Genomic DNA, 57,671 nt, shown 5'->3' with positions numbered 1-57,671 from the left:
AAGTGGCTGATTTGCTGCCATTTTTAATTCCTGAATTGGGTAAGGAATATTAATTCCGTTCGCATTAAAAGCTTGCTTAACCTGAGCTTGAATGGTGCTCGTAGATGACGAAATATCAGTTTCAGTTGTATCAACCCACCAGCGTACAGTCAGGTTAACCGAGAAATCTGCTAACGCTGTAACGTTAACCGAGAAGGCTGGCTGACTGAGTACATTTCGGTCATTATTAAGAATATCTAAAATAATCTGCTTGGCTTTTTGTTCGTCATCATCATATCCAATTCCGACTACAAACTCACAGCGTCGTTGTTGATAAGCAGTATTTACCGTTAAAGCACTCGTATAAACAGTTGCGTTTGGAATAACAATTCGACGACCATCTGGCGAGCGTAAGAATGTTGCACGAATTTGAATATCTTCAACAGTTCCTTCAAGCGAATTGACAACAATGGAATCGCCAATGCGGAATGGTTCGCTTAATAAGATTAAGATGCCTGACAGTAAATTTTGAAAGATATCTTTAAATGCAAAACCAATAGCGACAGAACCAATTCCGAGAGCACTCATGAGTTGCCCTGGTGTAAACCCTGGAATCGAGATCACTAAAGCAATTAAGAAACCAAAGAATAAAATCGCTGTACTTCCTACACGGTTTAAGACCAAAACTAGGTTTTGGCGTGTGTAAGAGCGGTTTTCTAAGGTTTTACGAACAAAGAACTTAAATAATTTGGTCAGTAGCCAAAAAATAATAAAAACGATAATCGCAATACATATATAAGGCACACGTTCCCAGAAACTATCCACGATTTTGTCGATAGTGGTATAGGCATCATGATACTTTTCAGTATGGGCTAAAACCGTTTGAGTGGTTTTAGTGCCCGCTTCTTGCAAAAGTTCGCCTGTATTTTTTGCGACATCCGTTAAGGATTTTTGTTCATCAGCCACGGCAAGTCTCAATTAAAAAATTTATGAAAGCGATTTTCAGCTTTCATCATAGTAGGAGATAAAATGTGCGCCTACTATAATGAGTTCATCTAAATAATAAAGTGTTTTTTAATTAAAAGTATTCCGTTCCTTTTTGTAAGATTTGTGTCGGTGTTTCTAAGGTATCAGTTCCTGAGAAATAATAAAAAATTCCTGCTGTTGAAATAAGGCTAACTAAAATAGCGACTAAAATAAGCCAAGCCATCAGTTTTTCTATAAACGTTGCTGGTCGAACAGGACCGTATTCGTTTGGACCTGCTGTACCTGAGGCAAGCAGTAAATAAATCATAAAAAAGAACTGAACAACTGGAATGAACAATAGCAATCCCATCCAGCCACTCTTATTTAGATCGTGCAAACGTCGAACAACGAGAACAATATTTAAATAAATTAAAAATAGCGAAAAAACCCAGACTACCAAGGCACTGGCTCCAGAAAGAGAGCTATAAAATTCAAAATTAAATAAATTGCTTGAAAGCTGAAAACTTCCAAGAAATGAAGCCAAAATGAAATAGCCCAAGAGGGTGACTAAATAAATCAGTCCATAACCACCTAAATAGCTCATGCGATTAAAGCGCCCATGAATTGAAAATGGACTATCTCTAAAAGGGAGTTGTGGTGGGCGTGAGGAGCTTGTTTGGGCAAACATATTATTTTATTCCTGTGTTGCGTATGAGAGACAAAATAATCTTTGTTGATGATCAAAACCATCAAATCTTGCAAAAATTATAAAAGTAAAAGCTATAGACAAATGTTTTAAATCAACTTAATTTTATAAAAATGTTCACAATTTCGTGTGCTTGAGTAAGTGATTAATATATGACCAAAGTCGCATTGTTTAGACTTTGAAAGAGTCATCATACTGCAAAGGCATACAAATAAGATCCAGTAAAATAATAGCCACAGTCTCGAGATGGGATGCACAAGATCAAGGAAGTTGCGTATGAATGAGATCTATCCAGTACCAGAGGAATTTAAAAAAACAGCTCGTACTGTTGAAGCAGACTACTTTAAACGTTATCAACACTCTATCGAGAACCCAGATGAATTCTGGGCAGAGCAAGCTAAAATTGTCGATTGGATAAAACCATTTACCCAAGTTAAAAATACGAGTTTTGACAAAGACAATTTCAAGATTGAATGGTTTGCTGATGGTGAGTTGAACGTATCAGCAAACTGCCTAGACAGGCATCTTAAAGAACACCCTCATAAACCTGCAATTATTTGGGAAGGGGACCATCCTTCTCGCCATAAGATCGTTTCTTATAAAGAATTACACGACGAAGTCTGCCGCTTTGCCAACGTTTTAAAGAAATATGGTATTGGTAAAGGTGACCGCGTTGTACTGTATATGCCGATGGTCACTGAGGCTGCAATTGCGATGTTAGCCTGTGCACGTATTGGTGCTGTTCACTGCGTGGTATTTGGTGGGTTCTCGCCAGACTCTTTAGCAAGTCGTATTGAAGATAGCCAAGCTAAACTGGTGATTACTGCAGACTCAAGTCTACGTGCCGGAAAACTATTACCACTCAAAGAAAATGTCGATTTGGCTTTAGCATTGCCGGGTACTGAGTGTGTTGAAAATGTAGTGGTGGTTTACCGTAATGCGAACCCGATTGAAATGAAGCCGGGACGTGATTTGTGGTATCACCTCATTATTATGGAAGTGGATGCCAACTGTCCTCCAGAACCGATGAAGGCTGAAGACCCATTATTTATTCTCTATACCTCGGGCTCGACAGGTAAACCGAAAGGTGTTCTGCATACCACAGGTGGTTATTTAGTCTATGTAACAAGTACCTTTAAAGAGGTCTTTGATTTAAAACAAGATGATGTGTACTGGTGTACGGCCGATGTAGGTTGGATTACGGGCCATAGTTATTTGATTTATGGCCCACTTGCAAATGGTACGACGACTTTAATGTTTGAAGGTGTACCTCAATATCCAACATGGGCACGTCTTGGTCATGTGGTCGATAAACATAAAGTCTCTATTTTATATACAGCACCAACCGCGATACGCGCCATGATGCGAGAAGGTGATTCATTTGTACGTGAAAGTAACCGTAGCAGCCTGCGTTTACTTGGTTCGGTCGGTGAGCCTATTAACCCTGAAGCTTGGAATTGGTACTACAACGTTGTTGGTGAGGGCCGCTGTCCGATTGTTGATACATGGTGGCAAACCGAAACAGGCGGTATTTTGATTGCTCCATTGCCGGGTGCAACAGCTTTAAAACCGGGTTCTGCAACACGTCCGTTATTTGGTGTTCAACCTGCCATTGTAGATGGTGAAGGCAATGAGCTAGAAGGTGCGGCTGAAGGTAACCTAGTCATTAAAGATTCATGGCCGGGTCAGATGCGTACCATTTGGGGCGATCCTGATCGCTTTATTGAAGCGTATTTCTCGACCTTTAAAAATACCTATTTTACAGGTGATGGCGCTCGTCGTGATAAAGATGGCTATTACTGGATCACAGGTCGAGTTGACGATGTCTTGAACGTTTCAGGCCACCGTTTAGGTACGGCTGAAATTGAAAGTGCTCTGGTGTCACATGAAGCCGTGGCAGAAGCTGCGGTGGTGGGTATGCCGCATGATATTAAAGGACAAGGTATTTGTACTTTTGTGACTTTACAAGCGGGTGTTCCAGAGTCGGAAGAACTGCGTAAAGAGTTAATTAACTGGGTACGTAAAGTACTCGGGCCAGTAGCTTCACCAGATGCACTGCATTGGGCACCAGCATTACCTAAAACGCGTTCGGGTAAAATCATGCGCCGTATTTTAAGAAAAATTGCGGCAAATGAGCTGGATAGTTTAGGTGACACTTCAACTTTGGCTGAACCTGCTGTAGTAGATCAGTTAATTGCAACGGTTTATCCCGATAAGCAAAACTAATTTTAAAAAAGCCCCATTTGGGGCTTTTTTATTAAGCTTTATTAAGAGTTTGCTAAAAAATCAGTAGTATTTTGTACATTCGCGAATGTACTAAGCGCAGTTAAAAAAGCTGTTTGTACGTCTTCTGCTTTTGCAGTCTTCCCAGCATAGCTTAAATCACGAGTTGCGGTGGCATCTGCAATTAAGATGGGTTGATAGCCCAGTTCTTTGGCTGCGCGTGTACCTGAATCAATACACATGTGAGTCATCATGCCTGTAATAATAAGTTGTTCAATTTGATGTGCTTTTAAAAGTTCATCTAAATTGGTTTCTAAAAAACTGTTTGGATAGTGCTTTGTTACGATTAATGAGTCGCTACTCGCACTAAGTTCAGGGTGAAGTAAAACCCCATCTGTATTTTCTTGGAAGAAACTCGCTTGTGGCGGGTTAATATGTTGCACATAAATGATGGGCAAGTTTTTATCGCTAAAATATTGTTCGAGTTGTTTTATTTTTTCTAGCGCTTGCTCTGGCCCAACCAATTCCATTTTGCCATTTTTAAAATAATCATTTTGTACATCGATAATTAATAGTGCTTGTTTCATGAGATCACTCTTGTTGATATGAGATAAAACAAGATTATTCTCTGCCAGTAAAATCGGCTATAGTCAGATGAAAGCATTAACGCCAGTTTTCTTTCGCCATGAAAAAATGAATATTGAATTAGACCCGATTGATCTAAAAATTATTGCATTGCTTAAACAGGATTCTCGACTAACCAATAAAGAAATTGGACAGCGAGTTCACCGGACAGGGCAGGCGGTGGGCGCTCGAATTGCTCAGTTAATGGATGCCGGTGTCATTAAAAATTACACAATTGCCGTGCAATATTCGCATAAGCAATTTATTCACTTGCATTTAAATGAACAACGCGCATTTGAAGAAATTGAAAATTTGGTTAAGCAATATGAACAAATCGATGAATGCTTTAAAGTCATGGGCAATGCTTGCTATATGATTGTCAGCCATTTTGAACCCGCAGCATTAAATGAATTTATCGAAAAACTTTCAAAATGGTGCCGTTACTCAGTTGAAACTGTGATTCGAGAAGTCGAAAAATCTTAAAAAATAAAGGCTCCAAGCCGAGTCTTGGAGCCAATAAGTCTTTATTTTTAATTTATTGTTTTTATTGTCTTGCGCTGCTTTAAATGAAATTTTTTAGGCTGATTTCGCTTGAATTTCTATCTCCTTTTCTTGTTGAAGTTCTAATTGGCGAACGAGTGGTAGAACTTTTTCCCCAAAATATTCTACTTCTTCAATGAAATGTAAAAATCCAGAAAGAATCAAATCAACACCTACATTTTTAAGAGCCACAATACGCTCTGCAATTTGCTGAGGCGTACCAATTAAATTGGTTTTAAAACCATCGTTATATTGCACTAAATCTTCAAAACTTGATTTTGCCCAGTTACCTTGTTGCTCGGGAGAGGCTGCACCTGCTTCACGTGTTGCATCGCCAAACGCATTTACGGCTTCAGTGTTGGCTTTATCAATAATTTCTCGAAGTACCGCTTTTGCTTCTTCTTCGGTATCTCGAGCAATAATGAACGCATTTACACCAATTTTAACGTGATGGTTATTGGCTTTAGCTTTAGTGCGAATGTCTTCGACTTGTTTTTGAATTTCTTCTACTGTATTACCGTTGGTGAAATACCAGTCAGATACACGTGAAGCCATGTCACGTGCTGCACGTGAGCTCCCGCCTTGAAACACTTCAATATGAGGCTTTTGCAGAGGTTTCGGTTTAAGTGTGTAGTTTTGGAATTGATAGTATTTACCATCGAAACTATAGTTATCGGTGGTCCAAATTCCTTTTAACGTACGGATAAACTCTTCAGAGCGGACGTAGCGCTGATCATGTTCTGGCCACTCTTCACCAATCGCATCAAACTCTCCTCTAAACCAACCACTCACCACATTAATGGCAATACGGCCTTCAGTTAGGTAATCGATTGTTGCAAGTTGCTTAGCTGCGAGTGCCGGTTTCCAGGGGCCGGGCAGAATAGCTGCAATTACCTTAAGTCTTTCAGTTTTTGCCAATAATGCATGACTGAAACTTACTGATTCATGCTGGTTTTCTGCTCCGTACCCCGCCGTAAAACGAATTTGAGTGAGCGCATATTCAAAACCATTTTTTTCAGCAGCCTGTGCAAGTCGAACATTGTAGTCATAACTCCAGTCTGTACGCTGTTCGATGTTACTTACTATAAGGCCACCGCTTACATTTGGTACCCAATAAGCAAATTTAATTGGTTGTTGTAATTGCGTCATGGTTTGCTCCCCCAATTCGTATTTTTATTTAGCGATATTGCACTTAGGCAACATGCGTTGTTAATGATTTGCCAGACTTGTGATGCAAGCGAGACTCTGCCGCATCAAGATCAGGCACAGCCGCTGAAGGTAATACTTCTTCTTGCTCAATTTGCTTGTTAATACCAAGCTCTTGATTTGCTTGCTGAGTCTTAGATTTGACTACTTCAGCACGTTCACCTTTCGCTGGTGCCCATTCTAAAATTGGCAATGCACGTGCCACGGCTAATGTAATACGATCTGATAATTGCTCGCTTTTCACCGTATATTCAGGAGTAAAGTCACGATCAGTTGCATATACGCCGATTGGTAAAGTTTGTGCTTGGAAGAAACTGAACAATGGACGAAGCTGATGTTCAAGTACCAGTGCATGACGATCACTACCGCCTGATGCTGCTAAAAGTACAGGCACATCGACCAATGCAGTTTGTTCAACAAAATCGAAGAAATGTTTGAAAAGACCCGTAAAAGATGCGCGGTAAACTGGTGTACCTACAATTAAAGCATCAGCTGCTTCAACCGCTGCAAGATCATCTTGCACGCGCTGTGGAAGTTGGTTGCGATAAAATGCACCGCCTAATAAAGGCCCAATTTCGCTTAATTTAATAAAATGAACTTTAATATCGGTTGCTTCGGATAACTCATCAAGAATGGCTTGAACCAGACTTTCCGTTTTAGATGGGGTATTTAAGCCACCAGAAACAGCAACAATATTCAAAGGTTTTGGTGATGTGATACCAGTCATAATTTGGTTCCTAAGCCTAAAACAAGAGATTGGACTTATTAATCAACAACGACGGCAAACTGTAAAATAACGAAATTGGTCAACCTTATCAGTTTTAAATATAAAAGATAAATAGTGGATTTTTATACTTTATTTATCTATTAAGTTGCTGTTTTTATTTTATATAATTATTGGTGATATATTTTTTATAATAAAAAGTAAGCTTATATAAAAAACAGATTAATTTTGATTAAATGTTAAAAAACATCTGAAAATTTTAGCTAAGTTCTGCATTTATCAACATTTTGCATAAAAATGGATAAGATGAACGTATCTTTCATCTAAATAGTAGGGTTACAATAGGCCATACTTATGCTCAAGATTACTTTAATCGCTTATGAATATTTTAATCGTTGATGATCATCCTTTGTTTCGTCATGCTTTAATTCAAGCAGTACGTTATAGCCTGCCACAGGCACAAATTCATGAAACAGCTTCGGTTGATGAGTTTTATGAGCGTTTGGAAAATGGGGCAGAACCTGATCTAGTCTTACTCGATTTAAATTTACCGGGTGCTTCAGGCTTTTCTGCTCTAGTCTATGTACGAGCACAGTATCCAGCTATTCCAATTATTGTGGTTTCTGCCCATGAAGAAACTTCAATTATTCAGCGTGCGATTGCACATGGCGCGATGGGTTATATTCCTAAATCTGCTCATCCAAGTCATATTGGTGAAGCGATTCGTCAAGTATTAGAAGGTGAAATCTGGTTACCACCTAATTTGCCACCTAACCTTAATCTTGATCCAAGAGCGGCAGATGAAACTGCTTTAGCTGAACGTATTCAATCTTTAACACCACAGCAATTCCGTGTTTTGATGATGGTTGCGGAAGGTTTACTAAATAAACAGATTGCCTATGAACTTGATGTTTCGGAAGCAACGATTAAAGCGCATGTGACAGCAATCTTTAGAAAATTAGGTGTGCAAAACCGTACACAAGCCGTATTGGCCATTAGTGCATTAAATATTGAAGATAAGAAAATCTAAAAATAAAAAAGACCTCAGTTGAGGTCTTTTTTATGTGTGCTACTTAAGCAAGGCAATCTTGCTTTGGTGTTAGGCTGTCGCAGTACAAAGGATTGAGTGCACATTGCAAATCATCAATTTGATCTTGAGTCACATAACCTTTCATTTTTAAATATTCAGCTACGCGGTCATCACGCAAGCTTAAAAACGCTGCATCATAAACGCCTAAATCTACAAAAAGTGCGGCTGTTTCTAGGCTATTGAAGCGATCAAGGAAAATATCATTGCCATACATTAAGAAGATATGGTCGAGTTTTGCTTTTTCATCGACATGTAGTCGTTCAGCAAGTTGATCTGGATGAGTTTTAATAAAGAGTAAGTCAGAAAGCTCATCAAACTGAGTCATATCTAGCTGATTTTCGCCAAGTTTGACATGACCAAGCCAAGCTTTGAAAACCAGTACAGCTCCACCGCGAAGTAACATGCTCCAAATTTGATGACGTGTGTCATGATCAAGATTTTCACTTTCAGCGCTAAGCACTTTTAAGAAGTTTTCTTCTTGTTGTGCCAATTTATCAAATAAGCCTAATCCTTGAGGATGATAAGCCGCAGGTGCAAATACATCAAAATTTAGATCATGAAATACATTAAGTGCGAGTGGGACTGCACTTTGATAAATCGTATTTAACGCTTTGATATGGGCTTCATTCAGTTTGCTGTTGGGAAAAATACTTTGCCAATCTAATTCAGGAAGTAAAGCATTGGCACTGTATTGACGATAAAACTGTTGAGATGAGAGTTGGTTTTGTGGGCTGTTATCAGAAATATTCATGGCAATTGTCCTTTGCATTAATTCGTGAGCAGGGGTGCTTAATATAGAAATCGGTTAAAAAATGGTTATACATTTATCAAATGCGTTTGGAATAGTTATGTGTCATCAAGAATGCAAGCAGAATACGACTAAAGTCGTATATGGTGGTTTTGGCTAGATAATAGTTTTAAAAAACAAATATTTATTAAATTGTAACTAAGTATACAAGTGTTCACTTACAAAAAAGATGGGCTTTGCCATAGAAAAAGGGCTGTTGGAAAGTTTAGCCAATTATTTAATCAACAAAAGTAGACTTTTTGAGCAGTTCTGCCTATTGGCTTAAATTAAACCTATAACTTTTGCCAAAAAATCTCTCCCAAACCTATAAAAAGCTTGAGAGAGGAAAATGTTTAATCTGCCGCGCTGGCAATTTTAAGTCCCGATAGCCATGCTCTTAGAGAGGCCGGTTTAAGCGGTTTTTTGAGTAAAACGATATTCAGTTCTTTCAATTGCTGAGGTAATTCTGGATGAGAGTCCGCTGTAATTAAAGCAACCGGAACATCATGCTGTCGATTTTGCATAATAAAATCGACACCGAGTTGGTTGTTATTTAAATGCTGATCGATAAGCCAGACCTGAATATTCTCTTTTTGAATAATCTCAAGTGCTTGTTCTGGTTCAGTGGCTTTAAAAACCTCATAACCCCATCGACCTAATAAGCTACTCATACCCTCGAGAATGGTTTCATCATTGTCTAAACATAAAATCCGGTAGGCTTTAGTTTTTAAAGGCACTGCCTGTACGGTTGGAGTTATCACTTTTGGCGCTTCTACGACGGGAACCTCAATCATAAAGCAGGAGCCTTTATTGAGTTGAGAGTAGACATGAACAGGGTAATTCAACAAACCTGTCATACGCTGCACAATCGCGAGGCCTAAGCCTAGACCTTGCTCACCCCAAGGTGATAAATGCCCACAGCGTTCGAACTCTTGAAACAGTTTAATACGTTGTTCTTCGGCAATTCCGGGACCTGTATCCCAGACTCCAATACGAATATGGTTAGGTTTTTGAGCCGAACGTAATACACCGACAATCACTCGGCCTTTGGCGGTATAGCGCAAAGCATTACTCACAAAGTTTTGAATAATACGTCGTATCCATTGTGGATCTGTGTCAATCCAGAACGATACATCGTGAACTTTGAGTGAAATATTTCGCTGTGCAGCAATTGATTTAAACTGAAGTTCAAGATCACTGAGTAAATCATGTAACGGGTAAGGTTGTCTTTTTGGCTGTATGCTACCGCCTTCTAAACGGGCAATATCGAGTAGGGCAGAGAGCATGCTTTCTGCACCATATAGAGCACGGTCAAGCTGTTGCAAAGTTTGACGGTCTTCTTCTGTTGCAATGCTTTGTTCAAGAACGGTACTAAAGAGACGAGCCGCATGCATGGGTTGTAATAAGTCATGACTTGCCGCTGCAATAAATCGGCTTTTTGACATATTTGCCATATCGGCTTGTTCGCGTGCAAGCTGTTGCTCGGTTAAAGCACCAGCAAGTTGTTGGGTTCGGTCTTTTACGCGCGCTTCAAGTATTGCCTCATTTGCGCGGAAAGCAGTAATGTCGGCGAACGTTGTAACAAAGCCTCCACCTGAAATAGGATTACCGCGCATTTGAATAACGCGTCCATCTTTACGGATTCGTTCAAATTCATGTGCACTTCCGACTTTCATCCAGTGTAAACGTTTACGAACATGTTCTTCGACTGAACCAGGGCCGCATTCGCCGCGTTCAGCGTTATAACGAATCAAATCGGCAATTGGACAACCCACATAAACTAAATCTTTTGGGTAGCCAAACAGTTTTAAATATTGGTTATTCCAAGCCACCAGACACATATTTTTATCAACTACACTCACCCCTTGGGTCATATGGTCAATCATGGTCATGAGCAAGTTTTGATTGAAACGTTGCCACTGTGAGGCTTGGTCTAAAATATTAGCGACTTGTCCTAATGCAAGACCATTATTAATCATTGCTGTAGTGAGCAAAGTACGGGCAGAGGCTGCACCGATAATGCCAGCTAAATATTGTTCGGTAAAACGCCACCACATGCCATTGGCGATACTATTGGGGTTGAGCGTGAGATGATTTTGCTCGCAAAAGTTTTCGAATGCTTGTGTTGTTGGCTGCTCACCAGTAATTCTTTTAGCAAGAGCGAACAGATCACCTACTTTTAAACGTGCAGCATCGTGCGGTAAATAAGTTAAATCGGTAGAGGTATGCGGTGATGGCAAGGGTTTGGTTTCATAGTAGAAAAAGCTTTCTGCCTGAATTTGTTCTGCCACACTTGGGCGGTAAAGTTTAGAAATCCAAATATATAAAACAATATTTAAACCAAGCGACCAGATTACACCGTGTGTAAGTGGCGCAAATGATTCAAAACCAAAAAGTGACTCTGGTCTTAAGGCGTTAATTCCAAAAGGGCCAAAAAGCAAGATACTTTGAGCGGTTTCCTGATAGGCCTCTGGTAAACTACGTAAAATCGTTGGAAATAGTAATGTGTAACTCCACATCAAAAATCCAATAATGAGGCCAGCATAGACACCTTGGCGGCTTCCACCTCGCCAATATAAGCCTCCAATGAGAGCAGGTGCAAACTGGGCAACGGCACTAAACGCCAATAAACCAAATACGGAAAGCTGGTTAATATCATTAAAGAAATGGAAGAATAAAAAGCCAAGTAGCATCACCGCGACAATACTAATACGACGGCTGAATTTAAGAACTTTAGGCAAATGTTTATCGTGACGTGATAGCAACTTAAAACGCCAGAGTGCGGGCATAATCAAGTCATTACTGAGCATGATAGACAAGGCAACAGATGAAACCAGCAACATGCCTGTTGATGCAGAGAACCCACCTAAAAAGGCCAGTAAAGCTAACCATTCTTGGTTATAACTCAGGGGCAATGAGAGTACTGCAACATCAGGTACAGTTAAGAACTTCGGTGCAGCATGTAATGCCCAGCTTGCGATCGGAATAATGGCTAAAATCGTTAAGATCAGATAAACCGCAAACCATTTGCGTGCACCGCGAATATGTTTTTCATCTCGTAATTCGACAACCGCGACATGAAACTGGCGTGGCAGGCAGATAATTGCCAAACCTGCCAATAAGGTCTGAATCCAGAAAGTTTCAGGCACTCCAAATAGTTGAACCTCCTGAAATGTTTGGTTCACATCGGATGTAACTTGAACTAGGTTCGCTGGTGTTTCAAAAATAAAAAATAAAGCAACGCAAATCAGCGCGAATAATTTTACAAAAGATTCAAATGCCACAGCTAACATGAGACCGCCATGTTGCTCGGTATTGGCAATTTGTCTTGTACCAAAAATCATGGCCAAAATAGCCAGTACACTGGTTAAAAGCAAAACACTATTGGTGGTTGTATGGATATGAGCATTCTGTTCCATAATGACAGAAGTACTTAAAGCAATCGCACGTAACTGTAGAGCCAGATAGGGAATAATTGCGATTACAGCCAAAATGGTGACCAGTGAAGCCAATACCCCACTTTTCCCATAACGTGCCGCAACAAAGTCAGCAATTGAGGAAATTGCGTGGTGCTGGCGTACCCGACCTAAACGTCGCCAAATGTCATAGCCAAACCAGACAAATAAGAGAGGGCCTAAGTAAATAGGCAAGAAAATGACGCCTTCTCGAACAGCTGCTCCAGTCGCACCGTAAAATGTCCATGATGAACAGTAAACGCCTAACGTTAAGCTGAACAAGAACATGCGGCCACGTGTACTCAGACGGCTGGCATGCTTTTCACCAAAAAAAGCACAAATAAATAAGAGTGCTATATAAAGGGTGAGTACCCCAATAATCAGCCAGCTGTTCATATGACTCACATGATTAAAACCTTGTGCCTATCATACCCCAAGCAGAAACAAAGCTATAAATTGATTAAATTTTAACGACCAAAGTCTAAGTTACGAATTACACGTAATTTTGCTAACTTTAATCCTGAGAAACTACTATTAAAAAGTGGCCAAGGCTGGGCACAGGGCAAGGAGTTTGGTTATGGATCAGAACCAAGTAGAACAGATTCTACGCAATCCAAAGTTTCAAAAGATGGTCAAGAAAAAAAGTACATTAAGTTGGACACTCACAATCATCATGTTAGTTCTTTATGTGGGTTTTATGCTGCTTGTTGGCTACAACAAAGAATTTTTGATGAGTTCATTTAGTGGCGGTGTAACGACATGGGGAATCCCACTAGGTTTAGGAATTATCGTTTTATCTTTCCTATTGTGTGGTGTGTATTCTTTTATCGCGAATAGTACCCTTGACCAGTTGAGTGAAGAAGCGTTGAAGGAAGTTGAAGCCATCACGCATGAGAAAGGACTACACTAATATGAAATGGAATTCATTAAAAGCGAAAGCTTTATTGGCAGCAGCATCGCTATATTCAACAGTGGCTATGGCCAGTCCAGATCTGGGTGAAGCTGAACAACAAGCAACCAACTGGCATGCTATTATTATGTTTGTCATTTTTGTTGGTTTCACTTTGTTTATTACGAAGTGGGCTGCGAAGCAAACCCAATCGACACAAGATTTCTATACAGCAGGTGGTGGAATCAGCGGTTTCCAGAATGGTCTGGCAATTGCGGGTGACTATATGTCTGCTGCATCTTTCCTTGGTATTTCTGCACTTGTGTTTAGTTCAGGCTTTGATGGCTTGCTTTACTCGCTTGGGTTCATGGTAGGTTGGCCAATCGTTTTATTCTTGGTTGCAGAACGTTTGCGTAACCTAGGTAAATATAACCTTTCAGATGTGGTTTCATTCCGTCTTGAAGAGAAACCAGTACGTACTTTAGCTGCAGTCAGTTCACTTGTTGTGGTGGCATTCTATTTGATTGCTCAAATGGTAGGTGCGGGTCAGCTCATCAAATTACTATTTGGCTTGAACTACAACATTGCTGTAGTCATCGTTGGTTTATTGATGATGGCATACGTAATCTTTGGTGGCATGTTGGCAACAACATGGGTACAAATTATTAAAGCGGTCATGTTACTCAGTGGTGCAACCTTCATGGCATTCATGGTGATGAAAGCAGTTGGTTTTAGCTTCAGCAACATGTTTAGCCAATCAATTGAAGTATTCAGTAAAGTACACGACATCAGTTTGGCCGATGCTTCAAAAATTATGGGGCCGGGTAAACTTGCTGCAAACCCGATTGATGCCTTGTCTCTAGGTTTGGCGTTGATGTTTGGTACAGCAGGTCTTCCACATATTCTTATGCGTTTCTTCACTGTAAAAGATGCAAAAGAAGCACGTAAATCGGTTGTGGTTGCAACAGGTTTTATTGGTTACTTCTATCTTTTAACTTTCATTATTGGTTTCGGTGCGATCCTTTTCGTATCAAACAATCCGCAATTCCTTGATGTTGCGAAAATGGCAGTAACAGGCAAACTTGAGCTTGTTGGTGGTAACAATATGGCAGCCGTGCATTTAAGTGACGCTTTAGGCGGTGACTTATTCATGGGCTTCATTTCAGCAGTAGCATTCGCAACGATTCTTGCTGTTGTTGCTGGTTTAACACTTTCAGGTGCATCTGCAATCTCTCATGACTTATACGCTAACGTATTTAAGAAAGGTCAAACGACGCCTGCTTCTGAACTTCGTATGTCAAAAATTGCGACATTGGGCTTAGCAATCTTCGCCATGGTTTTGGGTATCTTGTTTGAGAAGCAAAACGTAGCATTCATGGTTGGTTTAGCGTTCTCTGTAGCTTGTTGTGCAAACTTCCCGATTCTGGTTCTTTCAATGTTCTGGAAAGGCTTAACAACTCGTGGAGCGGTTATTGGTGGTGTGGTTGGTCTGGTAACAGCAGTAGTACTCATTGTTCTTTCTAAAGCAGTTTGGGTAGATACTTTAAAAATCTCTGATACACCAATTAACCCGTTCAATGGTCCAGCGTTATTTGCTATGCCATTGTCATTCCTTTGCTGTTGGTTCTTCTCGGTAACTGACAACTCTGTACGTGCTAAGAAAGAGCGTGCTGCTTTCGATGCCCAATATGTTCGTTCAATGACAGGTATTGGTGCTTCTGGTGCCTCAGATCACTAAAATCAAAATGAATTAAATATCTCTATCTCATTAAAAGCCCTGCGGGGCTTTTTTTGTTGATCTCATACCTTAGATTGAAAGAAGCTCTTTAATAAAGAACAACTTGTTTGTCCTATTTTCTGTACAGTATGATTTCCTATAATCCAAAGCATAATGAAAAAGGAAAATAATTAAATGCGATCTATCATGGACTTCTGGGCGAGCTTTCGACTGCTACCTTCTGCATGGTTGCTGCTTGTGCAATTTATTTTACTCATTTTGGCCATGCTGACTTTTCATGATGTATTTTATCGAACCCTAACATGGGCTTTAGGGGTGCTGGCCTTGCTGATTATTGCCAAAGTTATTCGCCAGACCCCGATGTTTACTTTTTTAGGCTTAACATTTGTAAGCGGTGCAATTCTGTCATCAGTACTGATTGTGTTGGGATATAGCAATTTATATATTCAACTATTTGCCCATAGCTGTGAAGCTCTGGCCTATTTTTCGGCAGCTTATGGTTTATTTCGTTATATGTTCGCTGACCGATATTTAACAAGAGATGAACTATTTGCGGCAGCAGCAGTCTTTACACTGATTGCATGGGGTTTTGCATTTTTATATAACATTTGCCAGCTTATTTTCCCTTACAGCTTTCAAAATCCAAATAACCCCCATGCTTTCCAAACTTGGCTGGATTTACTCTTTTTAAGCTTTAGCTTGCAGTCGGCTACAGGCTTATCCGACCTCATGCCAATCACTCCACCAGCGCGCGTTTTATCCATGCTGCAAATGTTCTGTGGAGTCATGTATTTAGCTTTAATCGTCACCCGTCTAATTGCTTTACAATATATTACCCACCTCCCTAAAAAAAATTCAGATAAATAATGGAGGAGGTGTTTTAATTTATTTACACCTTTGTAACTGCAATATTCTTTAAGTTTATTTAGAGTGTTATCGGCTTTCTCTATTGAAAGCCCTAGCTTTGTTCATTCTATGAATATCTTATTGGCATTTAAGCCTGTCACTCGTCATTAAAATAACATGGAGGATTTATGCCTTCCAAACAGTCCGGTTGGTTCGCAAACGTTAATCCTAACGTATTTTTGGGCACGGTCATTATTATTGCTTTGTTTTTAGCAGTGGTTGTGATCGCCCCGAGTTCTTTTGAGCTTCTAACACAGCAATTAAAACAGTGGATCACTGATTCATTTAGTTGGTTCTATGTTTTATCTGTTGCTTTCTTTCTCATCTTATTGATTTACATTGCCTGCTCTTCGATTGGACGCATTAAATTAGGACCAGATCATAGTCAGCCTGATTATAACAATGGGTCTTGGTTCGCCATGCTGTTTACAGCAGGGATGGGGATTGGGCTGATGTTCTTCGGCGTTGCCGAACCTGTCATGCACTATGTTAATCCACCAAGTGGTGAGGCTCAAACGATCGATGCAGCACAGCAAGCATTAAGAGTTACCTTTTTCCATTGGGGACTACATGCTTGGGCAATCTATGCTGTAGTTGGGTTAGCTTTGGCTTATTTTGCTTATCGGCATAATTTACCCTTAAAGACCCGTTCAGCACTCTATCCACTCATTGGTAAGAGAATTTATGGGCCATGGGGCGATAGCATCGATATATTCGCGACCATTGGTACGGTATTTGGTGTAGCGACCTCTCTTGGCTTTGGTGTTACACAAATCAATTCTGGTTTGCATTATTTATTTGGAGTAGAGCAAAGCACCAATATTCAAGTCTTACTCATTATTTTCGTGAGTATGTTAGCTTCCTTATCTGTGTTTCTAGGTCTTGATAAGGGTGTAAAACGTTTGTCGGAGTTAAACTTAGTTTTAGCTTTAATATTATTGTTATTTGTTTTCATTGCTGGTCCAAGTATTTATTTACTTCAAACGACAATTCAAAACACTGGGCAATATATCTCTAACCTATTTACCATGACATTCAACTTATATGCCTATCAGCCGAATGGCTGGATTGGTGGTTGGACAATTTTGTACTGGGCTTGGTGGATTTCTTGGTCGCCATTTGTGGGAATGTTTATTGCCAGAGTTTCTCGTGGTCGTACCATTCGAGAATTTATTGTTGGGGTTTTACTCATTCCAACAGGCTTTACCATTATCTGGATGGGTTTTTTAGGTAATGCCGCCTTATTTAGCATTATCCATGAACACCAAACAACATTAATTCAGGCTGTTCAGCAAGATTCGTCAGTTGCGTTATTTGAATTCTTAGGTCACTTACCGTGGTCTGGCGTGATGAATGTCTTGGCAACTATTTTGGTGGTTTTATTTTTTGTGACATCTGCTGACTCAGGGGCATTAGTCACTGACTATTTAACTGCTAAATCTGAAAATTCACCAACTTGGCAGCGTCTGTTCTGGACGGTACTCATGGCTGTGCTTGCAATTATTTTATTGCTAGTCGGTGGCTTGGCTGCACTTCAGGCTTCCATCATTATGAGTGCGTTACCTTTTACTGTCGTCATGCTCTTAATGAGTTGGGGATTAATAAAGGCCTTGCATCTTGATGTCACAAAAATGACAGCCATTCAGGAAGCACGCATTACACCACGCGCGATTCATAATCCAAGGAGCTGGCAACAGCGTCTAGGGTTAATCATGCATTATCCTCATAATGAAGAGGAAGTGCGTGAATACATTGAGAAGCAAGTGGCTGGTGCATTTGAAAATATTCAACATGAATTTAGACGCCGTCATCTTGAGGTTTCAATTAGCCAACTTGAAGATGGTATGCAACTTCGAGTAGACCATCACAATGAAATTAATTTTATTTATAAAGTTGTTCCACGTGAAACAGTACCACCAAGTTTTTTAATTGGACGTACTGAAGCCGAAGACGGACAATATTTCCAAGCAGAAGTTTTCTTAAGGGAGGGTGGTCAGAACTATGATGTAATGGATTGGACGCAAGAAGATTTAATTCAAGACATTATTGATCAATATGAACGTCATCTGTATTTCTTAAATATTGTGCGAAGCTAATCTTTAGGTATAAAAAAGGACTCAATTGAGTCCTTTTTTAATTCGATTTCTAAATTAAATTAGAAACGGAATTTAGTATTTAAGCCGATAGTTTGTGTATCGTAGCTAGTAGACGCATTTTTAACGTCAGCTTTCATGTACGATGCACCAACTGCTAAAGCAGGAGTAATGAAGTAGTTTACGTTACCACCCCAAGCTTGACGGAATTCACCAAGGTCATTACCTTTGATGTCAGCTACGCCATCATTACCAATGAAAGATGCGCCAACACTTAACTTAGGAGTTAAGTAAAGGTCAGTTTTCAAACCGTATTGGTTTTCTTGACCGAAAGCACCAGCAGCTTCAAAACCAATTGCCATGTTAGTTCCATCGATTGGACCTACATATTTAGCACGTGCTGTAACAGCATCTTGGTCGTCTTGAATCGCAGCAGTTTGGTTTACAGCAGAGTAGATACCGTTGCTGATGATGCCAAAGTTGTCTAAAGCGAATTGGTTAGCAACACTTGTATAACCAACAGTCATCAAGAAGTTAGGTAACAACATAGCACCAACTTCTAATGCATAACGGTCACCGTTGTCATCTTTAGAGAAGTTGTTTTTACCATCAACATCAGTGTGGTTGTAAGTTGCGCTAGCATATACAGGAAGGTAAGGAGTAGGAACATAAGCCTCACCTTTAACACCGTAAGTACCAACGTGGTAGTTTACGTTGCCTTGGTCATACTGTTGGTAGCTGTAACCTACAGATACGTTAGAAGCTTGGTTCAAGAAAGCTGCTTCAGCTAAAGGACCTTTAGTGGTATCAACATTTTTTAAATAGTATGTACCAGCAACGTCACCAGTGAAGTTTTTATCGTTTGCAGTTGTGTCAACATATTCAGATTGACCTTGAACTTCAAATTGATAAGCATGAGCACCGGTCATGGCTAATAATACAGCAGTGGCTAAACCAAGTTTTTTCATAATCATTTCCAGCAATAACAAGAGATAAAGCTGGGGTCATTGTATTGTAACAATTTATGAAGTCAACAATGAAAAAAAGGAATGTTAAAGATATTTGACACTTATGTTAAAATTGGTGAAAAACTAATCAAATGAAAAGTAAATTGTCAACCTGATAAAAAAATGAACATTTACAAGAGGCTAATAATTATATTTCATAACGAATTTAGAAATAAATGTTTAAAAGTTATTACAATTACGATTGGAAAAAATGATTAATACGATCGGTTTTAACATTAAGTAAATTGTAGAGTTGCTTATATGCTGAGTAAAAAATCACCAATTTATTATCGTATTCATACTATTTTGAGGAGTAGTTAACAATATTTAGATTAGTTTAACTAAAAAATTTAACTATTTTTAATTATTATATAAGTGAATAAAATAAAAGAAATCTCTATTTTAAGTTGAAAAATCGATTAAATTTTTAATTCTGATTAATTTAATCGACTTTACAAAAGTAGAGATAAGTCACATAATTCAATCGCAAAGTTCACTGCCTAACGTTTTTAGGATTTAAAGTGCTTTCCCAGATACGATGTGTGTATCACATCAGACTTTACGAGCTCAGCTTTCCCCAAGGTTGAGCTTTTTTTTATCTATAAGAAAATCTTAAAATTATAAGAAAATTTATATGAACTTTATTGGAAAATAATAGAACAAAAAGAACCCAGCTTAAAGCTGGGCAGTGGATGCTGGGAGAAGCGCATCCAAGAGGATAACTAGATATGTTTATTATCATTGCTAAAAATTTTTAATCTGTAAAATAGAGTTTTTTTATAAAAATCATTTAATTTTTCGATACTATTTATTTAAGCTTACTAAAATCTAGAAGCCGTATAATTATTAAAAGAGAAATGAAGGTTTTATTGATGAAATTCTAGTTATTAAAATGCTAGGATGGATTTAAGCCTAATTTATATCGTATTAAAAATGGCAGGACATTTACGGAGTACCAGCTAGAAATGTCAGGATTACGTTCAGAGCATATTAGTAATCGACTGTTCTTTTTTATGCTGGTTATTATTTTGTCCTTATTATTCATGGCTGTACCGCTTATTGTGGGAAGCTATCAGGATTATATAAAAACTAGACAAGCCTTAGCCGAAATAAAAAGTTTAAGAGCAGTAGCTGATATTGCCTATAAAATTTCTAAGGAGCGTGCTCCTGCCAATAAGATGATGTCGAGCAGCCCTAGTGATTTATTAAAGAATCAGCAAGAATTAAAAAAGTTTCGTTTAATTGTTGATGCGCAAATTGATACAAGCATTCTTATCTTAAAACAAGCAGGCTATGTTTCATTAGCAAATGAGCTGCAAACTAATTTCAAAGAAAACCTTAGGCAAGCCCGACGTGTCGTTGATTATTATGGTGAAACTCCTTATGGAGCCAGAACTTCCGTTCAAATGGATAACGCTATTTTAGGGATGTTTGGAGTCTGGGATCATTGCAGGGAAATACTGCAAAAACTGATGTTGCAGCTAAAAAGTAAAGATAGCCGTATTTCTAATTACTTTACGCTCATTATAGTTCTAACCGATATGCGCGATCAGGCGGGACGGATGGCGTCTAATATTATTGCTCCTGTGAGCTTTAATGAAGAAATTCCAAGTAATAATCGCGCACGTTCTCTGCAAACTCAGCATCAATCTAGATATTTATGGATTTTGGTCGATACCTTGCAGCCTGAACAGGCAAAGACTCCTGAATACCGTCGGTTATATGCCCGAGTGAAATCAGAATTTATAGATAAGGGTATTCCGATTGTACAAAACCTATTAGATGAAAGCCAAAAAGGGGAGCCATATGATTTAAATGGCACCCAATTGACAGAAGCAATCGTAGGTAAATTTACTACAGTGGTTGATTTACAAAGTTATATTCTTGATGAAAGTGTAGCAATTGCAACTCAAGAAAATATAAGTGCCCGAAAAGGTTTTCTTTTAACTTTATTAATATCTTTAATTTCTTTAGCCACAGCGTTACTTACGCTGAATTATGCACAAAGAAGGGTATTTTCTCCTTTAATAAAAGCAAGGACTTTAATTTTAGATTTATCGCGTAGTTCTAATCATTGGACAGATGAGATGAATATGACAACAAAAGGTGAATTTCTTTCCCTGTTTGAAGCGATTGATCGATTACAGCGTATGTTGCAGCAGCGCGATGCTTTTGAATTCCAATTAAAGAATATTGCCAATACAGATCCATTAACTGGTGTGTCCAACCGTCTAGCTTTATCTGAATATTTAAAAATTGTTGAAAGTTACCCTCAAAAATTTATGCAAACCTGTTTAATGATTATAGATATTGATCGTTTTAAACAGGTGAATGACCAATATGGGCATATTGTAGGCGACCATGTGATTGTCAGTATTGCCGAGCAATTAAAGCAAAATATTCGAAGTTCGGATTTAATTGTTCGTTATGGTGGAGATGAGTTTTTAATATTATTAGAACAAGTGCAATTTGTAGATGCTCGTCTTTTAGCAGAGAAAATTCGGATTGCGATTTCTTTAGAAGAGATTTGTTTATCTGGTTCAGATGAAAAATTGCATGTGTCTGTCAGTATTGGTTTTGCCATAGGCGCGGCGAGTTGGATCGAGCTTTTAGAGAAAGCTGATCGTTCACTATTAAGAGCTAAGGCCCGAGGTCGGAATGCAGTTGAGGGGTAAAAAAGCCGGAAATGAGTTCCGGCTTTTTTATTCAATAAATTACTTCAACATTGGTTTTAAGAAGCGGCCAGTATGGGAAATTTCAACCTCAGCCACTTGTTCAGGTGTACCTTCGGCAATGATCATCCCACCGCCTGAGCCACCTTCAGGACCTAAGTCCACAACCCAGTCCGCTGTTTTAATCACATCAAGGTTATGTTCAATCACCACAATGGTATTACCTTTGTTGCGTAGCTCATGCAAAATATCGAGTAACTTAGCAATATCATGGAAATGTAGACCTGTTGTTGGTTCATCCAAGATATAAAGAGTTTTACCCGTATCACGTTTAGCTAACTCACGCGCTAGTTTTACACGTTGTGCTTCACCACCAGAGAGTGTAGTCGCAGCTTGACCTAAACGAATATAGCCTAAGCCCACCTGAGTTAAGGTTTCTAAGCGGCGGTGAATGACTGGAATTGCACTAAAGAATTCAGCAGCATCTTCAACCGTCATTTCTAAAACATCAGAAATGTTTTTGCCTTTATAGCCGACTTCAAGCGTTTCACGGTTATAACGTTTACCATGACACGCATCGCAAGGTACATACATATCTGGTAAGAAGTGCATTGCGACCTTAATCATGCCGTCGCCTTCACAGGCTTCACAGCGTCCGCCTTTCACGTTAAACGAGAAACGGCCTGCACTATAACCACGGGCTTTTGCCTCTGGCGTTTGAGCAAATAACTCACGGATTGGCGTAAATAACCCTGTGTAAGTTGCAGGGTTAGAGCGTGGCGTGCGCCCAATTGGGCTTTGGTCAATATCAACGACTTTATCAAGGTGTTGTAGACCATCAATTGAGTCAAACTTTTCAGCTGTTAATGTGGTTGCGCCATTGAGTTGTGTTGCAGCCAATGGAAGTAACGTACGGTTAATGAGTGTCGATTTACCTGAACCTGAAACGCCAGTCACACAAGTCATAATGCCGAGCGGAATTTTCAAATCGACATTTTTAAGGTTATGACCACTTGCCCCAGAAAGTTTGATGAATTCATCTGGGCGCGGTGATTGAGTCCGTTGTTTTGGTATTTCAATTTTGAGTTTACCTGAAAGGTATTGACCTGTGAGTGAGTCAGCATGGTTAGCCAATTCATCGTAAGTTCCTTCGGCAATAATCACGCCACCATGTATCCCGGCTCCCGGACCGATATCAATAATATGGTCGGCTGCACGAATAGCATCTTCATCGTGTTCAACGACTAATACCGTATTACCTAAATCACGTAAGCGAATCAGCGTTTGTAATAGACGATCGTTATCACGTTGATGCAAACCAATAGACGGTTCATCAAGGACATACATCACACCCATTAAACCTGCACCAATTTGTGAGGCTAAACGGATACGCTGTGCTTCACCACCCGATAACGTTTCGGCAGAACGAGCTAAACTTAAATAGTTAAGTCCAACACTCACCAAGAAATGTAAACGCTCTCGAATCTCTTTAAAGATTTTATCGGCGATTTCACCTTTAGCACCTTCAAGATTTAAATCTTGATAATAACTTTCAGCATCACCAATCGACATGCGAGTAATGTCGGCAATCGTTTTATCTTTAACGCGAACATGGCGTGAAATTTCATTTAGACGTGAGCCATCACATGCATCACACGCTGCATTAGAAAGGTATTGAGCTAAATCATCTCGTACATAGTTACTTTCAGTTTCACGGTAACGACGTTCAAGGTGAGGCAAAATCCCTTCAAACGGTTGTACGCGAGTATGTTTACGGCCACGCTCATCGATATAGCTTAAATCAACTTTTTCTTTGCCAGTGCCTTGTAAGAATTTCTTTTGAGTGTCTTTATCTAGCTGGTTCCAAGGCGTATCAAGTTGAAAACCAAAATGATCGGCAACTTTTTGCAGCATCGAATAGTAATATGGACGTTGACGATCCCATCCACGAATAGCCCCTTCACTAATTGCAAGATCAGGATTTGGAATGAGCTTTTCAGAACTAAAATGACTGCGTGTACCTAAGCCATCACAAACAGGGCAGGCACCGAACGGGTTGTTAAATGAAAACAAACGTGGCTCAAGCTCTGCGACTGCACGATCACATTCAGGGCATGAATGCTTCGCAGAAAAAACGCGATCAGGATGTTCGCCATTCATCCATGACAAAACAGCAATATCGCCACCTAAACGCAGTGCAGTTTCAAATGATTCTGCAATACGGTTACCTAAATCTTCACGTACTTTAAAGCGGTCAACGACAACTTCAATAGTATGCTTTTTCTTTTTGTCGAGTTCGGGTGGCGTATCAATATCAATGATTTCACCATCAACACGGGCACGAACAAAACCTTGGCCTTGTAGTTGCTCGAAGAGGTTACTGTATTCACCTTTACGCTCACGAACGACCGGGGCAAGCAACATGAGTGCTGTGCCTTCTTCAAGTGTTTTTACCGCATCGACCATTTCAGAAATAGTTTGCGCAACCATCGGCAAGTCGTGTTCAGGGCAGTAAGGTGTACCGACACGTGCATAAAGCAAACGCAAATAGTCATAAATTTCGGTAATCGTACCTACCGTTGAACGTGGGTTATGGCTCGTAGATTTTTGCTCAATAGCAATCGCTGGAGATAAACCTTCAATCGAATCGACTTCAGGCTTTTCCATTTGCGATAAAAACTGGCGAGCATAGGCCGAAAGCGATTCGACGTAACGGCGTTGTCCTTCGGCGTACAGGGTATCGAAGGCAAGAGAAGATTTTCCTGAACCTGATAACCCCGTAATTACCACAAACTTATCGCGTGGAATATCGAGAGACACATTTTTTAAATTATGGGTACGTGCGCCTCGAATACGGATATGACTTTGGCTCATAAAACATCTCAATTATGTATTAATGAAAATTTAGGTGTTGTTTTGATTAGCACAGGGAGATGTGGCTATTTATAAACAACAGACCCTATATATGATAACGATTTAAAATTGTTCAAGTGGTACAAAATGATTTAAAGCGACAAATTGTGACGGTTAAACGACAATCGACAAAATTTGTTTAAATAAGCAGGTTGTATTTTTAACATTCCTTTCTTTTGATTTCTACTTCTTGGCAAATTTTATTGAGCAACATAATTTTACTAGACGACTGGTCTAATAGTGGAGTATGGTGTTTGCATGAAACGATTAAATAAAAGCGAAACCACGCGACAACATATTTTGGATACGAGCTTTGAACTGGTATTACACAAAGGATTTGTCGGTGTTGGTTTGCAAGAAATTTTAAAGACTTGTGACGTACCCAAAGGTTCGTTCTATCACTACTTTGCTTCGAAAGAGGCATTTGGTTGTGCCTTGCTAGAGCAATACATGGCCAACTATAAAGTTCGTATGGAACAGCTTTGGCAGCACAGTGAGCAAAGTGCCCATGCCCGTTTAATGGCGTTGTGGCAGGCGTGGATTGATGATCCCGTATATGGCAGCTGGGCTGAAAACTGCCTGATTGTGAAATTGGCGGCAGAGGTTTCGGATTTGTCGGAAGATATGCGCCAAATTCTCAATGACGGTGTGTACAAATTAACGCAGCGTCTAGCTTTGCTCCTCAAAGAAGGGCAACAGGAAGGGTCAATTCCAAAACATATTGATCCTTTGAAAACTGCGCAAGTCATGTATCAGTTATGGTTGGGTGCCGCTTTGCTCACAAAATTGTCGCAAGACAAAGCACATCTACATCTAGCTTTAGAAACGACCCAACAACTCTTAAAACCGATAGAGGAATAAAGAATGCGAAGTATTATCCATGGTAATTTTGGCGAACCTGTAGACGTTTTAGAGCAGGCGGATATGCCAAAGCCAGAACCAAAAGCAGGCGAAGTGCGTATTAAAACCATCATGTCTCCAATTCATAATCATGATGTATGGACAGTACGTGGAAGCTATGGCTACAAGCCAACTTTACCTGCGATTGGTGGTAGTGAAGCCGTTGGTATTGTAGATGCGCTGGGTGAAGGCGTTACTCATGTACAGGTAGGGCAACGTATCGCAGTTGCATCTGTGCATGGCAGTTGGGCTGAATACTTTATTGCACCGGCTCAAGGGCTTATTCCACTCAATAATGAAATTGATGATGAGACAGCAGCACAGCTGATTGGTATGCCAATTAGTGCCCTGATGCTTTTAGATTTTGTTAACGTTCAACCGGGTCAATGGCTCATTCAAAACACAGCGAATGGTGCAGTAGGTAAAACAGTTGCGATGATTGCACAGGCACGTGGTTTACCTGTAATTAATTTAGTTCGTCGTACTGACGCAATTGCCGAGATGCAAGCATTAGGTATTCAACATGTTGTTGCAACTGATCAGCCAAACTGGAAAGAGCAAGTTAAACAGATTCATGGCGACCAACCTCTCATTGCGGGTGTGGACTCGATTGGTGGCAACGCAAGTGGGGAAATGCTGAATTTACTCAGTGAAAATAGTCTATTGGTTTCGTTTGGCAGTATGACTGGTGAAACCATGCAAATTTCATCGGGCGATTTGATTTTCAAACAAGCGACAGTAAAAGGTTTCTGGGCGAGTGTAGTCAATAAAGAAATGCCGGCAGCTCGTAAAAAGGAACTGATTGTTGAGTTATTAACTTTAGCAACTCAGAAAAAATTAATCCTACCTGTAGAAGGTGTGTTTAGTTTTGATGAGATTAAAACAGCTGCCCAAAGAGCAACACAAGGTGCTCGCCAAGGCAAAGTATTGCTAAAGCCGTAACACACTAAAAGATCAGTCGAGAGACTGATCTTTTTTCATATCTTTAAAATAAAAAGGAAAACTATATGATCGGACAAATATTCATTGCGCTTATCGCGATCTTACATGTCTACATTTTAGTGCTAGAGATGTTTTTGTGGGACAAGCCTTATGGCATGAAAGCATTTGGAAATAATGCCGAAAAAGCAAAACTCACCAAAGTCATGGCACAAAACCAAGGTCTTTATAATGGCTTTTTAGCGGCGGGGTTATTCTGGTCTTTATTGGCTGATGCACCGTTTGCGACATCAATCGCTAATTTCTTTTTAGGCTGTGTACTCATTGCAGGTATCTATGGTGGTCTGACTGCCAGTAAAAAGATTATTTATATTCAGGCAGTTCCAGCATTGATTGCTTTAGTCGCTGTTAATTTTCTTTAAAAAGCGCAAAATACAGCGTTTTGAAATGGAAATGATCAGGTAGGATCAGTGTATGTGGGCGTTATTTTTAAAATGTATGCTGGGGGCTGGGGTTGTCCTCATTATTTCGATTTTATCGAAAAGTAAGGCATTTTATATTGCTGGTTTAGTCCCGCTTTTTCCTACCTTTGCTTTGATTGCTCATGTGATTGTTTTTCAGCAAAAAGGGGCGGAGGCATTACAAAAAACCGCTCTGTTTGGCCTATGGTCACTTATTCCTTATGCCATTTATTTAGTTGCTGTTTATGTGCTGGCAACACGGATGTCGATGTGGTCTTGTCTAGGATTGGCAACTCTATGTTGGGTGGTTGCTGCGGCAGGCTTAATTTATGGCTGGCAGCTATTTCAGCATTAAAAGATTAAGAGAAATCTCTTAATCTTTTAAATTGAACTATTTTTATGAATGCTCAACAACACGGGTTTTGAGCATGCCTTCAACTAAATTAATCATCTTTTGGCGAGAAAGAATTCGGGGCAATTGAGACGTCAAATAGTTGCTACATCCCACCACAACTGTTGCTTTATTCTTATCTAATGCTTTAACGGTTGCCGACACAACGTCCTCAACTGTAGAGCTTTTCATACCACTCGTATCGGCATTTGCGACCTGAGTAAAATTGGTTTCGGTATTGCCCGGACAAACTGCCAGAAATTTAACTCCTGAAGAACTATATTCTCCTGCAAGTGCTTCAGTAAACTGCAATACGTACGATTTACTTGCACCATAGACAGCAATATAGGGTAACGGCTGGAACGCACCTGTCGATGAAATATTAATCATGATGCCTTTTTTGTTCGTAAGCATGTGGGGCAAAAATAAATAACACAAAGAGGTTACACTGCTGATATTAAGCGTGATCATTTCTTGATAGGTAGATACAGATTGATCTAAAAATTTAGTCCATTTTCCAAATCCTGCGTTATTAATTAAGATTTCTACCGATAAGTTTCTAGCTTGTATTTCATCAAATAAGTCTTGAGCTGAATTAGGTTGAGCTAAATCTAAAACGATCACCTCAACATTCACGTTATATTTTTTTCTGAGTTCATTGGCTAAATCATTTAGTTTTTGTTCAGATCGTGCTGTTAAAATTAAATGAATTCCTAAAGATGCAAGTTCTTGAGCATAGGCTTTGCCTATTCCTGAAGATGCGCCTGTAATTAATGCTGTTGAATTTTTAAATATTGAAAGATGAGCACTCATTTTATTGGTCCGTAATAAAAGAAGTCATTACGATAAACCTTGTCCCTAAGGGCAGAGTCAAGCACTCATTTTGAAAGCTATTTGCAGATTTTAACCAGCTGTTTTAGGCAGAAATTTTATCGGTAATATAAGTCTGAATAATCTCATCTTCCAGTTCTTTTAAATCTTCTTGTAAACGGTTTAACGCTTTTTTTTGCTCAATAATTTGTTGATTCTTTTTTTGAATAAGCTGCTGTGCAATTTCTACAGGAAAGCGATTATTTTTATATTTTAAAGCTGACAGGTCATAAAGCTCGGCAAGGCTAAATCCAACAGCTTGTGCAAGGCGGATCATCTTAACTGATTTAACATCAATCTCTTCATAAATACGATAATTGCCTTTTCTTTTTGCGACTGGTAGCAAGCCTAATTTCTCATAATGCCGAATGGCTTTAGGAGTGGCTCCCGTTAAAGATGCTAATTCGCCGATATACATATCTGTCTCGCATTTTATTAAAAACGGTCAGCGTATTGAACGATCTGACCGGTTCTTCTGAAGTTTTAAATATGGTCTAAACCTAGCCATTGTCTTTGGTGGTAGGCGCTATCCCAAAATAACCATTCAAGTTTTGCACCCATGGTGTACGCGGCATGCATTTTCTCTAAAGTGTCTGCATCACAACGTGCAGCAACTTTATCTACAGTCGCAATCACATTACGAACGGCTATATGAAACTCTTCGCCTGCATAGGTATCAATCCATGCTTGGTAAGGGTTATTAGGAATTGATTTATCTACAATATCTTTACCGACTTCGGCATAAATCCAGAAACAAGGTAATAGTGCTGCGAGTACGACAGGGTAGCTTTCAGACCAAGCAGTTGCTGTTAAGAATGAAGTGTAATGATGGCCTGCCAAGGTCAAAGGCGTATTTTTAAATTCTTCTTTGGTTACCCCAAAGTTTTTCATAAAGTCATCATGCAAACTACGTTCAACCACAATTGCAATTTTAGCGGCATCTGAAAATTGCATAATATCATCGGCCTCAAACGCCTTTGCTGCCGCAACAGCAAGTACGCGACCATACGCCACTAAATATTGGGCGTCTTGAATGACATAATGACAAAAAGCTTCTTTATCTAAAGTACCGTTAGCAAGTTCCTGATTAAAAGGCAGGTCGAGAATTTTCTGATATAAATTTAAATTACGTTGCCAGAGTTCTTGAGAAAAAAGCATAAAATCATTCCATTTAAAATAAGACAGCTGAACCTGATTTTAAATCAATTTTAAAATACAAAAAAAATAATGATAGATATATCGCAAGAAAATATTTAATACGATTAACAAGTTAATTAAAAATTATAAATTTCTTTATTAAACAGAGAGATAAAGTAACGGGAATAACGGCACAAAACAACATCGTTTTGTGGTTAATTATCGATATAATAGCCGCGGTTTTAAGAAAGATTAAATTTAGTTCTTGGTATAGGTCTGATCCATGAAGCATTTCCGATTTTCGATATTTTTTACGGTGGTGTGTTTAGCACTATCCGCGTATTGGGGTTTTACCCATGGACCTGAAGCTGGCGTGTCTACCATGCTTAAAGCTTTAACAATTACAGCGATTTTAGCGGTAATGGAGGTCTCTTTATCTTTTGACAATGCTGTCGTAAATGCATCGGTTCTACGTAATTGGGATCCGTTCTGGAAAATGATCTTTTTAACGGTAGGTATTTTAATCGCCGTTTTTGGTATGCGTTTGATTTTCCCTGTCGTGATTGTTGCAGTAACCGCTGATATGGGTGTTATTGAAGTGGCAAAATTGGCACTCAATGATCCGAAAACTTATTCTGAGCGCTTAATGGCACACCACGCTGAAATTTCAGCTTTTGGTGGAACATTCTTATTATTGGTTTTCTTAAACTTCTTCTTTGATGATGAAAAAGAAACGCATTGGTTTAGATGGCTTGAATCTAAACTTTCAAGTTTAGCTAGCGTACCTGCAATGTCTGTTTTTATTGCTTTGATCGCTTTAATTGTGATGGCTGGTTATGTAGATGACCATCAACGTTTAGCAGTGACCATGGCCGGTATTTGGGGCATTGTGGTTTACATTGGCGTTGAAGTATTAAGTCATTTGTTAGGTGGTGAGCCTGAAATTGATGAAAATGGTAATGCTGTATTACAAGATGGCTCAGGTGCTGCGTCTGGTGTGGTTAAAGCTGGTTTAGGTGGTTTCTTATATCTTGAAGTATTAGATGCATCATTCAGTTTTGATGGTGTAATCGGTGCTTTTGCAATTACTAGCGACGTTGTTGTGATTATGCTAGGTCTTGCAATCGGTGCTATTTTTGTCCGTTCAATGACAGTTTACCTTGTTGAAAAAGGTACGCTAGATGCTTACGTGTTCTTAGAGCATGGTGCGCATTACGCAATTGGTGCTTTAGCATTCATTATGATTGCAAGTGGTACAGGCGTACATGTACCTGAAGTTGTGACAGGTTTAATTGGTGTAGCGTTTATTGTGTGGGCCGTTATTGCTTCAATTCAATATACCAAGCGCGAGCAACAGTCGCCTTAAGCTAATTTTCAGTAAAGTTCGATAGAATAAAGAGGCTGAATGCCTCTTTATTTTTTTAAGCTGAAATCGTTAATTTAAATAAGGTGTCCCGTATTTTTAGAAACGAATCGGCTTATAATTTGCCTAGTTTGATAAACGTGTATTGATATGATGAATGCTTTGGAACGTCGCTCAACTTTTGCCTTAAGTAGTATTTTTGCGCTACGCATGTTGGGTTTGTTCATGATTATTCCTGTCTTTTCTGTAGTCGGGCAGTCATATCAATATGCAACTCCAGCACTCATTGGTTTGGCTGTGGGTGTCTATGGTTTAAGTCAGGCTATTTTACAAATTCCATTTAGCTTGCTGGCTGACCGTTTTAGCCGGAAACCTCTTGTGGTGCTTGGCTTATTGCTGTTTGCAATTGGTGGTGCAATTGCGGGTTTATCTGACACGATTTATGGTGTGATTATTGGCCGCGCCATAGCAGGTGCGGGTGCAGTTTCTGCAGTCGTGATGGCGCTTTTAGCTGATGTGACGCGCGAAGAGCAGCGTACTAAAGCCATGGCAGCCATGGGCATGAGTATTGGTCTGTCTTTTGTGGTGGCGTTTAGTCTTGGGCCTTGGCTCACAAGTCTTGTCGGCATTTCTGGTTTGTTCTTTGTCACAACCATTATGGGCTTAATCGCGATTTTGATGTTATTACTTGTACCTAAAGTAACTCGTCATCATCGTAATTATCAGCAAGGCTACATAGCGCAGCTTAAGCAAGTCATTCAAATGGGTGATTTAAACCGTTTACACGTTTCGGTTTTTGCATTGCATTTATTGCTTACCGCCATGTTTATTTATGTGCCTTCACAGCTTATTGAGTTTGCCCATATTCCTTTGGCCAGTCATGGTTTGGTATATCTACCGTTATTAGTTATTAGTCTGTTTTTTGCATTTCCAAGCATTATCGTGGCTGAAAAATATCGCAAAATGCGAGGCATTTTCTTAACTGCTATTACAGGTATTATTGCAGGTTTGTTGCTGCTTATATTTGGTTATCAATCAAAATATGTATTACTCGCAGGCCTAGGTATTTTCTTCATTGCATTTAATGTGATGGAAGCTTTATTACCATCTTGGTTATCAAAATGTGCGCCAATTCAATCAAAAGCAACCGCTATGGGTGTAAATGCCAGTAGCCAGTTTTTAGGTGCTTTTTTTGGTGGCACACTAGGTGGTCAATTATTGATGTTACATAATACTGCGATTGGATGGAGTGTCTTAACAGGGATTGCTATAATATGGTTGCTAATTAGTTTTGGTTTAGCTCAGCCGCGGTATTTGTCATCGATTGTGTTGCCATTACCGCAAGTGCAACAGGTGAATGAGTGGACCACACAGCTATTGGCAATTCGTGGTATAGAAGAAGTTGTGGTGATGCCTGACCAGCAAGTTGCTTATATTAAAGTCGATAAACAGACTCTTGATGAGGCTGCGCGACGTGATTTAACGCAGTTGTTCGGTAAAGAGGTAGCCATTTAAGCATAACTCTTATAAAGTAAAACATAGAAATGAATAGGATGAAGACAGCTAATGCGTGGTGTAAATAAGGTTATTTTGGTTGGTACTTTGGGTCGTGATCCTGAAACAAAAACTTTTCCAAATGGGGGCTCGCTGACTCAATTTTCAATCGCAACAAGTGAAGCTTGGACCGATAAAACTTCAGGTGAGCGTAAAGAACAAACTGAATGGCACCGTATTGTTTTGCATAACCGTTTAGGTGAAATTGCTCAGCAGTTCCTACGTAAAGGTTCTAAGGTTTATATTGAAGGTTCATTACGCACGCGTCAGTGGACTGATCAAAATGGCCAAGAGCGCTATACAACAGAAATTCGTGGCGAACAGATGCAAATGTTAGATGGTCGTCAACAAGGTGAACAAGGTTTCGCTGGCGGTAATGATTTTAACCAACCACGTTTTAACGCACCTCAACAAGGTGGTAATGGTTATCAAAATAATAACAACCAAGGTGGCGGCTACGGCCAAAACAATGGCGGTGGTTATGGTGGCCAAGGTGGTTTCGGTAATAGTGGCAACAGCCCACAAGGTGGTGGTTTCGCTCCTAAAGCACCACAACAACCAGCGTCTGCACCAGCTGATTTAGACGACGATTTACCGTTCTAATCAAAAGTTTCAAAAAAGGCGAGTTTATCTCGCCTTTTTTATTACTCAATTCCGAGTAAACGTATCAGGGCCGTGCCAGCCGCTGCTAAGCAAATTACCAATAAAAGCGGTACTTTTTTCCAAACCAAGAGAAGTGCTAGCCCAACACCGAATATACGCGCGAAACCTGCGAAATCTTGACCTTCAAAAAATGTCGTCGTGACTGCAATCGCACAGAGTAAAACAGTCGCACCGTTTGAGAGTAAAACTTGGTATTTTTCAGAAAAAGTAAACTTGGCGCCTAAGTGAAAACCAGCAAAACGAATCCCATATGTTCCAAGTGCTAACAAGCCTATTCCCAAAATAATGAGTAATTGTTGATTCATTTTTTTCTACCAAATATTAAGCCAAAAAGTGAAATCAGAATTGGAAGCCCTGAGGCCAAAAAAGGTGTGGTAATCAGTGCCAAAGTTGATCCGGCAAATGCAGCTTTTCGAGTCGATTTATTCTTTAAAGCATTAAAAGTAAGTGCAATTAAAATGGCAGGGAAAATGGTATCTAGACCAAATGTTTTAGGGTCTGGAATAGCACTTCCAATAAAATAACCCGCAGTGACACCGAGTGGCCAAGTTAGCATGATGCCTATACCACATAGCCAGTAAGCGGCTTTTTTTGTCTCGAAATCTGGCTGTGCCATGCCAAACAAAACGCTTTCATCGTTCATGATATGAGCACCGAAATATTGAGAGAATTTACCTCTGATTAATTCATTGATCGCAATCCCAAAAGGCAAATGTCTTAAATTGACGAGTAGTCCTGCAATCGCAGCAGCAATTGGGCTACCACCTACAGCCAAGAAGCCAATAAAAATAAATTCAGCGGTTCCTGCGAGTACAAATACAGATAAGCAAAGCGGGATCCAGAGCGCTAAGCCATAGCTTGCGGCGAGTGAACCTAAAGACATACCGACAACACTGGTTGCTAGACAGACAAAGAAAATCGAGCGGGTGGTGTCTTTACTAAGTTTCTTAATGAGAGTGTATGTGGACATAGCATGATATAACGAACGATTTTCCATTATAATGAATAAGTCTGATTTTTTTGTCAAAACGAACGATCGTTTTTTTTATAGAACGGATGTGGTGAATGTCTCAGCCAATTGAAATTATTGCCAAAGGTTTAAATCGTGAACGTCAAAGAGCAGGGCTTTCTTTGGCAGAGGTTGCCCGTCGTGCAGGCGTTGCAAAGTCTACACTTTCACAATTAGAAGCAGGGCAAGGGAACCCAAGCATTGAAACGCTATGGGCACTTTGTGTGGCGTTAAATATTCCATTTGCACGTTTGATGGAAGAACCGAGCAATCAAGTACAAGTCATTCGCTGTGGCGATGGTCCAACAGTGAGTTCGGAGATTGCTAATTACAAAGCAATTTTGCTAGCGACTTGTCCACCGCATGCGCGCCGAGATGTGTATTTATTGATTGTTGAGCCGGGCGAAGACCGTCTTTCAGAACCTCATCCTGTTGGTTCTGTGGAGCACATTATTGTGGTCGAAGGTAAAGCTTTAGTGGGCTTAATCGATGAAGCTGTTGAGCTCGGTGTTGGAGACTATATTTGTTACCCTGCCGACCAGAAACATATCTTTAGAGCCTTGGAAACAGGTACAAAAGCGTTATTAATCTCTGAACAAAACTAAAGAATTTCAACCTTATTAAAGTAAAACTTAATTATTTTCAGAATAAAAACTTAAAACCATTTACCAGCATTTCAGACAAAAAGAGCCAATTTTGCGTATAAATTTTGCAATTGGCTCTCTCTTTTATTCGAAAAATGGCTCTCGTTTCTTCACTGCCGAAACGACAAATTAAAGCCATTGGAAGTATGCATACGGAAGCGCCGGATAAGCTCAGTGATTTTTCTGTTTTAGGAATTGGGCAGAACGGCTAAATTTTTAGGGGATATTTTTTGGCTTCGGATGTTTTCCGAGACTAGCCGATATCCTCCATATATTAAGGAAAATGATATGGCAGCTCATCAAAATGGTTCTGAAGCCAATCACTCCCAAAGTTTAAAACATGGACTCAAATCACGCCACTTAACGATGATCTCGATTGCAGGGGTAATTGGTGGCTCTTTATTCGTAGGCTCGGGCAGTATTATTTACAATACGGGACCTGTAGTTTTTCTAACTTACGCTTTAGGTGGTTTACTCGTTTGGTTCATCATGCGTATGTTAGGCGAGATGGCCGTTTTAAACCCTGATAGTGGCTCTTTTTCAACATATGCTGACCGTGCGATTGGCCGTTGGGCAGGTTTCTCAATTGGCTGGTTGTACTGGTGTACGCTCGCAATGCTCATGGGCTGGGAAGCCTATGTGGCAGGTAAAATTTTAAATAATTGGTTCCCATTTATACCGATCTGGGCCTATATGGTTGTCGTGATTGGTGCATTGGTCGCAGTCAATTTACAAAACGTGAAAAACTATGGCGAATTTGAGTTCTGGTTTGCGCTCATCAAAGTCATCGCGATTGTTATCTTCTTGGTGATTGGTAGTTTAGCCATTATGCATTTGTGGCCTTGGGGCAATCCAGCTGCTTCTGGTATTAGTAATCTAACCTCTCAAGGCTTTATGCCAAATGGAGGGTCATCCGTTATTACTGCATTGCTTGGGGTTATGTTTGCTTATATTGGCGCTGAAATTGTCACTGTAGCGGCAGCAGAATCGGCAAATCCATCTAAAGAAATTCGTAAAGCATCGAACTCGGTGGTTTGGCGAATTATTTTATTCTACGTCGGTTCAATGTTCGTTGCGGTATGTTTAATTCCTCACAACAATGAACTTTTGAAAGATTCAACTTGGGGAACCTATAGCGTAACGTTGTCTGCATTGGGCATTCCTGGCGCGCGTCATATCGTAAACTTTGTGGTTCTCACGTCGGTATGTAGTTGCTTTAACTCAGCACTTTATACGTGTTCACGTATGCTGTTCTCTTTAGCTAAACGTGGTGACGCACCGAAAAGTTTTGGCTCTGTAAACAGTAAAAGCAGTCCGTGGGTGGGTGTGATTGTGTCATGCTTCTTCTCTGTGATTGCGGTAGTTTTAACTGCAACTAAGAGTATGGATGTTTACGACTTTTTCATGCTAACGACGGGTGCAGCAACACTCTATGTGTACCTTACCATTGCTTACTCTCAACTTCGCATGCGCAAAAAACTAGAAGCTGAAGGGGTGAAAATTGACTTTAAAATGTGGATGTTCCCTTATTTAACCTATGTGGTGATCTTTGCAATTATTGGTGCAATTCTGACTATGTTAATTGAAGGTACATATTTTAAAGAAGTGATTTACACCACCGCATTGTTCGGCATTATTGTGTTCTTCGGATTGTTGTCTGAAAAATTGGGTTGGGGTAAAGAGCGTAGAGCGACCCATTTAACCCACACGCATGAAGAAAAGTTAGTTTAAATTTTTAAATAAAGAAGAGCCTCACAATGAGGCTCTTTTTTATTTGGCTTAGTACGAGAAAACAGTTAATTCAGCGTAGGTACGCCTGCTTCACGTAAGCACTGGAGCAAGACGCCAAAAGCCATCACCATGTCTTTTTCATTTACACAGGCAAAGCCCATCAGTAGTCCGCGCTCAGCGTGTGCATGCGATTGCATGTAGTATTGTGAAAGTGGGCGAACTTTGACACCACGTTCAAGTGCGGTTGCTGCAATCGCGACATCATCGCAAGAGTTTGGCAGTTTTAAAACTAAGTGTAACCCTGCTGCTTCGTCATATTCATGAATAAATTCGGGGCCAAGATAGCGTTTAATCAGACTGACTAAATAATCGCGTCTCTTTCCATAAAGTAAACGCATACGACGAATATGCGCTTCGTAATGACCTTCACGAATAAATTCTGCTAGGGCCTTTTGCTCAAGCAAATGTCCACCACGATACAGTTCAGCTGCCACAATACGTAGGGGTGAAAAGAGGGGTTTAGGCACCACCAAATACCCAATTCTTAAAGATGGATAAATAGTTTTACTAAACGTGCCCATGTACAGCACGGGTGCATCATTTTCTAAGCCTTGTAAAGACGGATACGGTTGGCCTGAGAAACGGAACTCACTGTCGTAATCATCTTCTACAATCCAGCTATTGTGCTGGCGGGCAATCTCAATCAGTTTGCGTCGACGATCTAGGCTTAAATGTGAACCCAGTGGATATTGGTGTGATGGCGTGACAAAAATGAGTTTAGGTGGTTTAACCGGATTTTCTTCGGGGATAATGCCTTCGGCATCGACTGGCATGGGTTGAATATCTACGCCATTAATACGCAAAGTGTTACGCATTCCCCAATAGCCTGGATCTTCAATCCAGACGCGATCACCAATATCACTCAGTGCACGCGAAACTAAGTCAATCGCTTGGTGAATACCTTCGGTAATAATAATTTGGTCAGCATCACACTGAACTGAGCGTGCAACGCGCAAGTAATCTGCCAACGCACTTCGAAGTTCAATACAACCACCAGCATTGCTGTAAATTAAGCGGTTGATGTCAGGTTCTCGGCTCAGGCGAGCCTGAATACGACTAAAAATATGATGTGGAAACTCTGTTACGTCGGGTGCTCCCGGTACGAAAGCACCCCATTGGTGTGGCGAGGCCGCGGCATAGCCTAATAAGTTTGAACCACGATTTGAGAGCGCATAAGAGTTTTGAACTTTCGGACTTGAAACTGCTTTTTTCTTATTTTGTGTATTTAAAAAACTCTCTGGTAGTTTCTCGGCAACCCATGTGCCGTGTCCCGTACGAGCCTCTAAATAGCCTTCAGCTTGTAGCTGTTCATAGGCGGTAAGAACAGTATTTCTCGAAACATGAATTTCACTAGCTAAGTCACGTGAAGCGGGCAAGCGTGTTTTAGGCTGAATGACGCCATCAATAATGGCACCACGCAGACAACGGAAAAGGCGTTGATGTAGTTTACCTTCGGTGTCCTGTTGGAGCCGTTGTAATAAATGATCTCCAAGTAAACTACGCAATTGGCTCTCTCCTACAGTTAAAAAATGGCTCTCGTCAGTTGCCGCCAGACGAGCGAAATTACATGCATAGGCAGTCGTTGTAAAGCACCCTGAAAATTAAGCACAGGATGCAAAAACCAAAGCTGCAACTGATGATGAAAATATGAGGGAATCAAATGGATAATCAACATTCTGCACTTAACGCACGTAAACAGCAAGCAACTCCACGTGGTGTAGGCGTGATGTGTCAGTGGTATGCAGAAAAAGCTGAAAATGCCACGCTTTGGGACAAGGAAGGCAACCAATTTATTGACTTTGCTGGTGGTATCGCAGTTTTAAATACAGGCCATCGCCACCCTAAAGTCATTGCAGCGGTGACTGAACAACTTACTAAATTTACTCACACTGCCTATCAAGTAACACCTTATGAAAGCTATGTGGCTTTAGCTGAGCGTATTAATAAGCGTGCGCCAATTGCTGGTCCTGCGAAGTCAGCTTTTTTCACTACAGGTGCAGAAGCAGTTGAAAATGCAGTAAAGATTGCTCGTTGTTACACTGGTCGTCACGGCATTATCACTTTTGGTAACGGTTTTCACGGTCGTTCATTTATGACGATGGCAATGACAGGTAAAACTGCACCTTACAAACGTGATTTCGGTGTGATGCCAGCGGGTGTGTTCCACGCGCGTTACCCAGTACCTGCTAAAGGTATTTCAGTGGACGCGGCAATTGAAAGCGTTGAAGATATTTTCAGTGAAGATATTGCACCACATGATGTTGCAGCAATTGTGCTTGAGCCAGTACAAGGTGAGGGCGGTTTCAATGTGGTGCCAGCTGAGTTCTTAAAACGTTTACGTTCAATTTGCGACAAGCACGGCATTTTGTTGGTTGCTGACGAAGTGCAATCAGGTTTTGCCCGTACTGGTAAATTGTTTGCAATGAACTATTACGAGACTAAAGCAGACCTCATCACCATGGCGAAAAGCTTGGGCGGCGGCTTCCCTATTTCAGGTGTTGTTGGCCGTGCAGAAGTGATGGATGCACCAAACCCAGGTGGACTAGGCGGTACTTACGCAGGTAGCCCGATTGCGGTTGCTGCTGCACACGCGGTTATTGATGCGATTGAAGAAGAAAACTTATGCGACCGCGCAAATGAATTAGGTGCAGAGTTGGTTGTTGCACTTAAAGATATTCAACAAGCAACAGGCGACATCGTAACTGATATTCGTGCATTAGGTTCAATGGTTGCAGTAGAACTTGAAACAGCTGAACAAGCAAAAGTTGTACAAAACTATGCAATGGAAAACGGGTTGTTACTTCTTACTTGTGGTAAATACGGTAATGTAATTCGTTTCTTATATCCATTAACCATTCCTGCTGAGCAATTCCGTCAAGGTCTTGATATCTTGAAACAAGGTTTTGCAACACTAAAAGCAGGTAGTGCAAAAGCAACGGAGCAATCTGCATGATTCAAAATACTTTGCAGTATTTGTTAAAACATCCTGATATTGCGTTAGAAGCACCTGCATCAAATGACTATATCGAGGTAAATGATGCTGCTACGGGCGAAACTTTGGCATGGGTAAAAACCTATGACCGCGCAGGGGTTGAAGCTGCAATTAACCGTTCGGCAAAAGCGCAGGCTGCTTGGAAAAAGCAAACTGCCTTGGCTCGTGCTGATGTGTTATTGGCATGGTACAACCTCATGCTTGAGCACAAAGAAAATTTAGCTCAAATTTTAACAGCTGAGCAAGGTAAACCATTGGCAGAAGCACGTGGTGAAATTGGTTATGCAGCATCGTTCATACGCTGGTTTGCCGAGCAAGCTCGCCGTATTGATGGTGAAGTATTAACACCTACGTTGCCAAATCAACGTCTGCTCGTGATTAAACAAGCAATTGGTGTTACTGCTGCAATTACGCCGTGGAACTTCCCAGCTGCCATGATTACGCGTAAAGCAGGTCCAGCGATTGCTGCGGGTTGTTCAATGTTGGTTAAACCAGCAGAACAAACGCCGTTAACCGCCTATGCACTTGAAGTATTGGCTTTACAGGCAGGCTTACCAGCCGATGTTTTAATTAACATTAGTGGTGATGCGGTTGAAGTTGGTAAAACCCTATGCGAAAGCGATATTGTTCGTAAGTTAAGCTTCACAGGTTCAACCCAAGTGGGTCGTATCTTGATGCAACAATGTGCGCCAACCATTAAAAAGCTTTCGCTTGAACTCGGTGGGAATGCGCCAGTTGTGGTATTTGACGATGCCAATCTTGAACAAGCTGTTCAGGGCATTATGGCAAGTAAATATCGCAACAGTGGTCAGACCTGTGTTTGCGCTAACCGTATTTATGTTCAAGACGGTATTTACGATGCTTTGGCAGACCGTTTGGTTGAAGCCGTGTCTAAATTGAAAGTTGGTGATGGCCGTCAAGAAGGTTCAACTCAAGGGCCTTTAATTGATGAAGATGCAATTGCAAAAGTTCAGTCTCATATTGCAGATGCAACCGAGAAAGGCGCGACAGTTCGTATTGGTGGTCAGCGTTCGGCACTTGGCGGTACATTCTTTGAACCGACTGTGTTAACTGGCGTAACGCAAGACATGAAAGTGTCTAAAGAAGAAACTTTTGGTCCCCTTGCACCACTATTCCGCTTTAAAACTGAAGATGAAGCAGTGGCAATGGCGAACGATACCGAATTTGGTTTAGCTGCTTATTTGTTTACTCAAAGCACAGCTCGTCAATGGCGAGTGGGTGAAGCACTTGAGTACGGTATGGTCGGCATTAACACGGGCGCGATTTCAAATGAAGTTGCTCCGTTTGGTGGCGTAAAACAGTCAGGTCTAGGCCGTGAAGGTTCAAAATTCGGCATCGAAGAATATGTTGAAATGAAATACCTATGCGTAGACTTATCTGAGTAAGGAATAAAACGAGTTCGTTTTGTTCTGAACGAAAACATGCAGTTATGCTGTATGTGATGTTTCACAAAAACCGGTCATGCCCATTCATGACCGGTTTTTTTATTTAAGTCGGCAGATATCCTTCATGGCTTTCGGGTAAACGTCTGAGTTCTTCAATCAGTGTTTCAATGAGTTTTTCGACCACCAGACGTTGGCCTTTTCTAGACACATAGACCAGTTGAAGCATGCCAATATTTGACTTCCAGTCAGGAAGAATATGAATAAGTGTGCCTTTACGAATTTCAGATTCGACGGTTAAAAAAGGAAGGTCGGCAATGCCTAATCCGTCCATCACTGCATAGTAGACCCCTGCTAAGTCATTACTTTTGATTCGTGGTTGATAAGGCACATCAACTGATTCACCGTTACGAATATTGCATAAATGCCAAATAGGGTTTTGTTTTTGAGTACCTAAGCTGATACTTGGAAAGTCTTGTAATTCGGAATAATGCTCAATAGTACGGCCTTGCAGTAATTCAGGCGAAGCCACCAGACAGTGATCTGTTTTAATCACATCACGAACAATTAAATTTGAATCTTCATTCGGTTCAAAATTGGTCCGAATCGCGAGATCGATATCATCATGCAAGATATCGACTCGACGGCTGGTTAGCTCAAGAGATATTTCAACTTTTGGATAGGTTTTTAAAAACTGATTTAAAATTTTTCTAATTTGAAAATGCATCATTAAAGGTGGGCAGCTTACTTTGACTAACCCTTGAGGTTCACTTTTTTGCTTTAACAAAACGTTTTCTGCACATTCAACTTGAGCAATGACTTTGCAGCATTCTTCATAGAACTCTTGGCCTAAATCGGTCACTTTAAAATGTCGGGTTGTTCTTTGAATGAGGCTAACGTTAAATTTATTTTCAAGGTCAATAATACGTCGGCTGAGCTTAGATTTACTAATATTTTCGGCTTCACTGGCCGCACTAAAGCCGCCGTGTTTTACGACTAAATAGAAATAATAAAAATCATCAAAAGAACTTATCAATGTCAGATCAATCCATTTAAATTTAAGATTAGAGCGCTTAAGCACTCTAATCTTGGCAATAGAATTTATTTTTGCGATGTATTAAAGCTATAGCTGGTCATTAGGTTACGGTAATCAGGAATATGATTTGAGAAGAGTGCACCAAGACCTTCTACATCATTACGCCAGTCACGGTGTAACTCACATGCCATACCGAACCAAGTCATCAGCTGAGCGCCTGCTTTTGACATACGGTCCCAAGCAGCATCACGCGTTAATTCATTGAAAGTACCAGAAGCATCGGTAATCACAAACACTTCAAAGCCTTCAGCGAGTGCAGATAAAGCTGGGAATGCCACACAAACCTCAGTGACCACACCGGCAATAATCAGTTGTTTTTTACCTGTCGCTTTAACCGCTTTTACAAAATCTTCATTGTCCCATGCATTGATTTGACCAGGACGTGGAATAAATGGCGCATCTGGAAAAAGTTCTTTTAATTCTGGAACTAAAGGACCGTTTGGACCGTTTTCAAAACTCGTGGTAAGAATAGTCGGTAAATTAAAATATTTCGCAGCATCTGCAAGTGCTAATACATTATTTTTAAATTTGTCTGGATCGATATCTCGAACTAAAGAAAGTAAACCTGCTTGGTGGTCAACTAAAAGAACCGCAGCATTATCCTTGTCTAAACGTACGTAATCTTGAGCCATTTTTTATGTCCTCGTGTTATCAAAATAAATAATCAAAAATTATTAAGTAGGTCATCAGTGCCTAAAATTATGCTAGATGAGTTTGTTGTCGTGATTAAGTCTAAAAAATAGGATTAAGAATTTTAAAAATAGGACGATCTTAAAAAGAGTACCTCAAACTTTATGATTGTCTCATAGATGAAATAATGTGTTGCTAATCCTGATCTATAAACTGCAATTATTGAGGCGTAAAATCAATCTCAGTTCAAGAAAATCCTACATATATAGGAGAGATCAGATGAAGAAATTTCTTGGTGCATATCAAAATAACCACATGCATTGGGTGGGTGATGGTTTCCCTGTATATAACCTATTCTCTTATGACCGTTTAGGCCAAACCCTAAGCCCATTTTTGCTACTCGATTATGCAGCGCCTTATACCTTCTCACCAACGACTGAACAGCAAGGTGTAGGCTCGCATCCACACCGTGGCTTTGAAACAGTGACCATCGCCTATCAAGGTGAAGTGACTCATAAAGACTCAAGTGGTGGCGGCGGAACCATTAAAACTGGTGATGTGCAATGGATGACTGCGGGTGCAGGCGTGTTGCATGAAGAGTTCCATTCTCCTGAGTTTGCAGAGCATGGTGGTCTTTTTGAAATGGTGCAATTATGGGTAAATTTACCTGCTCATTCAAAAATGACGCCTGGAAAATATCAAGCAATTGAAGCGAAAGAGATTCCAGACATTGCGTTAGATGAGCATGGCAGTCATTTACGTGTGATTGCTGGTGAATATGCAGATGCAAAAGGTGCAGCAACGACATTTAGTCCATTAAATGTATGGGATGGTAAATTGGCTAAAGGCCAAAAACACACCCTCTATGTACCTGAAGGGCACACCACGCTTGTTGTGATATTAGATGGCGCGGTTGTGGTCAATGATGCAAATCGTCTTGAAGGTAAAACCGTTGCGATTTTGTCTCGTGAGGGTGTTGAGTTTAGCTTAAATGCAGAAGAAGACACTAAATTCTTAGTGTTGACTGGCCAACCACTTAACGAACCAATCGAAGGTTATGGTCCATTCGTAATGAATACCAAAGCTGAGATTATGGAAGCGATTAATGATTTTAATCGTGGAAAATTCGGTTCAATCATGCAAGAAGGATAAATTGTTTAATTGCGCTTAATCGGCTATTAAAACAAAGTAATAAAAAGCCCGCTATCAAGTGTGAATAGCGGGCTTTTTCGCTGTAAAGATTCTGTTTTTATGATGGTTTTCATTGTTGTTGCGGCATTGTTTTATGTGATTTGGTTCTCATTATTGTGGCTCTATGATATCTCAAAATAAGATAGTTGTAAAACATATGATATAAATATAGTTAAATTATCTTATTTTATTTAAAAGATTTTTTTTAAATTTATAAAAAATATAAGTTTTTATATGACTGTATATTTTTGTAAAAAAATATACAAAGCTAGCTTGTCCTTTAGTTAAATATTTTCTATATAAATTGATGCAAAAAATAAAAATCTGGTAGTTTTTAATACGGTGTTTTTTTAGGGTATGAGTGATAATCAAAAAAATTCTCGAAAAATGGGACATCATTTTGAATATCGCAATTATTGGCAGTGGAATGGCAGGTCTTGCGGCAGCAAGAATTCTGAAAGATGCAGGGCATACGATCACGATATTTGAAGCACTTCCTGGCCGGGGAATGGATAGCCATAGCATTGAATTCGATGGTGGAATTATTGATGCACCGCTACGTGTGATGAATCCACATCTGTGGAAGAATACACTCAGCCTTGCTGCTCATTTAGGCATTAAAACCTTCCCAGTTCGTACTTATATGTCATGTAGCTGGTTATTCGAAGATCGTACGGAAACATGGTTAACGACATCTCGTAGTCGTATTGGTAATTTCCCAATTATCAATAACCGTAAAGGCATCCAGCAATATGGCTGGCGTCTTGTGAAAGGAATGTTGCAATTAAAAACTGCAATTCATCAGTTTTTCAAATCTAAAAATCAAGATATTACCCTCGCTGAATTTATTAATCAGAACGATATAGAAGAAGTATTCTGGCATGGTGTTGTAATGCCGGTGCTCTATACAATTTGTACGTGTAATCCAAAAACAATTGGCGATTGGCCTGCAAAAAACCTTCTTGAGTTTTTACGTCACTTAACTGATGGCGATATGTTGTTACGTATGAAAGGTGGTACACCTGCATTTGTAGACAGCTTAATTAAAGATATCGACATTCATAGCGGATCAGCGATTAAGAACGTTGAATTACAAGGCGAAAAAGTATTGGTTGAAAACAGCCAAGGTGAAAAGAACTTATTTGATCGAGTGATTGTGGCAACGCCAACGTCTAAAATTGATGAGTTTTTGAACCCTGAACAATTTGCTGAAGATATGAATTTGCTTAAGCAATTCCGTTTTGAGCAAGGTGATCTTGTTATTCATACAGATGCAACAGTAATGCCACCACGTCGTAAAGACTGGTCAGTGCTGAGCTATATGATGGATCGTAAGTTTACCCGTCAGCAATTCACGGTTTGGATGAATGCGGTTGAACCTTCACTTGTGGGTAAAAATCCAGTGTTCCAGACGTGGCGCCCAGTAACTGATATTGATCCTAAAAAAATCATTTCAAAAGTGACCTTAACGCGTGCAGTCGTTGACTCACAAACAGTTGCTCTAAATAAAGAATTGCAACAACGCCATTTAGACTTAAACCGTAAAGTATTTTACTGTGGTTCATGGTCATGTGACGGCTTACCAATTCTAGAATCGGCAGTTACTTCCGCAATGCATATTGCTGAAATTTTAGGTGCACCTTTACCATTTGTAGGTTTAAAGCCTCAGGTTGAAGTTGCCCCAGAACTCGGTTACTAAAATTGTGAAAACAAAAGTTCGAGCGGCTCTTTCTCGACTTATTCCCCATAAATATGCAATTGATGCATTAAGTTTGGGAGATGATGAAGAGCTTGCTTGGACAAATTTGGGTTTTTGGAAAAATACCCAAAACTACCGTGAAGCTTGTTGCCTATTGGCAGATCATTTGGCACAAGCCGTCAATTTAAATTCAAAAGATCATCTCTTAGACTTAGGTTGCGGACAGGGTGCAAGTTTGTTGCACTGGCTACAGCACTATCAACCCAAAAGCCTCAGTGCAGTTGACTTACAAGCCCAGTGTGTTAATAAAATTCAAAAGCTTATTCCTGAAATAAGCCAGATTTTTTGTGGTTCATTTTTAAATTTAAAACAATTTGAATTTAAACAACACTTCGATGCTGTGTTATGTATTGATGCGGCTTATCACAGCAATTTAAATTCATTTCTAGATTCGGTCACTCCAATTTTAAATTCAAAAGGCCGATTAGGTTTTCATTACCTAATGCGTGCTGACTCGTGTCAAAACATGACCGTCCTGCAAGAACAAAAGCATCGTTATTTACTCAAAGCAGCAAATGTCGCTTGGGATGCTGTGCCGATTGAAAAAATATTAAGAACAACCTTGGAACAACAAGGTTTTGCAGATATTCAAATTGAAGATTTATCCGAGCCTGTATTACTCGGTTTTTCGCGGTATATTCAAAATCAGCAAAGACAAAATCAAAGCCGAGGATTGGCAAATTTTAAAATTCAAATGACTGCAAAGTTATGCCAACAACTCTACCAAAATGGATATGTACGTTATATTCAAATCACAGCAATAAAAAAATAGGATGAGCCATGTCAGCTAAATATCAAGGATCGTGTTTATGTGGAGCTGTGAGCTATCAAAGCGAAACGGAGCCACGTTATAGCTTTAATTGCCATTGTCGAGATTGTCAGAAGGCAACAGGTTCAGCATATGCACCAATCGCTTTTTTTCACCAATCTGAATTGAAAGTAAGTGGTGAACTTAAATATTTTGAGACTTTAGGATCTTCTGGCCGACCTATTAAAAGAGCATTTTGCCCAACTTGTGGTTCTCAGCTTTTTGGCTTACCTGAAATTGCCCCTGAAATGATTTCAATACGTGCAGGTACTTTGGATGACCCGAGTCTCTATCAGCCTAGAGCAGAGGTGTTTGTGAGCCAAGCCTACGCATGGGATACGCTGAACCCAAACCTTAAACATTTTGAAAAAATGATAGAGAAGAGTAAGAAATAAGGCTTAATTAAAAAAACCAAATATTGCCAAAGCACATATTAAAGTAAAACTGCCAAAGGCTAAAAATAATATAGTTTTTCTAAATTTTAGCTGAGGCATTTTACTTACAATAATAATAAGGCATGCAAGTATGGTCACTAAAGGTTGAAAAAGATTTGATGGCAAAGTAAACATCTCGTTCCTTGTTGTTTTTAAATTTATTTTACAAATAAAGTAATAAACTCATTATATCGTCTTCTTATTTAATTGACGAACAGAACTTGTTTATAAATTCATATTTTTATTTCAATGATAGTAAATTAAGTTTTAAATTTAAAAGAAACATGTACGCTTTTTCTTACATACATTCGGGAAATTGGCGTCTTTTTATGACGTGATGAATTGCCTATGATGAACTCATCAGGAACAGGAAGTTCCGAAACGTAAAACAACAATAATAAGTTTAAGCATCAGGACGTGAGGTATTACAGGAAGTGTACCTAGTAACGAAATACGAAAAAAGCCCAACAGGATGTTGGGCTTTTTTCATTTTGTATTAATAAATTTGTTTGCCGCCTAATGCTGTGCAATCAACTGGTGTATTCCATTTTACGGCAGTTCCTGTAAGTACTGGACGTACAATACGCCACGGCCAGAAACCAAATCTTTGGCTTTGATGATAATTAATCACCACATCTGCACCGTATTTACGAGCAACGATCGCTAATTTAGGTTTTACTTCTTCAAAACCACCATAGGTTCCTTTCGCGGCTTTAATACGTTTAATAGATTTATAGTGCTCTGCTGAAGGAGTACCCTCAATTAAGCAAATGGGTGGGTTTGCAGTAGTTTGCATTTGAGCTTGAGATGTAGTGTCTTGAGCATATGTTGTTAAAGGCAAAGTTAGAAATAAAGCAGGTAAAATAAAACGAAGTTTCATATTTTTCCGTATTGGTATCTTAATGAATTAAAGTTTATAAAATAGGTCTTATTCATATGACCTTATTTGGGGGCGCATTATAATCATATCTTTTTAATATTTCTTATTTTAATCTTATATTTTTTAATAAATTAGCAGCATCCTGTTTTGCTTTTAAAAGAGAAAATGTGTTTTATAAATTTATTTTGAAGCTTAAGTTTATAATAAGTCTTTATTAAAAACAAAAAACAAAGCCTTTGACAAGAATTGTCTATCCCAACTATTATCCTTAAAAAATATTCTTAATATGTTATTAATTATGATGAAGAAAATATTATCTACTTTAGTTATTGGTTTATGTCTCACTCATCCAACCTTTGCACAGCCTGCTTCTAGTGAGTCTGTAAAAGAATTAATGAAGGTCACAAAATCCCAAGATTTATATAAACAAATGAACTCGTACATTGAGCAGATGATTTCAAAAACAATCTCTGAAGTTGAAATACAACAAGGTAAACCCCTTAATTCACAACAAAAACAGGTCGTGGCAAATTTTGCTAAAAAGTTCTCTAACATTACTGTAGAAGACATGGGTTGGGAAAAACTTGAGCCTGAATTTACTCGTATTTATGTGACAAATTTCACTCAAGAAGAAATCGATGGATTAATTAATTTTTATAAATCACCAGTTGGTCAAGCAGCCATAAACAAAATGCCTCTAGTGATGGAGCAAAGCATGAAATTGGGCCAAGATCTAACTAAAGAAGCTATGCCTAAAATTATAGCCGCAGCAAAAGAAATGGTTATTGAATTAGAGAAATATGAAAAATAATTTGAAGGGTGTGGATCAATAGGTCTGCACTCAATTTTTTGGTAATAATTATAAATCTTTAAGTATTTCAAAATTTACAGACAACAAAAAACCCCATAAATTAAATATTCATGAGGTTTAATGATGGTGCCGACACACGGATTCGAACTGTGGACCTACTGATTACAAGTACGAACAAGTATCTATATATTTATTAATAAAAACAATGATTTGTACTTATTTGTTGATGGGAAATTCAATAGAATCAATGAGACCTGATATTTTTGCTAAAGTATTGAAAGTTAAGGGAGTAGGTTGGTGAATACCAAAATCTCTTGTAAAACGATGATGGCTAAGTAGAAGAAAAATAACAGGCATAATTAATAATAGACCATCACCAGACCATATCTTTTTTGACTTCGAGTTGATGGACCGTAAACAGAAAATTGAAGAAAACTAACACTTTTCACAGAGTACCATAGCGGACCTTGATCAAAGCGTAGAGCTATTGAAGAAAATGAGATAGTACCGTCAAGTGCTGTTTTTGCCTTCAAATAGAAATACAGTGAGTTCAACTTGATTAAATTTTTATGGATAGGGATGAGTAAGAGGGGGAGCACGGGATTTATTTTTTCTTTTATATGAATTTCTCCCCCTAAATTTTACTATTTTTTCATAATTTTCAGAGAGATTTTGAGATTTACAATGCGGAAAGTATTTTCCGCATTTGTATTCTCTGCTCTCCGAGAGATTGATGAGAGAAGTCTCTATGATCAGAGAATACAAATGGAATGGGGAGAAGAAAATTTACTCAAACCTTTGAAATTTATATTGCTAATTCTCAATTGGACTATTTTCTAGTTCTGTAGGATTAAATTCTTATCCATAAACTGTATATATTGTTTATTTACCTTCAATTATTTAGTAAATAATTTTATATTTATATCGAATATAACTAGAAATTAAGGCGTCATTCTATGACGTTATTGGATTTTAATTATTATAAAAAAATAATATTCTGTGATTTATATAATTAATAGGTAGGATTAAGCATGACTCAAAATTTATCCATATCACTTAGAGGGTTCAATGATGAAAATATAGCGAAATTAGTAGGAAACTCCATCTTATCTTGCTTCAATCAAATGAATGAGTATATAGATATCAGTAGATTAGAGCTCATAAGCATTGGTTGTTCTGAGGAAGATTATACTTTTTTATTGTCAGAATTCAGGCATGAATTAAAAGCAACAAATGATGCCCTAGCAGTAGGTGCAGGGATGACAGTAGTTTCGGATCCTAAAGATTTAAAATTCAGAGTTTTCTTCAGTGGATTAGGTATTTGGGGGCTAATAAAAGCACATTATGAGAATGATGAAAGTTTATTAGATAGTGCAATTCATACTATTTCACATGAATTTATGCATGTCTATGTTGGAACGGAGCTTTACACAAGCTATCCAGAGTTACTAACGGAAATTATACCTCAAAACATACATGAAGAATTGAAGTGGAAAACGATTTTATCATGTTGGGAGGAATACAGAGTATGTTCACTATGTGCTAAATTCGGTGAAAATCCTTATGAGGGATATACAGATATTTTAGAAAATACTTTACTGAATTTTGAAGATAATATTTTAAAAGCAAAATCAGAAATATCAGATTGGGGTGTATTATTAAGAAGACTATATGGCGTAATACATACATTACTTAAATATTCATCTTATTATTTGGGAACATGTATTGGATTAGAGATTGATTATAGGGAAACGGATATTTATATAAAAAAAATAAGTAGATCTTGGTTCTGCAGGTATTTTGATCGACTATTTGATGCTCTTAGTGAAATGGCTCAGTGTTTTAATAGCAAATCCTATGATATGAATAGATTTTTTGATATAGCTGAAATATTAGTTGATATTTCCATGGAATATAAAGTACTTGTAGATGAGAAAGAAGATAATTCGGTCTGGGTCCAATTACTTCATTAATATAGAATATAAGAATGATTTTTATTTTCTGGAGAACAGTTTTGATAGAGAGGCCGTAAGAGCGTCTAGATTAATTGGTCTAATAGTGAGAAGGTAAAAAAACACAGATTTACCAAAAATTAAGAAAGAATGGTACTAATAAAAACTAAGTATCTTTACAGCAAATTGTCATCTATTCCCTTTAGCATAACTGTTAAAATAAAACAAATAGGGATGGTTTTATCGTTCCACAAAACAATGTATAATGTTCCACATCTTTAAGTGGCATTTTTAGGAGGTTGCTATGACTACAAAAAAAATTAGCCCAATGCAAACCCTATATACAAAGCTACAGAGTCTAGGATTTCCCCAAAAAACGATTAAGCAGCTTCTGCCCGAATGGTGGAATGATGATATTGCTAAGACACCTGCTGGTTTGCAAGAAGCATCATTAATATTATCTAAGTACTTAAGTATCCGATACAGTAGTTTGGTCGGCGAAGGTCAACCATGTTTTAATTTACCTCAACATAAATTTAAACATGCTAAAAATGTTCAGGAACATGATTTAAATAAAGCTGTTGTTCTTTCTTCTCTTGCTGGAAGACTGACATTGGAAGCTTATGACTCACCTTTAGCTCAATTAGAAAGTTTATCTGCTCAAAGTATTCGTGAAACATTACTTAGTCGAAATTTTCCATGGATAAACTTTAATATCTTACTCGATTATTGTTGGGAAATTGGTATTCCTGTTATTTTTGTGGAGAATTTACCTTCACCTAAAATGCAGGGATTAGCCTTACAGTTGGATAGTCGGCCTGTTATTATTCTTACAAGTAAGCATAAGCATGGTTATTTAGTTTTTCATTTAGCGCATGAATTAGGGCATATTATTTTAGGGCATGTTACAAACGATCACTGGATTATTGATGAAAAAATTAATGAATATAGTGATGAAGATAATGAACAAGCCGCTAATAAATTTGCATTAGAATTATTGACTGCTAGTGGTGATGCCGCATATAAGTCACAAAGTAAGTTATATCCAAGTACCTTAGCAAGTTCTGCATTAAGCCTAGGGCGTGATCGTAAGGTGGATCCATTCCACATTGTTTTGAATTATGGGCATACAAATAAGTGTATGCCAACTGCGAATAGTGCATGCCAAACCTTAGTAAAAAAACTAAGTCTTAGTGAATCCGATCAAGAAATTGCAAAATCAACTTTTATGCAATACGTTGATGTAGATCGCCTTGATGATGAAAAAGCTTTACGCCATCTCATTGGGGTGTAAATGTGATTGTATTTGCTGATAATGATATTTTAATTAAATTAGCTGGTTGTGATTTACTTATCCCATTCTGTGAAGCTCTACAAATACAGGAAAATAACTTTTTTGTTACACCTAGTGCAAAATTCGCGATTCCAAAACAAAGCCGAAAGAAATTGAGTGACCCACAGTCTCTTCAACAATTAACTGAATTTCTTGGACGTACAAGTACTATTCAAGAGGCTATACCACAGGCTGAACTCTTAGATGAATTAATCGATACTCCAAACATTGATGGCGGCGAAGCTCAATTAATACTTTCAGTTCATAATCAGCCCACCTCTAAACTTGCTACGGGCGATAAGCGTTGTTTAGCATCGCTATTAAATACACCATCTTTAAGCGAAATTGCAAATAGCTTAACTGGTCGTGTCTATACTTTAGAACTAGCTATGCTTATTCTTATTGATAAATTAGGTTTTGAGGCTGTAAATCAAAAAGTAATACAGCGGTGTGTAGAAGATGGTACATTAAACCTCGCTTTTGGTGATCAGAGAGCTGTTGACCATGCAATTGAATGTTTATCTTCTTACTGCTCTGAATTAAAATTATTATTGGCAGAATCTCATTTATTAAAAAGTATCTAATTCAATCAGATCAAGAGAACTCTCAGATTAAGCATAAGAGTTGTACTTCCTTATTCTGGATAATACTTATCGTTAAACACCTTAATAATGCAGTATTTTGAAAGAAGTGCTATCAGTTTATCAGCAATGGACGATCAACTTTTATATTAAGTTTTCTTTTATGCTCAATTTTTATCAATTGATGGATTTTAGAAAATTAAAATATAGCCGTTAGAGTGATCAAAAGGCTGTAACGGCTATCGATTTTTAATAAAGCTTATCTAGATACTTTTATCATGTATTCAGTCTTAACTTTTTCAAAAATATATTCATAGTATGCATCATGATTATTTTTAATTTCGATACTAACGATGTCACTAACACGTTCATCTCGAATCCAAAAATCTCCATCAAAGATGTAGCAAGTGACCCTAATGAATGGAAGTTTTCTACCATCTGCTTTGTTTGGAGCACTGTAATAAGGGGCTGATTTTACAAAGAAGTACCCAATGACAAATGGTAGTTTTCTACTTAGTTCTAGCAATGCTAAGAATGATGCTTTTGATGAGAAATGTGTATCTACAACTTCAATTGCAACAAATGGGTTGTGATTAGTACAATTCAACGTATTAGGTCTACCTAATAAATCAAATCGTACATAGCCATTTTCTGATACAGCGAACGAAACTTCATCCTTCCATTCATAATCTTTTATAGTTTTAATAGTATGAAGTTTTTTATCTGTAAAGCTACGGAAGAAATAGGATTTTAACTTTAGAGACGGATTCGCCTTTAAATATGAGAGAAGACTCTTAATGGTTCGATCATGTTCTTGAGAGTCTTTCTGTCTGTCTAGATTATGTCGTACAACACCTTTTCTATAGAAATGAGGTAGATCCTCTCTATTTCTAATGAATAATTCATAATTACAATCTTCTGAATCATATAATTGCTGAGTTCTAGCAAGTGCTAATTTTTCTGGATCTCTTAACTCCTGCGGTGTAATTGTTATCCAAATATCGTCTTTTTTATATGAAGCTTGTTCATGTAAAGGCATATTTCTATCTTTTTCCTTGTGAATGTCAGCATTAAAGTAGCTCAAAATTTAATGGTAGAACAACAAGTAACCGAACATTTACGACAGCTTATGACGTTTATGATTTTTGATAAGATTTATAGGAAGGATAAAATAATTTTATTTATTTAAAGAATATAAATGAAAAGCTAGCTAATTTTTTATAGTTAAAAGACCTGTATAAATTTCACTTATGCAATTTGTTATTAAGTAAAATAATTACTACGTGGGACTATTATGGAAGTTTCTATTTGCTCGGCAATGTCCCTTCCAGAAATTCGTCGTACAGCAGAGGCAGCTATAAATTGAGCTGAAAGAGCTAAAGAAATAACTTCTAATCTAGTCAAATTTGTTTCACGATAGCGGTCACTTACATAATCAGGAAATTTACTTAACATCGTTAGTATTAACTGATCATCTCTATGACTTTTCTCTTGGATCATTCGTTGTGCAAGCTTAACAAGATTATGTCCAAATAATTTTGAGTTTCTTAAATCTTTCTCAGGAATCCCAAGATATAAGAGAGTGCCTTTAATAGCTAATTCGACAGTTAAACAGATAGGTTGGAGTATTGGACTGCTAATTGCCCCTGTCTGACAAAGGCTTTCTGCTACTAACTTTAACTGCTCAGATGCGAGCCCCCAATATGTTTTAGAGGTGTTGTCACTTTCATCTATACCATAGAAAAGATCATACATATCAGCAAAAGCGAAAGCAGATCGGTTAGCAATTTCTAGGCTTCCACGACACCACTTACTCCATTCTTGATGGTTAGAAAAACCTAATCCTTTATCGATAGAAATATTTACTGAGCCAAATATGACGGCAATAGTTACTTTTTTAACTTGATCAACAGATGCAACTAAACCTGTTCCCATACCAGGCCAAGTATATTTTACTTCAGGAATAAGACGTTCATATGCTTCTTTAATTTCTATTACTAAAGGATTTTCCATAAAATTTATAGAAAAGTTTTTACCAAGAATCTCTTTAGCTGCTTGAAGTGGACGGGCATGAAATGGAATACCTTCTTTTGCAAAATTTTCGTCTACTTTAAGAATATCGGCATTTGTAAATTTCATCATATCCCCAGTCTTTAACTTAGCTTTTTCCTCATGGAAAAGTTATGAATATAATATATGAAGACAGTTGAGTTTGAGCTAATGAGTAAAATCTTTTACCCTAATAGATTTCCCCATTTTTATTAAATATTAATATCAAGATATAGTATAGAGTGAAAAAATCTACTATTAATATAGCTTAAGAGGTTAATTTATATAGAAGATATACAATGATCGATTTACCAACTAATCAAAAATCATTAGAAGAAGCTTTAAATTTAAGTGAAGAAATACTTGATGGAATAGAGTTGGGAGAGGCTTCTTTAGTAAGTTGCACTTTAAAAGCCAGTCGATTGGCTAGACTACTTAATGACTTTGATCATCAGAGAATTTTTGCTTTTGAAAGTAGTGGTTACCCTAATACTCCTAATGGGGTAAGTCCTGACATTTGGAAACTTTGTCAAAAAGCTAAAAGAGTATATACAGTAAAAGAAACTAAGGATGGTGTTGAAAAAGAGGAGGAATATACAAGGCTTGATTCTCTTGGAGCTGTAGAGACAGAAATTGAAGCATTAAAAGAAAATTTACGAGTAGCCTATGATCCCAATATATCACTGAGTTCAGCCAATCCCTCCCAGTTTGTAGGTTTAGGGAAAACAGGAAATGCAGATGAAAGGCAGAAATTGAGAACTCGTATTTTACAACTTTCGAAATTATTAAATGAAAGACGGGCCTTTCTTTATGATTATGTCGCTAATAAAAATTATGAATTAAAATATTCAAAAATTACATCAGATATTTTCTCTCGAATTAGAGGAATTGTTGACTCAAAGATAGGAGATCTTATACCTCTTTCAGTTCAAAAGTTTTCATCTGTTTATGAAAATTTAAATTCGGAAAATACTGAAGATTGGTCTAATGCAGTACATAGTTGTCGTAGAATTTTACAGGATACAGCTGATGTAATTTATCCATCTAGAGAAGATAAGGTTATAGATTTAGGAAATGGTAAATCTAAAACTATTAAGCTAGGTCCAGATAATTATATCAATAGACTAATTGCATTCGTTGAGGAAAACACTGATTCCAAAAGATTTGAAGAGATCGTTGGTTCTCATATGAAATATTTAGGAGAAAGATTAGACGCAATTTTTCAAGCAGCTCAAAAAGGATCACATGATATAATTTCCTCTAGAGAAGAAGCAGATAGGTATGTGATTTATACTTATTTAGTTATTGGAGATATTTTATCTTTAGATGATGGAATTCAAAACTTAAAACATGAATCAATGGTTTCATAATCTACTCAGAATTTATATAAATGAGTAGCTAAGAAATGGCACATAGTGTGCCGTTTCTTCTTAACATCAATCGATATCATCTAATAGTGTATCTTCATAACCTGTACGAGCGTTATACCTTATATTGTTAATCGTGATGAATTTTTTCTGCCTAACTGAAACATCATAAAAGCTATACCCAAACGCTGTTAAGTTTAAGAATTTAATTTTCTTATGCTTGTAATGTTTCTTGTCATTAAAAATTTTTACGTGACAATACTTCTTAAGGAAATTGATAGATTTCCCGTCTTGGAAAAAGATCGAATCATCATCAAATACTTCAATGTACTGAGACGGATACTTTCTTAGTGTTTCAAGAAGAGGCTTTGTGTTAGAAATTCTTTGAAGTGCTGTATTCATTAGCTGCGTAATATCATAATAGCTGTGAGTTTTATTTCTAAAATCTTTTCGATCAAAAGCTTTTCTTAAGTGCTGGATGACGCTGAGGACTATAGGGTTATTTTCATATTCATGAGATATCTTAATAACATGATTTGTTCTATTTGCTATAAGGCTTTCTTGTACATCTTTCAGATTATCTAACTTTTCTGAAAGAATCATGGCTTCATCAAAAATACCTTTATAGATAGGTTCCTCTTCTATCTCATAATAAATACTGTCATCATCAAATATTGAATCCTCTATTTTTTCTCTTAGGTTTTTAAAGCCTTTAGTAGTTCTTAGGCACTCAAAAAGTAGATCTATGACTTTTGGAATACCTTCCTCACGACGATCTTTTAATGTTTTCTCACTCTGTTCAAAAGCATTCCTTATTGCTTCAGGAATTAATCCATCTGAATTGATGATCTTGACTGTTCCATTTGGTAAAAGCTGTAATAGCCGATATTTAAGGTAATTGAGATTGCTATAGCATTGCTGAATATCTAATCGATAGAAGCGAGCCACGATACTTGCTGTATTGTGCCTGATAATATTGTTATCTGACCAAAACCCTTTACATTCGATGAGGTCAGTTGTCAGACCGTTCATGATTTGGGTTTTATCAATTTTAGTATTAATAATATCCGAAAATTCTTTGAACTTTTCTTTATCTAATGAAAGTTCTATGCCATGTAAAAAAGCAATCAGTCCCATATAGTTACTTTTATTCGATTTCCTATATTTTGCAAATAGCCTTTCGCAATTAGTTTCATAATCATCAATCGGGCTAGGTAAGTGAATATATACAGGTGGTGTTGCTGTCCGTAATCGTCCTATGAATTGTACTATTTCTTCTGGATGAGCATTGTTGCCAATAATATGTACACTATCGACCTCATCATTACTATTCTTTAGGTTAATTGCCTCATCTAATATAGAAGTACAAATGACTACATCAAATTCAGTGTTAATACGCTCAAGACTCAATAAATCCATACAGCTATGACTAGTAATCTGCTCACGATTAATCAGTTGGGTTTTATATCCTTTTTGCTCATACATCTCTTTGACTTGATTGGCTAACTTGATGTCATTAACACGTGCAATGACTACCTTTTTCACATTTTGTTTGCGATTTTTTTCTAAACGTTTTTGTACTTCCCATATCCATGAGAGAGGTTCTGCCGTTTGAGGATTAATAATCCTGATACTTCTTTTATTATTAGATATTTTTGAAAAACTATAAAAGTGACTGATTTGAATATCTAATTTTTCAAAAAGATACTTGGTTAATGTTGCCGTTAGAAAGAGTACATGATCAAATTTTTGAGATTGAATGATGTGCAGTATGGATTGAATAGCCTGTTCCCTATAGTAGCCTACGGCATATAGTTTTTGAGCTTCATCTACGACGATGACAGCATCCTTTGATAAGTGAGGAGCGAATTTAGAAAATTGATCATAGGTCATTACCAAATGTTTTTTGGTAATCGACTTAATTTCATCTTTAGGTATATTTTTCTTACCATGAATAAAAACGAATCGATCACTTTGATATAGGTCTTCTAACTGTTTTACTTGTGCGACTAAAGGGCATAAGAGAATAACTTGCTTCGACTCTGATAAGGTTTCTAATACATAGGAGCTTTTGCCTGTTCCAGTACCTCCAACAATTAAAGTATTTCCATGTAGTAGTGCTGGGATTTCATCAGCAATAAACTG

General features: G+C 38.5%; 49 protein-coding genes (2 of these 49 running past the window's edge). 28 read left to right on the top strand and 21 right to left on the bottom strand.

Translation table 11 applies throughout. The features are described 5' to 3' along the window. Together AC1PJP_RS03175 and AC1PJP_RS03170 are read right to left on the bottom strand one after the other, a co-directional pair. Positions 1–945, bottom strand: the 5' portion of a protein-coding gene (locus AC1PJP_RS03175) for a mechanosensitive ion channel family protein (protein WP_009391447.1). 36 nt of this gene lie to the left of the window's left edge; only the first 945 of its 981 coding nucleotides appear in the window; it begins with the start codon at positions 943–945; its stop codon lies beyond the left edge, outside the window. Between the two features lie 112 nt (positions 946–1,057). After that, positions 1,058–1,633: a DUF805 domain-containing protein gene (locus tag AC1PJP_RS03170; RefSeq protein WP_479766519.1), complete on the bottom strand. Its 576-nt coding sequence runs from the start codon at positions 1,631–1,633 to the stop codon at positions 1,058–1,060. A 294-nt stretch (positions 1,634–1,927) separates the two neighbouring features. Here AC1PJP_RS03170 and acs point away from each other — a divergent pair, with 294 nt between their 5' ends. Beyond that, the gene (gene acs / locus AC1PJP_RS03165; protein WP_479766518.1) at positions 1,928–3,877 is read left to right on the top strand and encodes an acetate--CoA ligase; all 1,950 of its coding nucleotides are present in this window, start codon (positions 1,928–1,930) and stop codon (positions 3,875–3,877) included. A gap of 41 nt (positions 3,878–3,918) precedes the next feature. Here the strand turns inward: acs and AC1PJP_RS03160 are convergent, their stop codons facing one another. Further along, entirely contained in the window at positions 3,919–4,461 is a 543-nt protein-coding gene (locus tag AC1PJP_RS03160; RefSeq protein WP_151826514.1) for a cysteine hydrolase family protein, read from the bottom strand. Between the two features lie 106 nt (positions 4,462–4,567). Between AC1PJP_RS03160 and AC1PJP_RS03155 the strand changes: the two genes are divergently transcribed. Continuing rightward, the gene (locus AC1PJP_RS03155; protein WP_005066843.1) at positions 4,568–4,981 is read left to right on the top strand and encodes an Lrp/AsnC family transcriptional regulator; all 414 of its coding nucleotides are present in this window, start codon (positions 4,568–4,570) and stop codon (positions 4,979–4,981) included. A 93-nt stretch (positions 4,982–5,074) separates the two neighbouring features. On the opposite strand, the gene sfnG is transcribed toward AC1PJP_RS03155, so the two are convergent. Next, entirely contained in the window at positions 5,075–6,187 is a 1,113-nt protein-coding gene (sfnG, locus tag AC1PJP_RS03150) for a dimethylsulfone monooxygenase SfnG (RefSeq protein ID WP_479766517.1), read from the bottom strand. Positions 6,188–6,230: 43 nt separating this feature from the next. Next, positions 6,231–6,971: an FMN reductase gene (gene msuE / locus AC1PJP_RS03145; protein ID WP_005300671.1), complete on the bottom strand. Its 741-nt coding sequence runs from the start codon at positions 6,969–6,971 to the stop codon at positions 6,231–6,233. Positions 6,972–7,347: 376 nt separating this feature from the next. Between msuE and AC1PJP_RS03140 the strand changes: the two genes are divergently transcribed. Next, entirely contained in the window at positions 7,348–7,998 is a 651-nt protein-coding gene (locus AC1PJP_RS03140; protein WP_013196611.1) for a response regulator, read from the top strand. 43 nt (positions 7,999–8,041) lie between these two features. On the opposite strand, the gene AC1PJP_RS03135 is transcribed toward AC1PJP_RS03140, so the two are convergent. Both AC1PJP_RS03135 and AC1PJP_RS03130 read right to left on the bottom strand, forming a co-directional pair. Further along, positions 8,042–8,809, bottom strand: a complete 768-nt coding sequence (locus AC1PJP_RS03135; RefSeq protein ID WP_013196612.1) for a hypothetical protein — start codon at positions 8,807–8,809, stop codon at positions 8,042–8,044. A gap of 389 nt (positions 8,810–9,198) precedes the next feature. Continuing rightward, positions 9,199–12,696, bottom strand: coding sequence for a hybrid sensor histidine kinase/response regulator (locus AC1PJP_RS03130; RefSeq protein WP_479766552.1), 3,498 nt, complete (start codon positions 12,694–12,696; stop codon positions 9,199–9,201). A 181-nt stretch (positions 12,697–12,877) separates the two neighbouring features. On the opposite strand from AC1PJP_RS03130, the gene AC1PJP_RS03125 reads away from it, so the two are divergent. From AC1PJP_RS03125 to AC1PJP_RS03110, 4 genes are all read left to right on the top strand, one after another. Continuing rightward, positions 12,878–13,210: a DUF485 domain-containing protein gene (locus AC1PJP_RS03125; protein WP_004790008.1), complete on the top strand. Its 333-nt coding sequence runs from the start codon at positions 12,878–12,880 to the stop codon at positions 13,208–13,210. Position 13,211: 1 nt separating this feature from the next. Beyond that, positions 13,212–14,927: a cation acetate symporter gene (locus tag AC1PJP_RS03120; RefSeq protein WP_296520043.1), complete on the top strand. Its 1,716-nt coding sequence runs from the start codon at positions 13,212–13,214 to the stop codon at positions 14,925–14,927. 174 nt (positions 14,928–15,101) lie between these two features. Further along, positions 15,102–15,794 carry an ion channel gene (locus AC1PJP_RS03115; RefSeq protein ID WP_416716213.1) on the top strand — a complete coding sequence of 231 codons (693 nt, stop codon included), beginning with the start codon at positions 15,102–15,104 and terminating at the stop codon, positions 15,792–15,794. Positions 15,795–15,961: 167 nt separating this feature from the next. Continuing rightward, complete coding sequence (locus tag AC1PJP_RS03110) at positions 15,962–17,929, top strand: BCCT family transporter (protein WP_479766516.1); 1,968 nt, start codon at positions 15,962–15,964, stop codon at positions 17,927–17,929. A gap of 59 nt (positions 17,930–17,988) precedes the next feature. Here AC1PJP_RS03110 and omp33-36 read toward each other — a convergent pair whose 3' ends face one another. Next, positions 17,989–18,894: a porin Omp33-36 gene (omp33-36, locus tag AC1PJP_RS03105; protein WP_005300691.1), complete on the bottom strand. Its 906-nt coding sequence runs from the start codon at positions 18,892–18,894 to the stop codon at positions 17,989–17,991. A gap of 1,004 nt (positions 18,895–19,898) precedes the next feature. On the opposite strand from omp33-36, the gene AC1PJP_RS03100 reads away from it, so the two are divergent. Then, positions 19,899–21,608, top strand: a complete 1,710-nt coding sequence (locus tag AC1PJP_RS03100; RefSeq protein WP_151988738.1) for a GGDEF domain-containing protein — start codon at positions 19,899–19,901, stop codon at positions 21,606–21,608. A gap of 39 nt (positions 21,609–21,647) precedes the next feature. Here AC1PJP_RS03100 and uvrA read toward each other — a convergent pair whose 3' ends face one another. Continuing rightward, entirely contained in the window at positions 21,648–24,479 is a 2,832-nt protein-coding gene (gene uvrA / locus AC1PJP_RS03095; RefSeq protein ID WP_005300695.1) for an excinuclease ABC subunit UvrA, read from the bottom strand. Positions 24,480–24,776: 297 nt separating this feature from the next. Between uvrA and AC1PJP_RS03090 the strand changes: the two genes are divergently transcribed. The 4 genes from AC1PJP_RS03090 to AC1PJP_RS03075 all read left to right on the top strand — a co-directional run bounded on the left by AC1PJP_RS03090 (position 24,777) and on the right by AC1PJP_RS03075 (position 27,173). After that, positions 24,777–25,379, top strand: coding sequence for a TetR/AcrR family transcriptional regulator (locus AC1PJP_RS03090; RefSeq protein ID WP_005300697.1), 603 nt, complete (start codon positions 24,777–24,779; stop codon positions 25,377–25,379). 3 nt (positions 25,380–25,382) lie between these two features. Continuing rightward, positions 25,383–26,360, top strand: coding sequence for a zinc-binding dehydrogenase (locus tag AC1PJP_RS03085; protein WP_479766515.1), 978 nt, complete (start codon positions 25,383–25,385; stop codon positions 26,358–26,360). A gap of 65 nt (positions 26,361–26,425) precedes the next feature. Beyond that, complete coding sequence (locus tag AC1PJP_RS03080) at positions 26,426–26,779, top strand: DUF1304 domain-containing protein (RefSeq protein WP_002053763.1); 354 nt, start codon at positions 26,426–26,428, stop codon at positions 26,777–26,779. Between the two features lie 52 nt (positions 26,780–26,831). Continuing rightward, entirely contained in the window at positions 26,832–27,173 is a 342-nt protein-coding gene (locus AC1PJP_RS03075) for a GlpM family protein (RefSeq protein WP_013196619.1), read from the top strand. A gap of 42 nt (positions 27,174–27,215) precedes the next feature. Here the strand turns inward: AC1PJP_RS03075 and AC1PJP_RS03070 are convergent, their stop codons facing one another. The 3 genes from AC1PJP_RS03070 to tenA all read right to left on the bottom strand — a co-directional run bounded on the left by AC1PJP_RS03070 (position 27,216) and on the right by tenA (position 29,237). After that, on the bottom strand, positions 27,216–28,022 hold the full coding sequence (locus AC1PJP_RS03070; RefSeq protein WP_151768133.1) for an SDR family NAD(P)-dependent oxidoreductase: 807 nt from the start codon (positions 28,020–28,022) through the stop codon (positions 27,216–27,218). Positions 28,023–28,125: 103 nt separating this feature from the next. Then, complete coding sequence (locus AC1PJP_RS03065) at positions 28,126–28,497, bottom strand: MerR family transcriptional regulator (RefSeq protein ID WP_479759366.1); 372 nt, start codon at positions 28,495–28,497, stop codon at positions 28,126–28,128. Positions 28,498–28,562: 65 nt separating this feature from the next. After that, positions 28,563–29,237, bottom strand: coding sequence for a thiaminase II (gene tenA / locus AC1PJP_RS03060; protein WP_004789986.1), 675 nt, complete (start codon positions 29,235–29,237; stop codon positions 28,563–28,565). Positions 29,238–29,499: 262 nt separating this feature from the next. Here tenA and AC1PJP_RS03055 point away from each other — a divergent pair, with 262 nt between their 5' ends. The 3 genes from AC1PJP_RS03055 (at position 29,500) to ssb (ending at position 32,736) form a co-directional block, all read left to right on the top strand. Further along, the gene (locus tag AC1PJP_RS03055) at positions 29,500–30,582 is read left to right on the top strand and encodes a DUF475 domain-containing protein (protein ID WP_312325372.1); all 1,083 of its coding nucleotides are present in this window, start codon (positions 29,500–29,502) and stop codon (positions 30,580–30,582) included. A gap of 147 nt (positions 30,583–30,729) precedes the next feature. Continuing rightward, the gene (locus tag AC1PJP_RS03050; protein ID WP_005300707.1) at positions 30,730–32,094 is read left to right on the top strand and encodes an MFS transporter; all 1,365 of its coding nucleotides are present in this window, start codon (positions 30,730–30,732) and stop codon (positions 32,092–32,094) included. 51 nt (positions 32,095–32,145) lie between these two features. Then, positions 32,146–32,736 carry a single-stranded DNA-binding protein gene (ssb, locus tag AC1PJP_RS03045; protein WP_479766514.1) on the top strand — a complete coding sequence of 197 codons (591 nt, stop codon included), beginning with the start codon at positions 32,146–32,148 and terminating at the stop codon, positions 32,734–32,736. A 41-nt stretch (positions 32,737–32,777) separates the two neighbouring features. Here ssb and AC1PJP_RS03040 read toward each other — a convergent pair whose 3' ends face one another. Together AC1PJP_RS03040 and AC1PJP_RS03035 are read right to left on the bottom strand one after the other, a co-directional pair. After that, positions 32,778–33,101, bottom strand: coding sequence for an AzlD domain-containing protein (locus AC1PJP_RS03040; protein ID WP_004789977.1), 324 nt, complete (start codon positions 33,099–33,101; stop codon positions 32,778–32,780). After that, positions 33,098–33,793, bottom strand: coding sequence for an AzlC family ABC transporter permease (locus AC1PJP_RS03035; protein WP_479766513.1), 696 nt, complete (start codon positions 33,791–33,793; stop codon positions 33,098–33,100). Before AC1PJP_RS03035 ends, AC1PJP_RS03040 begins: the two co-directional genes overlap by 4 nt. Positions 33,794–33,861: 68 nt before the next feature. Between AC1PJP_RS03035 and AC1PJP_RS03030 the strand changes: the two genes are divergently transcribed. Continuing rightward, positions 33,862–34,410, top strand: coding sequence for a helix-turn-helix domain-containing protein (locus tag AC1PJP_RS03030; RefSeq protein WP_004789974.1), 549 nt, complete (start codon positions 33,862–33,864; stop codon positions 34,408–34,410). A 327-nt stretch (positions 34,411–34,737) separates the two neighbouring features. Next, a complete protein-coding gene (locus AC1PJP_RS03025; RefSeq protein ID WP_151768127.1) occupies positions 34,738–36,180 on the top strand; it encodes an amino acid permease in 1,443 nt (480 codons plus the stop codon). A gap of 65 nt (positions 36,181–36,245) precedes the next feature. Here AC1PJP_RS03025 and pdxR read toward each other — a convergent pair whose 3' ends face one another. Beyond that, positions 36,246–37,745 carry a MocR-like pyridoxine biosynthesis transcription factor PdxR gene (pdxR, locus tag AC1PJP_RS03020; protein WP_004789971.1) on the bottom strand — a complete coding sequence of 500 codons (1,500 nt, stop codon included), beginning with the start codon at positions 37,743–37,745 and terminating at the stop codon, positions 36,246–36,248. A 155-nt stretch (positions 37,746–37,900) separates the two neighbouring features. On the opposite strand from pdxR, the gene gabT reads away from it, so the two are divergent. Next, positions 37,901–39,193: a 4-aminobutyrate--2-oxoglutarate transaminase gene (gabT, locus tag AC1PJP_RS03015; RefSeq protein WP_013196628.1), complete on the top strand. Its 1,293-nt coding sequence runs from the start codon at positions 37,901–37,903 to the stop codon at positions 39,191–39,193. Then, positions 39,190–40,638 (top strand): NAD-dependent succinate-semialdehyde dehydrogenase, encoded by a 1,449-nt coding sequence (locus AC1PJP_RS03010; protein WP_004705037.1) that lies wholly within the window; start codon positions 39,190–39,192, stop codon positions 40,636–40,638. The genes gabT and AC1PJP_RS03010 overlap by 4 nt, the downstream gene beginning before the upstream one ends. A gap of 103 nt (positions 40,639–40,741) precedes the next feature. Here AC1PJP_RS03010 and AC1PJP_RS03005 read toward each other — a convergent pair whose 3' ends face one another. Together AC1PJP_RS03005 and ycaC are read right to left on the bottom strand one after the other, a co-directional pair. Continuing rightward, positions 40,742–41,716: a LysR substrate-binding domain-containing protein gene (locus AC1PJP_RS03005; RefSeq protein WP_013196629.1), complete on the bottom strand. Its 975-nt coding sequence runs from the start codon at positions 41,714–41,716 to the stop codon at positions 40,742–40,744. A 20-nt stretch (positions 41,717–41,736) separates the two neighbouring features. Beyond that, on the bottom strand, positions 41,737–42,363 hold the full coding sequence (gene ycaC / locus AC1PJP_RS03000) for an isochorismate family cysteine hydrolase YcaC (RefSeq protein ID WP_002052204.1): 627 nt from the start codon (positions 42,361–42,363) through the stop codon (positions 41,737–41,739). A 277-nt stretch (positions 42,364–42,640) separates the two neighbouring features. On the opposite strand from ycaC, the gene AC1PJP_RS02995 reads away from it, so the two are divergent. The 4 genes from AC1PJP_RS02995 to AC1PJP_RS02980 all read left to right on the top strand — a co-directional run bounded on the left by AC1PJP_RS02995 (position 42,641) and on the right by AC1PJP_RS02980 (position 46,514). After that, positions 42,641–43,513, top strand: coding sequence for a pirin family protein (locus AC1PJP_RS02995; RefSeq protein ID WP_005300740.1), 873 nt, complete (start codon positions 42,641–42,643; stop codon positions 43,511–43,513). Positions 43,514–43,952: 439 nt separating this feature from the next. Beyond that, positions 43,953–45,251, top strand: coding sequence for an FAD-dependent oxidoreductase (locus tag AC1PJP_RS02990; RefSeq protein ID WP_049837607.1), 1,299 nt, complete (start codon positions 43,953–43,955; stop codon positions 45,249–45,251). Positions 45,252–45,255: 4 nt separating this feature from the next. Further along, positions 45,256–46,083: an SAM-dependent methyltransferase gene (locus tag AC1PJP_RS02985; RefSeq protein WP_479766512.1), complete on the top strand. Its 828-nt coding sequence runs from the start codon at positions 45,256–45,258 to the stop codon at positions 46,081–46,083. Positions 46,084–46,091: 8 nt separating this feature from the next. Further along, positions 46,092–46,514, top strand: coding sequence for a GFA family protein (locus tag AC1PJP_RS02980; protein WP_005300748.1), 423 nt, complete (start codon positions 46,092–46,094; stop codon positions 46,512–46,514). Positions 46,515–47,049: 535 nt separating this feature from the next. Here AC1PJP_RS02980 and AC1PJP_RS02975 read toward each other — a convergent pair. Beyond that, entirely contained in the window at positions 47,050–47,433 is a 384-nt protein-coding gene (locus AC1PJP_RS02975) for a hypothetical protein (RefSeq protein ID WP_005300754.1), read from the bottom strand. 298 nt (positions 47,434–47,731) lie between these two features. On the opposite strand from AC1PJP_RS02975, the gene AC1PJP_RS02970 reads away from it, so the two are divergent. The 4 genes from AC1PJP_RS02970 to AC1PJP_RS02955 all read left to right on the top strand — a co-directional run bounded on the left by AC1PJP_RS02970 (position 47,732) and on the right by AC1PJP_RS02955 (position 52,113). Continuing rightward, positions 47,732–48,244, top strand: a complete 513-nt coding sequence (locus tag AC1PJP_RS02970) for a DUF2059 domain-containing protein (RefSeq protein WP_157411678.1) — start codon at positions 47,732–47,734, stop codon at positions 48,242–48,244. 1,031 nt (positions 48,245–49,275) lie between these two features. Next, a complete protein-coding gene (locus AC1PJP_RS02965; protein WP_479766511.1) occupies positions 49,276–50,217 on the top strand; it encodes a hypothetical protein in 942 nt (313 codons plus the stop codon). Between the two features lie 283 nt (positions 50,218–50,500). Next, positions 50,501–51,490: an ImmA/IrrE family metallo-endopeptidase gene (locus AC1PJP_RS02960; protein ID WP_479766510.1), complete on the top strand. Its 990-nt coding sequence runs from the start codon at positions 50,501–50,503 to the stop codon at positions 51,488–51,490. 2 nt (positions 51,491–51,492) lie between these two features. Continuing rightward, entirely contained in the window at positions 51,493–52,113 is a 621-nt protein-coding gene (locus AC1PJP_RS02955; protein ID WP_479766509.1) for a hypothetical protein, read from the top strand. A 256-nt stretch (positions 52,114–52,369) separates the two neighbouring features. Here AC1PJP_RS02955 and AC1PJP_RS02950 read toward each other — a convergent pair whose 3' ends face one another. Together AC1PJP_RS02950 and AC1PJP_RS02945 are read right to left on the bottom strand one after the other, a co-directional pair. Then, the gene (locus AC1PJP_RS02950) at positions 52,370–53,149 is read right to left on the bottom strand and encodes a hypothetical protein (RefSeq protein WP_479766508.1); all 780 of its coding nucleotides are present in this window, start codon (positions 53,147–53,149) and stop codon (positions 52,370–52,372) included. A 224-nt stretch (positions 53,150–53,373) separates the two neighbouring features. Further along, positions 53,374–54,252 carry a HEPN domain-containing protein gene (locus AC1PJP_RS02945; protein WP_479766507.1) on the bottom strand — a complete coding sequence of 293 codons (879 nt, stop codon included), beginning with the start codon at positions 54,250–54,252 and terminating at the stop codon, positions 53,374–53,376. A 206-nt stretch (positions 54,253–54,458) separates the two neighbouring features. On the opposite strand from AC1PJP_RS02945, the gene AC1PJP_RS02940 reads away from it, so the two are divergent. Further along, the gene (locus AC1PJP_RS02940; RefSeq protein WP_479766506.1) at positions 54,459–55,529 is read left to right on the top strand and encodes an AbiTii domain-containing protein; all 1,071 of its coding nucleotides are present in this window, start codon (positions 54,459–54,461) and stop codon (positions 55,527–55,529) included. 66 nt (positions 55,530–55,595) lie between these two features. Here the strand turns inward: AC1PJP_RS02940 and AC1PJP_RS02935 are convergent, their stop codons facing one another. After that, positions 55,596–57,671, bottom strand: the 3' portion of a protein-coding gene (locus AC1PJP_RS02935) for a DEAD/DEAH box helicase (protein ID WP_479766505.1). The gene runs 45 nt beyond the window's last position; the window shows 2,076 of its 2,121 coding nt (coding positions 46–2,121); the start codon falls outside the window, past its right edge — the gene reads right to left on this strand; its stop codon occupies positions 55,596–55,598.

The sequence above is a fragment of the Acinetobacter sp. V116_7 genome, from assembly GCF_056735735.1.
This window is presented reverse-complemented; position numbering and strand designations above follow the sequence as displayed.

Bases quoted from the DNA above. Each gene is read 5' to 3' on its own strand.
- AC1PJP_RS03065 (WP_479759366.1), bottom strand. From the start codon at position 28,497: ATGTATATCGGCGAATTAGCATCTTTAACGGGAGCCACTCCTAAAGCC.
- AC1PJP_RS02940 (WP_479766506.1), top strand. From the start codon at position 54,459: ATGATCGATTTACCAACTAATCAAAAATCATTAGAAGAAGCTTTAAAT.
- AC1PJP_RS02945 (WP_479766507.1), bottom strand. From the start codon at position 54,252: ATGATGAAATTTACAAATGCCGATATTCTTAAAGTAGACGAAAATTTT.
- tenA (WP_004789986.1), bottom strand. From the start codon at position 29,237: ATGCTTTTTTCTCAAGAACTCTGGCAACGTAATTTAAATTTATATCAG.
- AC1PJP_RS02960 (WP_479766510.1), top strand. From the start codon at position 50,501: ATGACTACAAAAAAAATTAGCCCAATGCAAACCCTATATACAAAGCTA.
- AC1PJP_RS02980 (WP_005300748.1), top strand. From the start codon at position 46,092: ATGTCAGCTAAATATCAAGGATCGTGTTTATGTGGAGCTGTGAGCTAT.
- AC1PJP_RS02970 (WP_157411678.1), top strand. From the start codon at position 47,732: ATGATGAAGAAAATATTATCTACTTTAGTTATTGGTTTATGTCTCACT.
- AC1PJP_RS03115 (WP_416716213.1), top strand. From the start codon at position 15,102: ATGCGATCTATCATGGACTTCTGGGCGAGCTTTCGACTGCTACCTTCT.
- AC1PJP_RS03080 (WP_002053763.1), top strand. From the start codon at position 26,426: ATGATCGGACAAATATTCATTGCGCTTATCGCGATCTTACATGTCTAC.
- AC1PJP_RS03100 (WP_151988738.1), top strand. From the start codon at position 19,899: ATGTCAGGATTACGTTCAGAGCATATTAGTAATCGACTGTTCTTTTTT.
- AC1PJP_RS03025 (WP_151768127.1), top strand. From the start codon at position 34,738: ATGGCAGCTCATCAAAATGGTTCTGAAGCCAATCACTCCCAAAGTTTA.
- AC1PJP_RS03050 (WP_005300707.1), top strand. From the start codon at position 30,730: ATGATGAATGCTTTGGAACGTCGCTCAACTTTTGCCTTAAGTAGTATT.
- uvrA (WP_005300695.1), bottom strand. From the start codon at position 24,479: ATGAGCCAAAGTCATATCCGTATTCGAGGCGCACGTACCCATAATTTA.
- AC1PJP_RS03120 (WP_296520043.1), top strand. From the start codon at position 13,212: ATGAAATGGAATTCATTAAAAGCGAAAGCTTTATTGGCAGCAGCATCG.
- AC1PJP_RS03110 (WP_479766516.1), top strand. From the start codon at position 15,962: ATGCCTTCCAAACAGTCCGGTTGGTTCGCAAACGTTAATCCTAACGTA.
- omp33-36 (WP_005300691.1), bottom strand. From the start codon at position 18,894: ATGAAAAAACTTGGTTTAGCCACTGCTGTATTATTAGCCATGACCGGT.
- AC1PJP_RS03125 (WP_004790008.1), top strand. From the start codon at position 12,878: ATGGATCAGAACCAAGTAGAACAGATTCTACGCAATCCAAAGTTTCAA.
- AC1PJP_RS02995 (WP_005300740.1), top strand. From the start codon at position 42,641: ATGAAGAAATTTCTTGGTGCATATCAAAATAACCACATGCATTGGGTG.
- AC1PJP_RS03155 (WP_005066843.1), top strand. From the start codon at position 4,568: ATGAATATTGAATTAGACCCGATTGATCTAAAAATTATTGCATTGCTT.
- AC1PJP_RS03170 (WP_479766519.1), bottom strand. From the start codon at position 1,633: ATGTTTGCCCAAACAAGCTCCTCACGCCCACCACAACTCCCTTTTAGA.
- AC1PJP_RS03010 (WP_004705037.1), top strand. From the start codon at position 39,190: ATGATTCAAAATACTTTGCAGTATTTGTTAAAACATCCTGATATTGCG.
- AC1PJP_RS03135 (WP_013196612.1), bottom strand. From the start codon at position 8,809: ATGAATATTTCTGATAACAGCCCACAAAACCAACTCTCATCTCAACAG.
- AC1PJP_RS03055 (WP_312325372.1), top strand. From the start codon at position 29,500: ATGAAGCATTTCCGATTTTCGATATTTTTTACGGTGGTGTGTTTAGCA.
- sfnG (WP_479766517.1), bottom strand. From the start codon at position 6,187: ATGACGCAATTACAACAACCAATTAAATTTGCTTATTGGGTACCAAAT.
- gabT (WP_013196628.1), top strand. From the start codon at position 37,901: ATGGATAATCAACATTCTGCACTTAACGCACGTAAACAGCAAGCAACT.
- AC1PJP_RS03130 (WP_479766552.1), bottom strand. From the start codon at position 12,696: ATGAACAGCTGGCTGATTATTGGGGTACTCACCCTTTATATAGCACTC.
- AC1PJP_RS02965 (WP_479766511.1), top strand. From the start codon at position 49,276: ATGACTCAAAATTTATCCATATCACTTAGAGGGTTCAATGATGAAAAT.
- ycaC (WP_002052204.1), bottom strand. From the start codon at position 42,363: ATGGCTCAAGATTACGTACGTTTAGACAAGGATAATGCTGCGGTTCTT.
- AC1PJP_RS02975 (WP_005300754.1), bottom strand. From the start codon at position 47,433: ATGAAACTTCGTTTTATTTTACCTGCTTTATTTCTAACTTTGCCTTTA.
- AC1PJP_RS03090 (WP_005300697.1), top strand. From the start codon at position 24,777: ATGAAACGATTAAATAAAAGCGAAACCACGCGACAACATATTTTGGAT.
- AC1PJP_RS03040 (WP_004789977.1), bottom strand. From the start codon at position 33,101: ATGAATCAACAATTACTCATTATTTTGGGAATAGGCTTGTTAGCACTT.
- AC1PJP_RS03030 (WP_004789974.1), top strand. From the start codon at position 33,862: ATGTCTCAGCCAATTGAAATTATTGCCAAAGGTTTAAATCGTGAACGT.
- AC1PJP_RS03075 (WP_013196619.1), top strand. From the start codon at position 26,832: ATGTGGGCGTTATTTTTAAAATGTATGCTGGGGGCTGGGGTTGTCCTC.
- AC1PJP_RS03140 (WP_013196611.1), top strand. From the start codon at position 7,348: ATGAATATTTTAATCGTTGATGATCATCCTTTGTTTCGTCATGCTTTA.
- AC1PJP_RS03035 (WP_479766513.1), bottom strand. From the start codon at position 33,793: ATGGAAAATCGTTCGTTATATCATGCTATGTCCACATACACTCTCATT.
- ssb (WP_479766514.1), top strand. From the start codon at position 32,146: ATGCGTGGTGTAAATAAGGTTATTTTGGTTGGTACTTTGGGTCGTGAT.
- msuE (WP_005300671.1), bottom strand. From the start codon at position 6,971: ATGACTGGTATCACATCACCAAAACCTTTGAATATTGTTGCTGTTTCT.
- AC1PJP_RS02950 (WP_479766508.1), bottom strand. From the start codon at position 53,149: ATGCCTTTACATGAACAAGCTTCATATAAAAAAGACGATATTTGGATA.
- AC1PJP_RS03085 (WP_479766515.1), top strand. From the start codon at position 25,383: ATGCGAAGTATTATCCATGGTAATTTTGGCGAACCTGTAGACGTTTTA.
- AC1PJP_RS03070 (WP_151768133.1), bottom strand. From the start codon at position 28,022: ATGAGTGCTCATCTTTCAATATTTAAAAATTCAACAGCATTAATTACA.
- AC1PJP_RS03160 (WP_151826514.1), bottom strand. From the start codon at position 4,461: ATGAAACAAGCACTATTAATTATCGATGTACAAAATGATTATTTTAAA.
- acs (WP_479766518.1), top strand. From the start codon at position 1,928: ATGAATGAGATCTATCCAGTACCAGAGGAATTTAAAAAAACAGCTCGT.